Annotated in this window: 54 protein-coding genes (2 of these 54 running past the window's edge); 30 read left to right on the top strand and 24 right to left on the bottom strand. The window is 65.8% G+C overall.

Features of this window, described 5'->3' with window-relative positions:
• Positions 1-579 carry the 3' portion of a GlxA family transcriptional regulator gene (locus HALZIN_RS0114390; RefSeq protein WP_051907534.1) on the top strand. Its footprint begins 447 nt before the window's first position, so the window shows 579 of its 1,026 coding nt (coding positions 448-1,026); the start codon falls outside the window, past its left edge; its stop codon occupies positions 577-579.
• A gap of 42 nt (positions 580-621) precedes the next feature.
• Here the strand turns inward: HALZIN_RS0114390 and HALZIN_RS0114395 are convergent, their stop codons facing one another.
• From HALZIN_RS0114395 to HALZIN_RS0114405, 3 genes are all read right to left on the bottom strand, one after another.
• Entirely contained in the window at positions 622-1,869 is a 1,248-nt protein-coding gene (locus HALZIN_RS0114395) for a TauD/TfdA family dioxygenase (protein WP_031384889.1), read from the bottom strand.
• A gap of 93 nt (positions 1,870-1,962) precedes the next feature.
• Positions 1,963-2,922 (bottom strand): GlxA family transcriptional regulator, encoded by a 960-nt coding sequence (locus HALZIN_RS0114400; RefSeq protein ID WP_031384890.1) that lies wholly within the window; start codon positions 2,920-2,922, stop codon positions 1,963-1,965.
• 218 nt (positions 2,923-3,140) lie between these two features.
• Complete coding sequence (locus HALZIN_RS0114405; RefSeq protein WP_031384891.1) at positions 3,141-3,704, bottom strand: gamma-glutamylcyclotransferase; 564 nt, start codon at positions 3,702-3,704, stop codon at positions 3,141-3,143.
• Between the two features lie 216 nt (positions 3,705-3,920).
• On the opposite strand from HALZIN_RS0114405, the gene HALZIN_RS0114410 reads away from it, so the two are divergent.
• Both HALZIN_RS0114410 and HALZIN_RS0114415 read left to right on the top strand, forming a co-directional pair.
• Positions 3,921-4,718 (top strand): alpha/beta fold hydrolase, encoded by a 798-nt coding sequence (locus HALZIN_RS0114410; protein WP_031384892.1) that lies wholly within the window; start codon positions 3,921-3,923, stop codon positions 4,716-4,718.
• A 34-nt stretch (positions 4,719-4,752) separates the two neighbouring features.
• A complete protein-coding gene (locus HALZIN_RS0114415) occupies positions 4,753-5,757 on the top strand; it encodes a sensor domain-containing diguanylate cyclase (RefSeq protein ID WP_084173610.1) in 1,005 nt (334 codons plus the stop codon).
• 117 nt (positions 5,758-5,874) lie between these two features.
• On the opposite strand, the gene HALZIN_RS0114420 is transcribed toward HALZIN_RS0114415, so the two are convergent.
• On the bottom strand, positions 5,875-6,801 hold the full coding sequence (locus HALZIN_RS0114420) for a LysR family transcriptional regulator (protein WP_031384894.1): 927 nt from the start codon (positions 6,799-6,801) through the stop codon (positions 5,875-5,877).
• A 147-nt stretch (positions 6,802-6,948) separates the two neighbouring features.
• Here HALZIN_RS0114420 and HALZIN_RS0114425 point away from each other — a divergent pair, with 147 nt between their 5' ends.
• Entirely contained in the window at positions 6,949-7,725 is a 777-nt protein-coding gene (locus tag HALZIN_RS0114425; protein WP_031384895.1) for a ferredoxin--NADP reductase, read from the top strand.
• A gap of 112 nt (positions 7,726-7,837) precedes the next feature.
• Here the strand turns inward: HALZIN_RS0114425 and glnK are convergent, their stop codons facing one another.
• The 3 genes from glnK to HALZIN_RS0114440 all read right to left on the bottom strand — a co-directional run bounded on the left by glnK (position 7,838) and on the right by HALZIN_RS0114440 (position 9,992).
• Entirely contained in the window at positions 7,838-8,176 is a 339-nt protein-coding gene (glnK, locus tag HALZIN_RS0114430; RefSeq protein ID WP_031384896.1) for a P-II family nitrogen regulator, read from the bottom strand.
• A 191-nt stretch (positions 8,177-8,367) separates the two neighbouring features.
• A complete protein-coding gene (locus tag HALZIN_RS0114435) occupies positions 8,368-9,615 on the bottom strand; it encodes an ammonium transporter (RefSeq protein WP_031384897.1) in 1,248 nt (415 codons plus the stop codon).
• Between the two features lie 38 nt (positions 9,616-9,653).
• The gene (locus HALZIN_RS0114440; protein ID WP_031384898.1) at positions 9,654-9,992 is read right to left on the bottom strand and encodes a P-II family nitrogen regulator; all 339 of its coding nucleotides are present in this window, start codon (positions 9,990-9,992) and stop codon (positions 9,654-9,656) included.
• A gap of 246 nt (positions 9,993-10,238) precedes the next feature.
• On the opposite strand from HALZIN_RS0114440, the gene HALZIN_RS0114445 reads away from it, so the two are divergent.
• From HALZIN_RS0114445 to HALZIN_RS0114460, 4 genes are all read left to right on the top strand, one after another.
• A complete protein-coding gene (locus tag HALZIN_RS0114445) occupies positions 10,239-10,643 on the top strand; it encodes an accessory factor UbiK family protein (protein ID WP_035575386.1) in 405 nt (134 codons plus the stop codon).
• Between the two features lie 178 nt (positions 10,644-10,821).
• Positions 10,822-12,357 carry a YifB family Mg chelatase-like AAA ATPase gene (locus tag HALZIN_RS0114450; RefSeq protein WP_031384900.1) on the top strand — a complete coding sequence of 512 codons (1,536 nt, stop codon included), beginning with the start codon at positions 10,822-10,824 and terminating at the stop codon, positions 12,355-12,357.
• 108 nt (positions 12,358-12,465) lie between these two features.
• Positions 12,466-13,908 (top strand): amidase, encoded by a 1,443-nt coding sequence (locus HALZIN_RS0114455; protein WP_051907536.1) that lies wholly within the window; start codon positions 12,466-12,468, stop codon positions 13,906-13,908.
• A 15-nt stretch (positions 13,909-13,923) separates the two neighbouring features.
• Entirely contained in the window at positions 13,924-14,973 is a 1,050-nt protein-coding gene (locus HALZIN_RS0114460; protein WP_031384902.1) for a sodium:calcium antiporter, read from the top strand.
• A gap of 187 nt (positions 14,974-15,160) precedes the next feature.
• Here HALZIN_RS0114460 and HALZIN_RS0114465 read toward each other — a convergent pair whose 3' ends face one another.
• From HALZIN_RS0114465 to HALZIN_RS0114475, 3 genes are all read right to left on the bottom strand, one after another.
• Entirely contained in the window at positions 15,161-16,267 is a 1,107-nt protein-coding gene (locus HALZIN_RS0114465) for an aminotransferase class I/II-fold pyridoxal phosphate-dependent enzyme (RefSeq protein WP_031384903.1), read from the bottom strand.
• Positions 16,268-16,392: 125 nt separating this feature from the next.
• Positions 16,393-16,917 (bottom strand): hypothetical protein, encoded by a 525-nt coding sequence (locus tag HALZIN_RS0114470; protein WP_051907537.1) that lies wholly within the window; start codon positions 16,915-16,917, stop codon positions 16,393-16,395.
• 2 nt (positions 16,918-16,919) lie between these two features.
• On the bottom strand, positions 16,920-17,900 hold the full coding sequence (locus HALZIN_RS0114475; protein ID WP_035575388.1) for an alpha/beta hydrolase: 981 nt from the start codon (positions 17,898-17,900) through the stop codon (positions 16,920-16,922).
• Positions 17,901-18,107: 207 nt separating this feature from the next.
• Between HALZIN_RS0114475 and HALZIN_RS0114480 the strand changes: the two genes are divergently transcribed.
• Both HALZIN_RS0114480 and HALZIN_RS0114485 read left to right on the top strand, forming a co-directional pair.
• On the top strand, positions 18,108-20,321 hold the full coding sequence (locus tag HALZIN_RS0114480) for a malate synthase G (protein ID WP_031384906.1): 2,214 nt from the start codon (positions 18,108-18,110) through the stop codon (positions 20,319-20,321).
• Positions 20,322-20,576: 255 nt separating this feature from the next.
• A complete protein-coding gene (locus HALZIN_RS0114485) occupies positions 20,577-20,999 on the top strand; it encodes a PaaI family thioesterase (protein WP_031384907.1) in 423 nt (140 codons plus the stop codon).
• Position 21,000: 1 nt separating this feature from the next.
• On the opposite strand, the gene HALZIN_RS0114490 is transcribed toward HALZIN_RS0114485, so the two are convergent.
• Positions 21,001-21,384 carry a DUF423 domain-containing protein gene (locus tag HALZIN_RS0114490; protein ID WP_031384908.1) on the bottom strand — a complete coding sequence of 128 codons (384 nt, stop codon included), beginning with the start codon at positions 21,382-21,384 and terminating at the stop codon, positions 21,001-21,003.
• A gap of 296 nt (positions 21,385-21,680) precedes the next feature.
• On the opposite strand from HALZIN_RS0114490, the gene thiS reads away from it, so the two are divergent.
• From thiS to trmB, 3 genes are read left to right on the top strand one after another with little or no spacing between them, the layout of a single operon-like run.
• Positions 21,681-21,881: a sulfur carrier protein ThiS gene (thiS, locus tag HALZIN_RS0114500; RefSeq protein WP_031384909.1), complete on the top strand. Its 201-nt coding sequence runs from the start codon at positions 21,681-21,683 to the stop codon at positions 21,879-21,881.
• 58 nt (positions 21,882-21,939) lie between these two features.
• Entirely contained in the window at positions 21,940-22,737 is a 798-nt protein-coding gene (locus HALZIN_RS0114505) for a thiazole synthase (protein WP_031384910.1), read from the top strand.
• Positions 22,738-22,746: 9 nt separating this feature from the next.
• The gene (gene trmB / locus HALZIN_RS0114510) at positions 22,747-23,478 is read left to right on the top strand and encodes a tRNA (guanosine(46)-N7)-methyltransferase TrmB (protein WP_031384911.1); all 732 of its coding nucleotides are present in this window, start codon (positions 22,747-22,749) and stop codon (positions 23,476-23,478) included.
• 290 nt (positions 23,479-23,768) lie between these two features.
• On the opposite strand, the gene HALZIN_RS0114515 is transcribed toward trmB, so the two are convergent.
• A complete protein-coding gene (locus tag HALZIN_RS0114515) occupies positions 23,769-24,683 on the bottom strand; it encodes an AEC family transporter (protein WP_031384912.1) in 915 nt (304 codons plus the stop codon).
• 140 nt (positions 24,684-24,823) lie between these two features.
• Positions 24,824-25,612, bottom strand: coding sequence for a BamJ family beta-barrel-assembly machinery protein (locus tag HALZIN_RS0114520; protein WP_051907538.1), 789 nt, complete (start codon positions 25,610-25,612; stop codon positions 24,824-24,826).
• A 203-nt stretch (positions 25,613-25,815) separates the two neighbouring features.
• Between HALZIN_RS0114520 and dctP the strand changes: the two genes are divergently transcribed.
• Positions 25,816-26,847 carry a TRAP transporter substrate-binding protein DctP gene (gene dctP / locus HALZIN_RS0114525; protein ID WP_031384914.1) on the top strand — a complete coding sequence of 344 codons (1,032 nt, stop codon included), beginning with the start codon at positions 25,816-25,818 and terminating at the stop codon, positions 26,845-26,847.
• 222 nt (positions 26,848-27,069) lie between these two features.
• On the opposite strand, the gene HALZIN_RS0114530 is transcribed toward dctP, so the two are convergent.
• Genes HALZIN_RS0114530 through HALZIN_RS17170 form a run of 3 tightly spaced genes read right to left on the bottom strand, consistent with a single transcriptional unit; the run spans position 27,070 to position 29,701 of the window.
• The gene (locus HALZIN_RS0114530; protein WP_031384915.1) at positions 27,070-28,353 is read right to left on the bottom strand and encodes a TRAP transporter large permease; all 1,284 of its coding nucleotides are present in this window, start codon (positions 28,351-28,353) and stop codon (positions 27,070-27,072) included.
• Positions 28,354-28,396: 43 nt separating this feature from the next.
• On the bottom strand, positions 28,397-29,080 hold the full coding sequence (locus tag HALZIN_RS0114535; RefSeq protein ID WP_236254996.1) for a TRAP transporter small permease: 684 nt from the start codon (positions 29,078-29,080) through the stop codon (positions 28,397-28,399).
• A 48-nt stretch (positions 29,081-29,128) separates the two neighbouring features.
• Entirely contained in the window at positions 29,129-29,701 is a 573-nt protein-coding gene (locus HALZIN_RS17170; RefSeq protein WP_051907540.1) for a TIGR02444 family protein, read from the bottom strand.
• Between the two features lie 198 nt (positions 29,702-29,899).
• Between HALZIN_RS17170 and HALZIN_RS0114545 the strand changes: the two genes are divergently transcribed.
• Entirely contained in the window at positions 29,900-31,834 is a 1,935-nt protein-coding gene (locus tag HALZIN_RS0114545; RefSeq protein WP_031384918.1) for an ATP-binding cassette domain-containing protein, read from the top strand.
• Positions 31,835-31,863: 29 nt separating this feature from the next.
• Here the strand turns inward: HALZIN_RS0114545 and dtd are convergent, their stop codons facing one another.
• The 3 genes from dtd to thiD form a co-directional block, all read right to left on the bottom strand.
• The gene (dtd, locus tag HALZIN_RS0114550) at positions 31,864-32,301 is read right to left on the bottom strand and encodes a D-aminoacyl-tRNA deacylase (protein ID WP_031384919.1); all 438 of its coding nucleotides are present in this window, start codon (positions 32,299-32,301) and stop codon (positions 31,864-31,866) included.
• A 301-nt stretch (positions 32,302-32,602) separates the two neighbouring features.
• The gene (locus HALZIN_RS0114555) at positions 32,603-33,454 is read right to left on the bottom strand and encodes a universal stress protein (protein WP_031384920.1); all 852 of its coding nucleotides are present in this window, start codon (positions 33,452-33,454) and stop codon (positions 32,603-32,605) included.
• A gap of 112 nt (positions 33,455-33,566) precedes the next feature.
• Positions 33,567-34,379, bottom strand: coding sequence for a bifunctional hydroxymethylpyrimidine kinase/phosphomethylpyrimidine kinase (gene thiD / locus HALZIN_RS0114560; protein WP_031384921.1), 813 nt, complete (start codon positions 34,377-34,379; stop codon positions 33,567-33,569).
• A gap of 60 nt (positions 34,380-34,439) precedes the next feature.
• Here thiD and HALZIN_RS0114565 point away from each other — a divergent pair, with 60 nt between their 5' ends.
• The 14 genes from HALZIN_RS0114565 (at position 34,440) to nuoN (ending at position 50,176) form a co-directional block, all read left to right on the top strand.
• Positions 34,440-34,868, top strand: coding sequence for a YqaA family protein (locus HALZIN_RS0114565; protein WP_031384922.1), 429 nt, complete (start codon positions 34,440-34,442; stop codon positions 34,866-34,868).
• 244 nt (positions 34,869-35,112) lie between these two features.
• Complete coding sequence (gene ndhC / locus HALZIN_RS0114570; protein ID WP_031384923.1) at positions 35,113-35,520, top strand: NADH-quinone oxidoreductase subunit A; 408 nt, start codon at positions 35,113-35,115, stop codon at positions 35,518-35,520.
• Positions 35,521-35,609: 89 nt separating this feature from the next.
• A complete protein-coding gene (locus tag HALZIN_RS0114575) occupies positions 35,610-36,290 on the top strand; it encodes an NADH-quinone oxidoreductase subunit B (RefSeq protein ID WP_031384924.1) in 681 nt (226 codons plus the stop codon).
• Positions 36,291-36,330: 40 nt separating this feature from the next.
• Positions 36,331-38,106 carry an NADH-quinone oxidoreductase subunit C/D gene (nuoC, locus tag HALZIN_RS0114580; RefSeq protein ID WP_031384925.1) on the top strand — a complete coding sequence of 592 codons (1,776 nt, stop codon included), beginning with the start codon at positions 36,331-36,333 and terminating at the stop codon, positions 38,104-38,106.
• 1 nt (position 38,107) lies between these two features.
• Complete coding sequence (gene nuoE, locus HALZIN_RS0114585; RefSeq protein WP_031384926.1) at positions 38,108-38,617, top strand: NADH-quinone oxidoreductase subunit NuoE; 510 nt, start codon at positions 38,108-38,110, stop codon at positions 38,615-38,617.
• Positions 38,614-39,990 (top strand): NADH-quinone oxidoreductase subunit NuoF, encoded by a 1,377-nt coding sequence (gene nuoF, locus HALZIN_RS0114590; protein WP_031384927.1) that lies wholly within the window; start codon positions 38,614-38,616, stop codon positions 39,988-39,990. The genes nuoE and nuoF overlap by 4 nt, the downstream gene beginning before the upstream one ends.
• A 33-nt stretch (positions 39,991-40,023) precedes the next feature.
• Complete coding sequence (gene nuoG / locus HALZIN_RS0114595; RefSeq protein ID WP_084173612.1) at positions 40,024-42,804, top strand: NADH-quinone oxidoreductase subunit NuoG; 2,781 nt, start codon at positions 40,024-40,026, stop codon at positions 42,802-42,804.
• On the top strand, positions 42,801-43,781 hold the full coding sequence (gene nuoH / locus HALZIN_RS0114600; protein ID WP_031384929.1) for an NADH-quinone oxidoreductase subunit NuoH: 981 nt from the start codon (positions 42,801-42,803) through the stop codon (positions 43,779-43,781). The genes nuoG and nuoH overlap by 4 nt, the downstream gene beginning before the upstream one ends.
• A 30-nt stretch (positions 43,782-43,811) precedes the next feature.
• Positions 43,812-44,351 carry an NADH-quinone oxidoreductase subunit NuoI gene (gene nuoI / locus HALZIN_RS0114605; protein ID WP_031384930.1) on the top strand — a complete coding sequence of 180 codons (540 nt, stop codon included), beginning with the start codon at positions 43,812-43,814 and terminating at the stop codon, positions 44,349-44,351.
• A 26-nt stretch (positions 44,352-44,377) separates the two neighbouring features.
• Positions 44,378-44,923 (top strand): NADH-quinone oxidoreductase subunit J, encoded by a 546-nt coding sequence (gene nuoJ / locus HALZIN_RS0114610; RefSeq protein ID WP_031384931.1) that lies wholly within the window; start codon positions 44,378-44,380, stop codon positions 44,921-44,923.
• A complete protein-coding gene (nuoK, locus tag HALZIN_RS0114615; protein WP_031384932.1) occupies positions 44,920-45,228 on the top strand; it encodes an NADH-quinone oxidoreductase subunit NuoK in 309 nt (102 codons plus the stop codon). Before nuoJ ends, nuoK begins: the two co-directional genes overlap by 4 nt.
• 11 nt (positions 45,229-45,239) lie before the next feature.
• Complete coding sequence (nuoL, locus tag HALZIN_RS0114620) at positions 45,240-47,093, top strand: NADH-quinone oxidoreductase subunit L (RefSeq protein WP_031384933.1); 1,854 nt, start codon at positions 45,240-45,242, stop codon at positions 47,091-47,093.
• A gap of 87 nt (positions 47,094-47,180) precedes the next feature.
• Complete coding sequence (nuoM, locus tag HALZIN_RS0114625) at positions 47,181-48,725, top strand: NADH-quinone oxidoreductase subunit M (RefSeq protein ID WP_031384934.1); 1,545 nt, start codon at positions 47,181-47,183, stop codon at positions 48,723-48,725.
• Positions 48,722-50,176, top strand: a complete 1,455-nt coding sequence (gene nuoN / locus HALZIN_RS0114630; RefSeq protein WP_031384935.1) for an NADH-quinone oxidoreductase subunit NuoN — start codon at positions 48,722-48,724, stop codon at positions 50,174-50,176. The genes nuoM and nuoN overlap by 4 nt, the downstream gene beginning before the upstream one ends.
• 31 nt (positions 50,177-50,207) lie before the next feature.
• On the opposite strand, the gene HALZIN_RS0114635 is transcribed toward nuoN, so the two are convergent.
• From HALZIN_RS0114635 to HALZIN_RS0114650, 4 genes are all read right to left on the bottom strand, one after another.
• Positions 50,208-51,614 carry a TRAP transporter large permease gene (locus HALZIN_RS0114635; RefSeq protein ID WP_031384936.1) on the bottom strand — a complete coding sequence of 469 codons (1,407 nt, stop codon included), beginning with the start codon at positions 51,612-51,614 and terminating at the stop codon, positions 50,208-50,210.
• The gene (locus tag HALZIN_RS0114640; protein ID WP_031384937.1) at positions 51,614-52,171 is read right to left on the bottom strand and encodes a TRAP transporter small permease subunit; all 558 of its coding nucleotides are present in this window, start codon (positions 52,169-52,171) and stop codon (positions 51,614-51,616) included. Before HALZIN_RS0114640 ends, HALZIN_RS0114635 begins: the two co-directional genes overlap by 1 nt.
• Positions 52,172-52,297: 126 nt before the next feature.
• A complete protein-coding gene (locus HALZIN_RS0114645) occupies positions 52,298-53,110 on the bottom strand; it encodes an endonuclease/exonuclease/phosphatase family protein (RefSeq protein WP_051907541.1) in 813 nt (270 codons plus the stop codon).
• A 4-nt stretch (positions 53,111-53,114) separates the two neighbouring features.
• Positions 53,115-53,747, bottom strand: a complete 633-nt coding sequence (locus HALZIN_RS0114650; RefSeq protein WP_031384939.1) for a thiol:disulfide interchange protein DsbA/DsbL — start codon at positions 53,745-53,747, stop codon at positions 53,115-53,117.
• Between the two features lie 329 nt (positions 53,748-54,076).
• On the opposite strand from HALZIN_RS0114650, the gene yihA reads away from it, so the two are divergent.
• Positions 54,077-54,664: a ribosome biogenesis GTP-binding protein YihA/YsxC gene (gene yihA / locus HALZIN_RS0114655; protein WP_231663026.1), complete on the top strand. Its 588-nt coding sequence runs from the start codon at positions 54,077-54,079 to the stop codon at positions 54,662-54,664.
• Positions 54,665-54,702: 38 nt separating this feature from the next.
• Here yihA and HALZIN_RS0114660 read toward each other — a convergent pair whose 3' ends face one another.
• Positions 54,703-55,267: the 3' portion of an HAD family hydrolase gene (locus tag HALZIN_RS0114660; RefSeq protein WP_231662943.1), read on the bottom strand. The gene runs 212 nt beyond the window's last position; only the last 565 of its 777 coding nucleotides appear in the window; its start codon lies beyond the right edge, outside the window; it ends in the stop codon at positions 54,703-54,705.

Raw genomic sequence — 55,267 nt, forward strand, 5'->3', positions numbered from 1 at the left:
GTGGCGCTGCACTGGGAGAGCGTGCCGGCGTTTCGCGAAGAGTTTGCGCAGCTGGCGATCAGCCCGGCGCGCTTCGAATTCGCCGGCCGGCGGCTGACCGGCTCCGGCGGCGCGGCGGGCATCGACATGATGCTGCAGTGGATCGAGTCCGATTACGGGCCGGCGCTGGCCAACGCGGTGGGTCGCCAACTCGTCCACCAGCGAGTTTCCGAGGAGGACGCGCTGCAAGGCCAGAGCCAGCATCGCCTCGACCGGCTGCCGCGCACGGTGGTGCGGGCGCTGGCGATCATGGAGACGCATCTCGGCCAGGCGCTGGCGATCCCCGAGATCTGCCGGCTGGTCGGCCAGTCGCAGCGTCAGTTGACGCGGCTGTTCGTCGGCCATTTCGGCGAGACGCCCAAGCAGTGCTACCTGGGCATGCGCCTCGACCTGGCGCGGCGGATTCTCGCCGATAGCCGCTGCCGGGTGACCGAGGCGGCGCTGGCCACCGGGTTCAGCAGCATGGCGCATTTTTCGAGGGTCTATCAGGCGCGCTTCGCCGAGCGCCCGAGCCGGACCGGCGAGCGCGGGACGAGCTGACCGGGCTAGCTGCGCGGTCAGCCTGGCAGTAGCGGGATTCCTCTACGGGACATGCTGCCCCAGCGCCTCGACGCGGCGCTGGCGGGCGGCCCGCTTGAGCATGCGCAGCCGCGAGCGCACTTCGTCGCGCTCCAGGTAGCAACCCTGCAGCCAGCGGTGGCCGGAGGCGCCTTCGAAGGCGTCGCGGGCATGCAGCAGGCGGCGGTTGTCGAAGATCACCAGATCGCCCGGGCGGTAATTGAAGCGCAGCGCGAAGCGCGGCTCGCGAAGCAGCCGCTGCAGTTGCATCAGCGCCTCATAAGCCGGCTCGATCTCGTCGAACGGCGCCATCAGCGGCCCGCGCAGGAAGTCGGCGATGCGCACCTCGCTGAGTCGGCCCTCGGCGTCGCACTGGATCATCGGGTTGAGCCACACGTAGTCGCTGGTGCGCGCGGTGTTGGCGTAGCACCACTTGACCCGGGTCAGCGTGGCGAACGCCGCGGGGTTCTGCCGGCGCAACGCCTCGGCCACCGCGAAGCCGTCCATCATCACCGCCTGGCCGCCGTCGACGCTGTTCTCCAGGCAGTGCAGCAGTTGCAGGCCCGGCTGGTACTCGCGGGTCGGCAGGTCGACGTGCGGCGGCAGGGCGATCGAGGTGTAGGCGTTGGAGTCGGGGTCGGGCTTGGCGCGCACGTCGAACAGCGTGCCGAAGTTGGTCGGCCGCGGCGGGCCGATGCGCCGGGCGATGGCGTCCAGGCTGCCCGGCGCGGTGGGCAGGTTGCCAAGCCGCACCAGGCCGTGGCTCAGCACCTTGTCGAGCGCTTGCTCGAGCAGCGCCTCGCCGGCTTCGGCGTGTTCGTCACGATCCATCCAGCCGGCGGCATCGAGGCTCGGCGGGGCGTCGAGTTCGGCGGCGGTCCAGATGCTGACCGCGACCAGCGGCGCGTCGAACGCCTCGGTATTGTCGTAGTCGTGGGCGCGCAACCAGCCGGGGTGGAAGCGCAGCGTGCGCGCTTCCGGGGCGAAGATGACGCCGAGCGCGCCGGCGGCGTCGAGCCAGGCGGCGTCGATGGTCGGCCAGGCGGCGAGCCGCGACAGATCGAGGATGCGCTCGCGGGTCGCCGGGTTGACGGTAGTCTCGTCGGCGGCGTTCTCGCGCAGCCACACGGCGTGATAGCGGCTGACCCGGCCATCGGCCCAGGTCAGCGTGACAAGCCGGGCGTCGTGGTCGACCCGCGCGAGGCCGACCTCGACCGGCCAGGCGTCGTAGTCCGGAGTCGCTGGCAGTGGCGGTGCGGCGGTGGTGGTCATGGCGGGCGTCTCTGAATGAAATGGCAATCTTCAGGATGCCGAGTCGTCGCGCCGTCGATTAGCCACCAGGCGACGGCTAGTTGTCATGAGTCGTCATCGGCGCGCGTCGCGTGGGCTCTCGGCATAGCGTTGGCGGTAGGCGCGCGAGAAGCTCGACGCCGAGGCGAAGCCGCAGGCCAGACCGATGCCAAGGATGTCGTGGTCGGTTTCCAGCAGCAGTTGGCGGGCCCGCGCCAGGCGCAGGTTCAGGTAGTGATCGCGCGGACGCACCCCCAGCTCGCGTTCGAACAGGCGCTGCAACTGGCGCAGCGAAATGCCCACCCGGTGCGCCAGTGCCTCGATCGACAGCGGCGCCTCGATATGCGCCTCCATCAGCGCCACGGCCTCGATCAGCACGTGCTTGTGGGTGCCCAGGCGCTGGCTCAGCGCCATGCGCTGCTGGTCGTGGGGCGTGCGCATGCGGGCGTGGATCAACTGTTCGGAGACCGCGGTGGCCAGCGCCTCGCCGTGGCGCCGGGCGATCAGGTCGAGGGACATGTCCATCGCCGCCGCGCCGCCGGCGCAGGAGAAGCCGCGCGGGCCGAGCTCGAACAGCGCCTCGCGGGTCTCGATGGCGGGGAAGCGTTCGCGAAAGGCCGGCAGGCTTTCCCAGTGCAGGGTCACCCGCTGGCCGCGCAGCAGCCCGGCACTGGCCAGCACCACGCTGCCGGTATCGATGCCGCCGAGCACGCAGTCGGCGTTGGCCAGCCGGTTGAGCCAGCGGATCAGCGGCCGGCTCAGCGTCGCCTCGGGCTCGAAGCTGGCGCATACCGCGACGCTGGGCAGCGCCGGGGCGCTGGCGATGGCGTCGTCGGCGAGCAGGGTCATGGCGTTGCTGGCGGTGACCGGTGCGCCGTCCTGGCTGATCACCCGCCAGGCGAACAGCGCCCGCCCGGCGATGCGATTGGCGATGCGCAGCGGTTCGACCGCCGAGAAGAACGCCATCATCGAGAAGCGCGGCATCAGCAGAAAGCCGATCGGCTCGGGCAACGGGCCGGTGTAGTCCAGACGCATGAGTCGCTCGCAACGGGGTGGCCCGACGATGATAAGCGATCGTGCGCTGCGCTGCAGGCGATGGCTCAGTGCGTCGATTGGTTCAGTTAATCCGCGCTGCCGGTCAAAGGCTCCGCGGTGCGGCGCCTATTGGCGAGAATCGGGCTGCCGGTCGCGGGTCGCTGAGCAGCGTGTAGTCGACGTCCTGAAGCGCCTCGCCAAACAGAAGGTCTACAGGCTCACTCCCCGGTAAGCAGGCGTTCTTCAAGGGCGAATATGTGCGGGTCGTCGTGGCCGAGTTCGCGCAGCGCGCTGGCCAGGTTGAGCAGGTAGTCGCGGTTGGGACCGCTGGGTCCGTGAGCGCTGGCGATGCGCCGGGCCAGCGCGGCTTCCGGCTCGGGGCCGGCGAAGGCGGCGTTGTCCTCGCGGGCGATGTAGACCAGTCCTTCGTGACGCGCGCCATCGTCGAAGTAAAGCGGGGTGACGACCCGCAGATAGCCGTTCTTTTCGCGCACGTCGAGCGGCTTGAGGGTCTGCGGGGTGATGCGATAGGCCATGCCGTGGCACGCCGCTCCCGGCGCGCGGATCAACGTCGCCACCCGGCCGGGCGATTCGGGCGTGCCGCGGTGGTCGTGAGAGGCCTGCCAGAAGCGCCGCGCCCAGCCGAGGATATGCGCCGGACGACGCTCCAGGTAAGCGAAGTCGGCCTTCCAGATCAGCGAGCCATAGCCGAACAGCCACAGCGAGTCGTGGCCGTCGAAATGGGTCATCTGCTGGTTGAGCGTGGTGGTATCGAAGGACATGTGCGGCGCGGAACCTGAAAATCAACGGTGCCGTTACTCTGCGACAGGCCAGGGCGGCGGGCAAGCCGACCAAGCGTTAAACCGGGCGGTGCTCGGCGCCGTGTAATTGCTCCGCGGGTCCATTAGGATATTACCCTTTCGACGAGGCTGATTCCGTATCGGGCCGCCCTTCATCCGGCCATGACGGTAGCCGTCACTCATCCACGGGCAGCTTGCATGGCCGCATCGATACTCGACCGACACAGCGTGACCATCACCGGGCAGGGCGAGCGCACGCTGCTGTTGCTGCATGGTTTCGGTTGCGATCAGCGGGTCTGGGTACCGCTGGTTCGCGCCTTCGAGCCCGATTGGCGGGTAGCTCGCTACGATCAGGCCGGCTGTGGTCGCGCCCTCAAGACCGTCTATAGCCGGCACCGGCACGCCGCCCTGCAGGGGTATGCCGAGGATCTGCTGGCGGTCTGCGCGGCGCTCGGGGACCAAGCCGTCACCGTGGTCGGCCACTCGATCGGCGGCATCATCGCCATGCTGGCGGCCATCGAGGCGCCGCAGCGTTTCCGGCAACTGGTGATGCTCTGCGCCTCCAGCCGTTATCTGGACGACCCTCCCGATTACCGGGGCGGTTTCGACGCGGCGCAACTCGGCGAACTGCTGACGATGATGGAGCAGAACTACTTCGCCTGGGCGGGCTCGATGGCGGCCAACGTCATCGGTTCGCAGCGCAAGGATGTCGCCGAGCGTCACCTGCGCAACCAGTTCCTGGCCAATGACGCGCGCATCGCCCGCCAGTTCGCCGAGGTCACCTTCTACAGCGACACCCGCGATGCGCTGGGGCAACTGACGATCCCCACGCTGGTGATGCACACCGACGAGGATGCGGTGGTGCCACCCCAGGCGGCCGAATACCTGCACGCCAACATTCCCGATGCCCGCCTCGAGTGGCTGCCGTGTCGTGGGCATTATCCGCACATGAGCGATCCTGCATTGCTGGCCGAGCGGTTGCGGGCGCATCTGTAGCGCGAGGCGCGACCGGCGCTCCGAGGAAACCACGATGCAAGCGAAACAGGTTGCGGCATACTGGGACGAGTCCCCCTGTGGCATGCTGGTGACCGACCGTGAGGGATGGGTGCTGGCCGTCAACGCCCGGATCGAGGACTGGCTGGGCCGCGCGGATCTGGCCGGGACGTGCTTTGCCGACCTGCTGACGCCCGCGGCGCGTGCCTTCTACCACTGGCATGTGGCGCTCAGCGTCGAACGCCATCAGCAAGGCGATGAAATTCAGCTGGCACTCGCCACGCCTGACGAGCAAACGCTGCCGGTGCTGGGCGGTTTCCGGACCGCCGAGTACCTGGACCAGGCGTGTGTCCATTGGTCGCTGACGCCGGTCCCGCGCAGGAGCGGTCTCGAAGGAGAACTGATCGCGGCGCGCGAGGCGGCCGAAGCGGCACTTGATGAAAAGCAGCTGGCGATAGACGAGTTGCAGCGTCTCCAGGCGGAGCTCGAGGCGCACCATCAGGAGCTGTCTCGCCAGAACCGGCACCTGGAGGCGCACGCCTACAGCGACGGGCTGACGCGACTCAAGAATCGCCGCGCCTTCAGCGAAGCATTGACCGAGCGCACCCGGGCAGGGCCGGCCGCTGGACCTTTCGCATTGGCGTTGCTGGACATCGACCTTTTCAAGACGATCAACGACAGTCTCGGACATGCGGCGGGGGACCAGGTGCTGATGGAGCTCGCCCTGCTCATGCAGCGTGTCTTTCGCGACCAGGACCTGCTGTTTCGCATCGGCGGCGAGGAGTTCGCGATCTTCTTGCCCGGGGCCTCACCGGAACAGGCGTTGGGGGCGCTCGAGCGCTTGCGTCGGGCGGTGCGCGAGCATGCCTGGTCGGTCGCCGCGGTGACCGTCAGCGCCGGCATCGCCAATCACCAGCCTGGCGATGGCAGCGATTCGCTCTACCGGCGCGCCGACGATGCCCTCTACGCCGCCAAGCATGACGGTCGCGATCGCGTGTTGCATGCTGCCCTGCTGGGCCTGGAGCCTGCTCCGACGCGTTGATCGGCGTCCGCCAGGGTTATAGACGCTCGCCCGCTCGCCGCCACGGGGCGCTGCGTCAAGCGTTGCCGCGGAATCGATCCCGGATGCTTGCACATGCGCGGATTCCGTGTCGGCGACTCAGGGAATGCTCGGCAGCTCGATCTCGTCGCTGCGCCGGGCGCCTTCGGTCATCTGCTGGCACAGCCGCAGGAATTCGCGCATGCCGGTGCTCAGGTACTTGTGGCGATGCCAGATGAACGCGAACTGGCGTTTGAGATCGAGCTGCGGAGTGGCGATGGGCACCAGGCTGCCGCGGCGAAAGGCGTCGCGCAGCGCAAGGTGCGAGACGCAGCCGATGCCCAGACCGGACTCGACCGCACGCTTGATGCCTTCGGTGTGCTCGAGCTCGAGCAGGATGTTGAACCGCCCACGGCGATGACGGGTGGCCTGTTCAAGAGTCAGCCGGGTCCCCGAGCCCTGCTCGCGCATGATCCAGGCCTCACGCAGCAACCGCTCGAGCGAGACATCGGCGGCACCGGCCAGCGGGTGGCGCGGCGAGCAGAAGACCGTCAACTCGTCTTCGACCCAGGGCTGCATGACGACGTCGGCATGCTGGCAATCGCCCTCGATCAGCCCCAGGTCGAGCTCGTGCTGAACGATGCGCTCGATGATCGACACCGTATTGCGCACCTGCAGGCGCACCCGGCTGCCGGGATGGCGCTGCATGAAGTCGCTGATCAACAGGGTCGCCAGGTAATTGCCGATGGTCAGCGTGGCGCCGACATCCAGCGAGCCGACGCCGCGCTGGCCACGCAGCAACTCCTCGATCTCTTCGCCGCGGTCGAGCAAGGCCACCGCTTTGGGCAGCAGTTGAAAGCCCAGCGCGTTGAGCTTGAGGCGCTTGCCGATGCGGTCGAGCAACTGGCAATCGAACTGCCGTTCGAGCTCGGCGAGCGCGGTGCTGGCGGCGGATTGCGAGAGTGCCAGTTCGCGGGCGGCGCGCGATACGCTCTGTTGCTGAGCGACGGCGACGAAGACTTCGAGCTGGCGCAGGGTGTAACGCATGGGAGTCTCGATGGCAAGTGCCATATCAATATTGCCGATAAGCGTTATCCAGACAACCCATTTAACAGATAATCACTACCGACTTAGAATGACGGTAACGAAATTAACGCTTTTTTATGCTTTTATGGAATATATTTGGAGGCTTCGATGAGCAAGTTTGCCCTGGAAGAAGTGCTGAGCGTCCATCACTGGAACGACACCCTGTTCAGCTTCCGCACCACGCGTGAACGCAGCCTGCGCTTCAAGAACGGGCAATTCGTGATGATCGGCCTGGAAGTCGCCGGCAAGCCATTGATGCGCGCCTACTCGATCGCCAGCCCCAACTACGAGGATCACCTCGAGTTCTTCAGCATCAAGGTGCCCGACGGTCCGCTGACCTCGCGCCTGCAGCACCTCAAGGTCGGCGATCAGATCATGGTCAGCCGCAAGCCCACCGGCACGCTGGTCACCGACGACCTGCTGCCGGGCCGCAATCTTTACATGCTCTCTACCGGCACCGGCCTGGCGCCGTTCATGAGCCTGATCCAGGACCCCGAGGCCTACGAGCGCTTCGACAAGATCGTGCTGATTCACGGCGTGCGCAGCGTCAGCGAACTCGCCTACGCCGATTTCATCGGCAAGGAACTGCCGGCGCACGAATACCTCGGCGAGGAGATCAGCGAGAAGCTGGTCTACTACCCCACGGTGACCCGCGAGGAGTTCCACACCATGGGCCGGCTCACCGACCATATCCGCAGCGGCAAGCTCGCCGAGGACACCGGTCTGCCGCCGCTCGATCCCAAGCAGGACCGGGCGATGATCTGCGGCAGCCCGGCGATGCTCGACGAGACCAGCGCGCTGCTCGACGACCTGGGCTTCAAGATCTCGCCGCGCATGGGCGAGCCCGGCGACTACGTGATCGAGCGGGCGTTCGTCGAGAAGTAACCGGCTTCGCCGGAGCTGTAAGCCATAAGCCGTAAGAAAAAGCCAAGTCAAAAGCTTTTTGCTTTTGACTTGGCTAGTGGTTGTGGTGCTATTTTGGCTTATAGCTTCGCGCTTAGACCGCATCCTTGCCGGTCTCGCCGGTACGAATCCGGATGACCTGCTCGAGCGGCGAGACGAAGATCTTGCCGTCGCCGATCTTGCCGGTGTTGGAAACCTGGGTGATGGCTTCGATGACCTGCTCGGCCATGGCATCGTCGACGGCGACTTCCAGCTTGACCTTGGGCAGGAAGTCGACCACGTATTCGGCGCCGCGATACAGCTCGGTGTGGCCCTTCTGGCGACCGAAGCCCTTGACCTCGGTCACGGTGATGCCCTGAACGCCGATTTCGGACAGCGCTTCACGGACATCGTCCAGCTTGAACGGCTTGATGATGGCGGTCACCAGTTTCATGCTCGTACTCCTCGCTAGGATGCGGGTATCGTCGCGCGCCTGACGGCCGCGCGGCCCCGGTTTGCGTCGGTCAATTTGCTATCAAGCATACACCGCTCGCTATCGGAATAAAAAAGACCCCCCGAAGGGGGCCAGGGGAGCACGCCAGCTCACTCGTTGCGCCGGGGCTCGCTTGTCGAGCCCGGACACGCTCACTTGTTGCCGCCGCCGGCGGTAAACTCGGGGTAGGCTTCGAGACCGCATTCGGCCAGGTCGACGCCTTCGTATTCTTCCTCTTCGCTGACCCGCACGCCCATGATCGCCTTGATGATCAGCCATACGACCAGGCTGGCGATAAAGACCCAGGCGAAGATGCCGATCGTGCCGATCAACTGCGCGCCGAAGGAAGCATCGGCGTTGCTGACGGGCACCACCATCACGCCCCAGATGCCGGCCACGCCGTGGGCCGAGATAGCACCGACCGGGTCGTCGAGCTTGAGCTTGTCGAGGCCGACGATGGCAAACACCACCAGCAGGCCGCCGACGGCACCGATCAGCGTCGCACCCAGGGCGCTGGGTGACAGCGGATCGGCGGTGATCGATACCAGACCGGCGATCGCGCCGTTGAGCGCCATGGTCAGGTCGGCCTTGCGGAACCAGACCTTGGCCAGGATCAGCGCGGCGATGACGCCGCCGGCGGCGGCCGCATTGGTGTTGAGCAGTACCTGAGCCACGTTGTTGGCGGAAGCGACGTCGGAGACCTTCAATTCGGAGCCGCCATTGAAGCCGAACCAGCCCATCCACAGGATGAAGGTGCCCAGCGCGGCCAGAGGCATGTTGGCGCCGGGGATTGCGTAGATGGCGCCGTTCTTGCCGTACTTGCCCTTGCGCGGCCCGAGCACCAGCACGCCGGCCAATGCGGCGGAGGCGCCGGCCAGATGAACGATGCCGGAGCCGGCATAGTCGGAATAGCCCAGTTCGGAGAGCCAGCCACCGCCCCAGGTCCAGTAGCCCTCGATGGGGTAGATGACCGCGGTCATCACCACCGCGAAGGCCAGGAACGCCCACAGCTTCATGCGCTCGGCGACGGCGCCCGAGACGATCGACATGGCGGTCGCCACGAACACCACCTGAAAGAAAAAGTCGGCACGCGCCGAGTAGTAGGGCGCGTCATCGCCGCCACTCAAGACTGCATCGACGCCGTTCTCGCTGCCGATCAGAAAGCCGAGGCTGGGCAGGAAACCGCCGGCGCTGCTCGAATACATGATGTAGTAGCCGACCACCAGATACATCGTGCAGGCGATAGCGAACAGCACGACGTTCTTGGTCAGGATTTCTGCGGTGTTCTTCGAGCGTACCAGGCCCGCTTCCAGCATCGCGAAGCCGGCGGCCATCCACATCACCAGCACGCCACTGATGAGGAAGTAGAATGTATCGAGCGCGTAATTGAGCTCTGTCATCGTTATAGTCTCGCTGAATTCAGGAATGGCCCCGCGCCTCAAACGGCGTCGGCCCCGCGTTCGCCGGTGCGAATACGAATGACGTCTTCAAGCGGCGTGACGAACAGCTTGCCGTCGCCGATCTTGCCGCTGTTGGCGGCCTGGCTGACGGCCTCGAGCACGCCTTCCACACGGCTGTCGTCGACTGCGATCTCGATCTTCACCTTGGGCAGGAAATCGACCACGTACTCGGCACCCCGGTAGAGTTCGGTATGCCCTTTCTGACGACCGAAGCCCTTGACCTCGGTGACGGTGATGCCCTGCACGCCGTTATCGGCGAGCGCCTCCCGAACGTCGTCGAGCTTGAATGGCTTTATGATGGCGGTGATGAGTTTCATCCCTTGTCTCCCGTTGTCGGCTTGCGCCTGAAGCTATCAAGCGCAAGCCGTGCCAGTTCGTTTTTTCTGTAGTAATTTCATAGATCTGAACTGCCATCCGGTCAGTCTTATGGTGCAGTGAATCGCTTTGCTGCACTGCCAATCACCGTTTTGGTGCGCCGCTGCCGCAGCGATGCGCCATAACAGGGCATGCGTTGTCGAATTGCCTTGCGTATGCTGAGGAGAACCGCAACAAGGAGTGGGCCGATGATCAGTAGCGAACGGATCAGCCGCCTCGCCCAGCAGCTGGGCGAGCGCCTTCAGGATGCCTCTCACGCGCCCGAAGAGATCCAGCGCAACGTGCATAACGTGATGCGTGGAGCCTTCGATCGCATGGAGCTGGTGACCCGCGAGGACTTCGACATCCTGATGGATGTGCTTCAGCGCACCCGGGCACGGGTCGAGTCGCTGGAAAAGCAGGTCGCCGCGCTCGAAGCCAGTCTCGACGACAGTGCCGGCGCGCCGGGATCGCCGGCGATGGTCGCCGCCGACACGGCAGCGCCACCCGAGGACACGGCAGCGTCCAGCAAGACCGCTTCCGGAAATACATCATCCGCCAAGGGTACGGCGCCCCCCGAGGATACCGACGCCTCATCGCCCAAGCCGCCATAGCGCGGTCTCTTGCGTTGGCCTCGAGACTTGCAGTCCCCGCGCCGATCTGTATCACTAGGCCTGTATCAATGAACAGGCTGGAACAGGCACTGGGTGCGGGGTCGCTATCGTTTCTGGAAGGTGAACGAGAAACTTGGCATGCGACGTCGCTTGAGCATCCGCCGGGCAAGGAGCGGCCATGGCATTAGCCATCATCACCACGCGTGCGGGGCTGGGGCTGGACGCGCCCGAGGTCCTGGTCGAAGTCCATCTGTCCAACGGCCTGCCAGGCATGACCCTGGTCGGCCTGCCGGAAACCGCGGTTCGCGAGAGCCGTGAGCGGGTGCGCAGCGCACTGCTCAACGCCGGCTTCGAGTTTCCCACCACACGACGCATCACCATCAACCTGGCACCGGCCGACCTGCCCAAGGAAGGCGGACGCTTCGACCTGCCCATTGCGCTGGGCATCCTGGTGGCCTCCGAGCAGGTGCCGGCCACCGCCCTCGAGGGAGTGGAGTGTCTTGGCGAGCTGGCCCTCGACGGCCGGCTGCGTCCGGTTACCGGGGTGCTGCCGGCGGCGCTGGCGGTCAAGGCACGGGGGCGCGGATTGCTGGTCGCCGCAGGTAACGCCGACGAGGCCGCGCTGGCCGGCGACCTGCAGGTGCTGCCCGCCGAGCACCTTTCCCAGGTGGTCGCCCATCTGCTGGGCCAGGCCCGGCTCGAACCGCATTGGGTGACGACGCCGACGCTGCCCGAGCAGCCGCTGGCCGATCTGGCCGACGTGCGCGGTCAGTACCAGGCGCGCCGGGCGCTGGAGGTCGCGGCGGCGGGCGGCCACAACCTGCTGTTCTCGGGCCCGCCGGGCACCGGCAAGACCATGCTCGCCAGCCGCCTGCCGGGCATTCTGCCGCCGCTGTCGCCCGACGAGGCGCTCGAGGTCGCGGCGATCCGCTCGGTGTGCGGGCTCGACCTGCTCGAACGCTGGGGTGAGCGGCCGTTTCGCTCGCCGCACCACACCGCCAGCGGCGTGGCGCTGGTCGGCGGCGGTTCGCGGCCGCGCCCCGGCGAGATCTCGCTGGCGCATCAAGGAGTGCTGTTTCTCGACGAGCTGCCGCAATTCGACCGCAGCGTGCTCGAGGTGATGCGCGAGCCGCTGGAATCGGGGCAGATCCATATCGCGAGGGCCAGCCAGCAACGCAGCTTTCCGGCCAGTTTCCAGCTGGTGGCGGCGATGAACCCGTGTCCCTGCGGGCACCTGGGCGACCCGCGCCAGACTTGCGTGTGCACCCCGGCCCAGGTGCAGCGCTACCAGGGGCGGCTTTCCGGTCCGCTGCTCGATCGCATCGATCTGCAGGTCGAAGTGCCGGCAATCCCGCCCGACCAGCTCACCGCCGATACCCGTGGCGAAAGCTCCGTGCAGGTTCGCGAGCGAGTGCTGGCGGCCCGCGAGCGGCAACGCGCCCGGGGCTTTCTCAACGCACGCCTGCCGGGCCCCGAGCTCGAGGCAGCCTGTGCGCTGAGCGACACCGAGCGCGCCTGGCTGGCCGACGTGCTGACTCGGCTCAAGCTCTCGGCGCGCGCCTATCATCGCGTGCTGCGGGTGGCGCTGACGCTGGCCGACCTGGCCGGCGAGCCGCACCCGGGGCGCAGCCAGCTGCTCGAAGCGATCGGCTACCGTCAGCTCGATCGCCTGCGCAGCGGTCGCGATCGGCCTGCCACGGCGAGTAGTCCATGACATCGGTGTCACGCTAAGCTGATAGCCAGGGGCCAGGGTTGGCCCTTGTGGATCGCTGACGGCTTCTGCGCCATTAAGCGTCAGCCACGCCAACGCCAAGGAGGTTCGATGAACAGCACGGATAGCGATCTTGCAGCGATGGATGCCGCCGCTCTGATTGACGCCTACGAGCGGGGCCGGCTCTCGCCGGTGGAGGCGGTCGAGAACGCGCTGGCGCGTATCGATCGCCACAACCCCGCGATCAACGCCTTCTGTCATGTCGATCACCAGGGCGCGATGGCCGCCGCCCGCGACGCCGAAGCCCGCTGGCGGCGCGGCGAGCCGCTGAGCCCGGTGGACGGGCTGCCGGTGACGATGAAGGACCTGACCCGGGTGCGCGGCATGCCCGCCCGTGAAGGCACGCTGATCTCCGATCCCGCGCCGTGCGCGGAGGATTCGCCGCCGGCACGGCGGATGCGCGAAGGCGGCGCCGTCATCCTGGGCAAGACCACCACTCCCGAATTCGGCTGGAAAGGCGTTACCGACAGCCCGCTGACCGGCATCACCTGCAACCCCTGGAATACGCAGCTTACCCCCGGCGGCTCGTCGGGGGGCGCCGCCGCGGCCTGCGCGCTGAACCTGGGCGTGCTGCATCAGGGCGGCGATTCCGGCGGCTCGATCCGCATCCCCGCCGCCTTCACCGGCACGTTCGGCTTCAAGTCGACCTTCGGGCTGGTGCCGCAGTGGCCGCCCTGTTCATTGCCGTCGATGTCGCATATCGGGCCGATCACGCGCACGGTCGACGACGCGATCCGCATGCTCAACGTCATCGGCCGCTACGACTCTCGCGACAGTTATGCCGTCGCCGCGGCGCCGGCGGACTGGAGGGAGACCACCCGACAGACGCTTTCGGGGCTGCGCATCGGTCTGATCACCAAGGCGCGCCGGGTCGGGGTCGATCCGCAGATCACCGCGGCGATCGAGCGAGCGGCGCATACGCTCAGCGAGCTGGGCGCCGAGGTCGTGCCCAGCGATCTTGATCTGCATGAGGCGGGCGAGGCATTCAAGGTACTGTGGTTTTCCACCACCTGGCGGCTGTGCTATCAGCTGACCGAGGCCCAGCGTCACTTGATCAGCGAGGGGCTGCTGAAGAACGCCTGGCGCGGCGAGGGCTTCGATGCCAATGACGTGCACGCGGCGGAAGAGGCCCGGTGGGTCCTGACCTCGCGCTTCGAAGCCCGCTTTCGTGACGAATTCGACCTGTTCCTGATGCCCAGCGTCGCCGTTCTGCCATTCACCGCCGGCCTCGAAGTCCCGGATGGCAGCAGCATGCAGGACTGGATGGATTGGACGCCATTCAGCTATCCGTTCAACCTGACGCGCCAGCCGGCGGCATCGATCCCCTGCGGATTCAGCCGGGAGGGGTTGCCGATCGGCTGCCAACTGGTGGGGGCACGCTTTCGCGATCGCACCGTGCTGCGTGCCTGCCGCGCGTATATGGATGCGGTGCCGACGCATTTCCCCGACGTGCCGGGCGTCGCCACGCCGGGCGTCGCCACGCCTCGCGGCTGACGGAGAAGCCACGCCATGCCGCTGTCCCTCACGAATCTGCCGCTGGCCTGGAGCATCGGCCTGTTCTGCCTCTGTGCGCTGGTGATCGGCGTGATCGGTACGCGCCTGACCCATGTGGTCGACGACCTCGCCGATCGCACCGGCCTGGGCGAGGCCATCGCCGGCGCCCTGCTGCTGGGCGCGACGACCTCGTTGTCGGGCAGCGTCCTCTCGGTGACAGCGGGCTGGGCCGGCCAGGCCGAACTCGCGGTGAGCAACGCCGTGGGCGGCATCGCCGTACAGACGCTGTTTCTCACCGTCGCCGACATGTTCCTGCGGCGCGTCAATCTCGAGCATGCGGCCGCCTCCATCGGCAACCTGATGCAGGGCGCCTTGCTGGTCTGCATGCTGTCGCTGATCCTGGTGGGCAGCTTCTCGCCGGAGTGGACGCTGTGGGGCATCCATCCGATCACGCCGCTGATGGTGGTGGGCTATGCCTACGGGCTGCGCATCGTCAACGAGGCGCGTACCGCGCCGATGTGGATGCCCGCCCGCACCCGCGAGACGCGCGAGGATGTGCCCGACGAGGCGCTCCAGCAGCGCTCGCTGGCCTCCCTGTGGACGTCGTTTCTGATCATGGCGTTGATCCTGGGGGTCGCCGGGTGGCTGCTGCAACGCTCGGCGACGGTGATCGCCGAGGAGACCGGGCTCGGCCAGGTCGCCGTCGGGGTACTGCTGACGTCGATCACCACCTCGCTGCCGGAGCTGGTGACCTCGGTGACAGCGGTGCGGCGCGGGGCCCTGACGCTGGCCGTGGGAGGCATCATCGGCGGCAATGCCTACGACACGCTGTTTACCGCGATGTCGGACATCGCCTATCGCGAGGGCTCGATCTATCACGCCATCTCCAACCAGACGCTGCTGTGGGTGGCGCTGTCGATGGTCATGACCGGGGTGTTGATCATGGGCCTGGTGCGCCGCGAGAAGCATGGCCCGGGACGCATCGGCTTCGAGAGCGTGACCATTATCGGCCTTTATCTGGCCGGTGTGGCCATGGTGGTGTTCGGCGGCGCCAACGGCGGTTGAGAGGATGCTTACAAAAGGGCTGCACTCGGCAATACGGCGTTGAAATTATCCTCGAGCGCGAGTCCGATCAAAATACTCATTTACTATCTGTAAACTCGCGTGCGAGCCCAGTGCGCTTTTTCGTTCAATTTCGCCTTGTCTTGCCATTGTTCGCCTGTTTCGTAGACATCCTCTGAGCCGGGTGGCGTCACGCCGTCAGCGCGCCCTCCAGCGCGCCCAGGCGCCCCGGTTCGAGGGCGGCGGCGAGGGTACTGATGCGCAGCACATGGCCGAGCGCCGGGTGAGCGGGGCGATGGACGAGGGTGCCGGCATCGAGCAACTGGCGATGGATGCTGGCAGCCCGCTCGGCGTCGGCGAGACGCACGGCGATGAAGTTGGTGTCGCTGGGCGGCACGTCGCCGCCCAGACCGCGCAAGCGCTCGGTGAGGCGCTCGCGGCAGGCGATGACCGTGTCGACGTGGGCGCGAGTCTCGTCGGGGTTGTCGAGCACGGTCTCGGCGGCGCTCAGCGCCAGCGACGAGACGGCATAGTGGATGCGTACCTTGGCCAGCATGGCCAGGGCCTCGGGCTCGGCGATCGCGTAGCCGATGCGCAGCCCCGCCAGTCCGTGGGCCTTGGAGAACGTGCGCAGGCGGATCGCCCCGGGCCACACCGCACCCGCCGAGGGCGCCGCGGCATCCCGGCGGAAGTCGTGATAGGCCTCGTCGAGCAGCAGCGTGCAGCTATCGGGCAGGGCGTCGCGCAGGGCGAGCACCGCAGCGTCGTCGTGCAGGTGGCCGCCGGGATTGTCGGGGTTGGCCAGATACACGAGATGCGCGTCTTCGCGATGCGCCCGCTCGGCAAGCGCCTCGAGATCGGGGGCGAGCAGCCCGGGAGCGTTCTGGTAGGCGACTTCGCTCAACCGACAACCCTGGCCTGCGGCGAAGTAGCCGAAGGTCGGGTAGGTGCCAGCGCTGGCGATCACCGGGCTGCCGGGCTCGCAGCAGGCGCGCAGCGTCAGCGCGATCAGGCTGTCGGCGCCGGCGTCGACCAGCAGCGACTCAAGCGGGCTGCCCAGCGCATCGCCCAGGCGCTGACGGACGCCGAGCGCTTCGGCGTCGCCGTAGCCGCGGGCGAGTTCGGCGAATTCGTCGCCGAAGCGCGCCGTCAATGCCCGGTGCGGCATGTCGAGCCCCTCGTTGGAGCCCAGACGATGAGGGATGCGGCGCCCCAGGCGCCGCTCCAGGGCCTTGAGGCCCGGGAAGGGGTTGGTCGGTCCCTGGCGGCCCAGTAGGTGGCGAGCGTAACGCGACATGGCGGCTCCTTGTTTTGGCGAACGTGACGCGGCGCGGGCGAGGGGTTCCGCTGAAGCCATTGTGACTCGGCTACCGGCCTGAAAAAAGCGCTGAAGGCGCGTTTGGCGCGGTTGCGGGCGCGCTCCTATAGCGCCGAGGCATCGAGCGCGCCGGTGAGCGTCTGCTGCCAGCGGGGTTCGTCGTTGCCGGGCCGGCGCAGCGCGAGTTCCAGCCGGTAGGGCAGCAGCCGGCGGTCGGAGAGCGTCAGCGCCGGGCCTTCGGCGATCAGGCGGCTTTCCAGCAACCATTGATTGTCCGGTACATCGCGAGTGGCCCTGTCCGGCATCCAGTCGAGCACCTGGGGGCCCGCATCGACGGCCAGCAGGGCGCGGGTCAGGGTTTCGCCGAATTGCTCGGGTTCAATCGACAGCGCGGCATCGACCTCGGTCGGGGCGAGCAACAGTACGCGTTCGCCCTCCGGCACCCGCCACACCGGCGCGGCAAGGGTCGCCTCGGCGGCACGTTCGCCCAGCCCGTAGAGCGCCTGACGGGCGGTCCTGGGCGGGCCCGGGTCGCTCGCGCAGCCGCTTAGAGCCAGCGCGATCAACAGCGCGATGAGCCATCCTGGCGCGCGCGGCGTCGGTAAATGTCGAGCATGGTATCGAGACATGTTCAGGGCGTCGTGGTGGGGTGATCGGCCGCGGCCGGGGCGCCGTGAAAGCCGGCGAGAAATGCGTCGAGCTCGTCGAACAGCGGCTCGCGGATGAACGCCGACTCGTTGACCAGATGGTGACGCGCCTCGGGATGGCGGACCACCCGCGCCTGGGGAAACTTGCCGGTCAGCACCTCGAGATTCCATGCCCAGTCGACGGTCAGGTCCTGCTCGCCCTGCAGGATCAGCACCGGCAGGTCGCTGGCCGGCAGCGCCAGCATATGGCTCATCCAGCGGCGCATCGCGGTGACCCAGGTCAACGTCAGACGGTCGGGCTGCAGGGGGTCGCTTTCGCGCAGAAAGGCGGCGAAGTCGGCGTCGTTGGAGTTGGCCTGGTAGCTCCGCGGGATCGAGCGGATGAACGGGCTGGCCAGACGATGCAGCCAGCTCGACTGCGGCCAGCCCCATGGCCGCACCAGCGGCGCGAGCAGGGCGAGCCCCTGCCAGGGCGAGGCCGTGCCGCGACCCAGCGCGTCGGTGGCGAGGATCGCTGCGCCGGTACTCTGGCCGATGCCCACCCAGGGGTGAGGCGCCAGGTCCTCGCCGGTGAGTTGACGCTGCAGCGCCTGCAGGCAGGCGCCGTAGTCCTCGAAGTCGTCGATGGTCGCGCGCGCCCCGCTGGACAGGCCATGCCCCGGCAGGTCCCACAGCACCACGCGCCAGCCCTGGTCGAGCAGCCGTTCGAGCAGGTGGCGGTAGAGCCCCAGATGATCGAAATACCCGTGCACGACGAAGGCCGTGCCGCACGGTTGCTCGGGTGTCCATACCTGCGCCCACAGCCGGTAACGCTCGGTGTCGACGAACCCGGCGTAGAGGCCGACCCGGCGATCGAGCAGCGGCGCCAGACGATAGTGCGCCAGGTAGTCGCTCAACGCGCGCGGCGGCAAAGCGCTTATCCGCGCCAGCGGTCCGAGGGCCTGTAGGGATTCGAATTGGCTCATTGGGCTCCTTGTTGTACGCCTCCATGCTAGCGTCGATTGTGAACCAGCGCAGGCCTTGTGTCGCTAACCGATGACGCTCATTGGCCCTGCTCGCTTGCCCCTTGCGGGATTTTCTGAGCTAATGTGTGGAATGTATTTCCACAATTACCGCATGAAGGGCCATCGCATCGCGACGGCGTCATGCAGTGCAGCAGGAGGTAGCTTGCCATGACTCAACGTGTCACACGTCACCGCCTTCAGGTGGCCGCCGAACTCGATCGCTTCCTCAACGAGGCCGCGTTGCCCGACAGCGGGGTCGATCCCGACGACTTCTGGTCCGGGCTCGATGCGCTGGTACACGATCTGACTCCCAGGAACCGCGAACTGCTCGCCGAACGCGAGCGCCTGCAGGGCGAGCTGGATGCGTGGCACAAGGCACACCCCGGGCCGGTCCGCGATCTACGCAGTTACCGGGACTTCCTCAAGCGGATCGGCTACCTGGTCGATCCGCCAAGCAGCGTCGCGGCCACCACCCGCAATGTCGACGCCGCGGTCGCCGTACAGGCCGGCCCGCAGCTGGTGGTGCCGATGAGCAACGCCCGCTACGCCCTCAATGCCGCCAACGCGCGCTGGGGCAGCCTCTACGATGCACTCTACGGCAGCGACGTGATCGGCGAGGAGGGTGGCGCCGAGAAAAGCGGCGGCTATAACCCCAAGCGCGGCGAGAAGGTCATCGGCTACGCACGCAACGTGCTCGACCAGGCGGCGCCGCTGGCCGAAGGCTCGCATCGCGACGCCCAGCGCTACAGCGTCAGCGGCCGCCATCTCACGGTGACCTTGAAAGACGGGCGCGACGTGGGCCTCAAGCGCCCCGACCAGTTCCTCGGCTATCAGGGCGAGGCCAGCGCACCGACGGCGGTGCTGCTCGCCAATCATGGCCTGCACCTGGAAATTCAGTTCGACGCCGAGCACGCCATCGGCAAGACCGACCCGGCGCACGTCAAGGACGTGGCGCTCGAGGCGGCGGTGACCACCATCATGGACTGCGAGGACTCGGTGGCGGCGGTCGATGCCGAGGACAAGGTCGGCGTCTACGCCAACTGGCTGGGGCTGATGCGCGGCGATCTTACCGAGACCATCGACAAGGGCGGCAAGACCTTCACCCGCCGCTTGAGCCCCGACCGCGAGTACCGTGCGGCCGATGGCAGCGCGCTGAGCCTGCCCGGGCGCTCGCTGCTGTTCGTGCGCAACGTCGGCCATCTGATGACCACCCCGGCGGTGCTCGACGGCGACGGCAACGAGATCCCCGAGGGCATCCTCGACGGTTTGGTGACCAGCCTGATCGCGCTGCACGATCTTAACAAGGCCGACAAAAACGCGAGCGCGGCTTCGGGCGCCACTGACGGCGCCGCGATGAGAAACAGCCGTACCGGCTCGGTCTACATCGTCAAGCCCAAGATGCACGGCCCCCAGGAAGTGGCGTTCGCCAACGAGCTGTTCTCGCGCATCGAGGATGTGCTGGGCATGGCCCGCGACACGCTGAAGATCGGCATCATGGACGAGGAACGGCGCACCACCGTCAATCTCAAGGCCTGCATCGATGCGGCGCGCTCGCGGGTGGCATTCATCAATACCGGCTTCCTCGATCGCACCGGCGACGAGATGCATACCGCCATGGAAGCCGGGGCGATGCTGCGCAAGGGCGACATGAAGGGTGCGGCGTGGATCGCCGCCTACGAAAAGAACAACGTCCAGGTCGGGCTGACCTGCGGCCTGCGCGGACGCGCCCAGATCGGCAAGGGCATGTGGGCGATGCCCGACAAGATGGCGGCGATGCTCGAGCAGAAGATCGGCCATCCCAAGGCTGGCGCCAATACCGCCTGGGTACCGTCGCCGACCGCCGCGGTACTGCACGCGCTGCATTATCACCAGATCGACGTCGACGCCGTCCAGCAGGAACTCGAGCGCCAGGGCGAAGGCGACCTGCTCGACGACCTGTTGACGGTGCCGGTGGTCGAACGCGCCGACTGGGGCCGCGATGAGATCCAGCAGGAGCTCGACAACAACTGCCAGGGCATTCTCGGCTACGTGGTGCGCTGGGTCGAGCACGGCGTGGGCTGCTCCAAGGTACCCGACATCCACGACGTCGGCCTGATGGAGGACCGCGCCACACTGCGCATTTCCAGCCAGCACATCGCCAACTGGCTTTACCATGGCGTGGTCAGCGAGGCTCAGGTACGCGAGACGCTGGAACGCATGGCCAAGGTGGTCGACGACCAGAACGCCGGCGACCCGGAATACACCCCGATGACTGCCCATCTGGCCGACTCCAGCGCCTTCCAGGCCGCCTCCGACCTGATCTTCAAGGGTCGCAGCCAGCCGGCCGGTTATACCGAGCCGCTCTTGCATCACTGGCGCGCCGTGCACAAGGCGAAATCCTGAGCTGCGGGCTACGGGCTACGGGCTACGGGCTACGGGCTACGGGCTATGCAGGCCTGAGCGGGTGGGAGCGAATTTATTCGCGATGAATTGGCTCCATCGGGAACAAGTTCCCTCCCACGGGGCTATGGGTTATGAGCTGCTAGCAATGGGTAGGGGGTATCCTGATGCTCGCGGCTCGCGGTCTGTGCGGCGCTCGGCGCTTGCGCTATCGTGGGCGCAACCGCCGAGCGTCATCGAGCCCGCCAGGAGAAAGCCATGACCGTAATGACCGCCGCCGCCATCGAGGAATTTCTCGACGAGGTATTCCCCCATCGTCAGGGCACCATCGAAGGGGTCGACGAGATGCGCGCCACCATGAGCCTGGCGATCGAGGACGAGCATCTGCGTCCCGGCGCCTGTGTCTCCGGGCCGAGCATGATGGCGTTGGCGGATGTCTGTCTATACGTGGCGATCCTCGCTCAGATCGGTCCCGAGGCGATGGCGGTGACCAGCGACCTGAACTGCCACTTTCTGCGCCGTGCTCGCGGCGATCGCGACCTGATCGCCAATGCCCGGCTGGTCAAGCTCGGCCGGCGCCTGGCGGTGGGCGAGGTCGAGCTGTTCTCGGCCGGCGACGATCAGCCGGTGGCGCTGGTCACGGCGACCTACGTACTGCCCGATCAGGACGAGGACGACTGAATCATCTCGCCGGGCGAGCCCGCCCGGCGCAGACCGCCAGCGCCAGCCAGCCAGCCATCAGCAGCAGCCCACCCAGCGGCGTGACCGGCCCCAGCCAGCGAGCACCGGTCAGCACCAGCAGGTACAGCGAGCCCGAGAACAGCGCGGCTCCCGAAGCCCACAGCGCCAGCACCAGGCGCTGACCGCGCAGCGGCTGGATCTGACGCCAGACCAATACCCCGAGCATCGCCAGGGTATGCCAGACCTGGTAGCGCACGGCCGTGTCGAAGGTCTCGAGCAGACCCGGCGCGACGTCCCCCTGCAGGCCGTGGGCACCGAACGCGCCGGCGGCCACGCCGAGCAAACCGCTCAGCGCGACGCCAATCCAGGTAAACCGATGGGGCATGGCGAAGCACTCCTGACTTGGTGAATCATATAGGCCGTGAAAGCGCATCCGGTCGGCCGCGCAAAGCACCGAGGCTTTCGTCGTCGATGTGGCTCGCTATGATGCCGCCCGTCGACCCGCCTGGCGAGCCGGTATTCGATCCCAAGGTGCGCAACGAGCCCGAACAGGTCGATAGCGATGTCTGGCCGCCGCGAGATATCTGATTGCGGGATGTCTGCGGCAACGTTTGGCGTTAAAATGATGGCCCGTCTTCGGAACGGGCCGTTAACGCTTTGATCATTGGATGCACAGACGTCATGCAGATTCAGCTCAATGGCCAGCGCCATACGCTCGACGGCGAACCGACCCTCGACGACCTGGTCGCGACGCTGGGCCTGACGGGGCGGCGCATCGCGATCGAGGTCAACGAAGCGATCGTGCCGCGCAGCCAGCACACCGCGACCCGGCTGGCCGACGGCGACCGGGTCGAAGTGGTCCACGCCATCGGCGGTGGTTGATCGCCGCGGCAGGACGACCGCAGGTGCGCAGGCCACCGCGACTACTCTCGGAGCCATTATGACCGACCTTCAACTCGACCGGCCTTGGCGGGTCGCCGAACGTACGTTCCATTCGCGGCTGCTGGTCGGCACCGGCAAGTACCGCGATCTCGACGAGACCGCGGCGGCGGTCGCCGCCAGCGGCGCCGAGATCGTCACCTTCGCCGTGCGCCGCACCAATCTCGGCCAGAGTCCCGACGAGCCCAACCTGCTCGACGCCGTGTCCCCCGAGCGTTACACGCTGCTGCCCAATACCGCCGGCTGCTATACCGCCAAGGACGCCGTACGGACCTGCAAGCTGGCGCGGGAACTGCTCGACGGCCACAACCTGGTCAAGCTCGAGGTGCTGGGCGACGACCAGACGCTGTATCCCAACGTGGTCGAGACGCTCAAGGCCGCCGACGAGCTGGTCCGCGACGGCTTCGAGGTGATGGTCTACACCAGCGACGATCCGATCGTCGCCCGCGAACTCGAGGCGCTCGGCTGTAGCGCGGTAATGCCGCTGGGCTCACTGATCGGCTCGGGCCATGGCCTGCTCAACCCGGCGAATCTGGCGCTGATCGTCGACAACGCCAGCGTGCCGGTGCTGGTCGACGCCGGCATCGGCACCGCCTCCGACGCGGCGCTGGCGATGGAGATGGGCTGCGCCGGGGTGCTGATGAACTCGGCGATCGCTCACGCCCGCCACCCGATCGTCATGGCCGGGGCCATGAAGAAGGCCATCGAGGCCGGCCGCGAGGCCTTCCTTGCCGAGCGCATGCCGCGGCGCTCGCGCGCCGAGGCGTCATCGCCGGTCAGCGGGCGGATCAACTCCTGAGTGCATGAGATGAGTGACAACCCTTTGAGCGTCGAGAGCGAGACCTCGTCAGCCGGCGATTCGCGTCCGCGGCGCGGCATCAAGAGCTATGTGCTGCGCGCCGGGCGCATGACCGTCGCCCAGACCCGCGGCCTCGAGGAGGTCTGGCCGCGTCTGGGACTGAGCGTCGTCGATGGCCCGCTGAATCTCGATGCCCTGTTCGGGCGCGCCGCGCCGCGGGTGGTGGAGATCGGCTTCGGCATGGGCGCCTCGCTGATCGAACAGGTGCAGGCCCACCCGGAAACCGACTTCATCGGTATCGAGGTGCACGCCCCGGGGGTGGGCAAGCTGCTCGACGAGGCCGACAAGCGCCAATTGAGCAACCTGCGGGTGTATCGCGAGGATGCCCTGGAGGTGCTGTCCCGGTGCATCCCCGAGGCCAGCCTCGACGGTCTGCAGCTATTCTTCCCCGATCCCTGGCCGAAGAAGAAGCATCACAAGCGGCGCATCGTCCAGCCGACCTTCGTCGAGCTGGTGCGCACCCGGCTCAAGCCCGGCGGCACGCTGCACATGGCCACCGACTGGCAAGCCTATGCCGAACACATGTCCGAGGTCATGGCCGCGGCCCCCGGCTATCGCAACACCGCGGCCGAGGGCGATTACGTGGCGCGCCCCGCGTTTCGCCCGCTGACCAAGTTCGAAAGCCGCGGCGCGAAGCTCGGTCATGGCGTTTGGGACCTGCTTTTCGCGCGGACCGATTGAGAAAAACCGCCGCCGCTGCATGCCGTCCCGAGGCCGCTCATCGAGCGGCCTTTTCATGCGTCTGACAGGGGCGGCGCTCGATAAAAAAACCGCCCGGGAGGGCGGCTGTAAGACCGTGACTAGCTTGATGAGGAGATAACCATGGCAGGAACCTGACATTCGCTGCGATGGTCCGTGGCGCTTTGGCAAACGCCACAATCAAAAGGTAATAGTTCTCATTTGTTCTGTCAATCTAAAAGAGACATATTTTCAACAAGTCCTCGCGCCAATCGCCGGCCGCCGGATTCGCGCTAGCCGGTCAGCGCCAGCCAGGCCGGCAGGCTGAGCATGGCGAGTAGCGTCTGGCCAGTGATCAGCGCCGCCATCAATTCGGCATCACCGCCCAGTTGGCGCGCCAGGATATAGGCCGAGGTGGCGGTGGGCAGGGCGGCGAAGAGCAATGCGACGTCACGGCTGACCGGGTCGAGCCCGGTCAGCCAGGCCAGCGCCAGCACCAGGGCCGGCATCAACACCAGCTTGACCAGGTTGGCGCTCCACACGCCGCGATCGAGGCGCGCCAGCGCACGTGGCCGCAGTGCCACGCCCACCGCCACCAGGCCGAGTGGCAGTGCGGCGCGACCCAGCAGGCCGACGGCCTGCTCGCTCCACCCCGGCAGCCCAAGGCCCGATAAATTGAGGGCAATGCCAATGAGACAGGCCAGGATCAGCGGGTTGCGGGTCAGCGCCGCGAAGCTCTTGGCAAGGCTCGACGGGCCCAGGGTGCCGGCGGCGATGAAGCACGCCACGCACAGTACGTTGACCACCGGCACCATCAGCGCCACCGCCACCGCGGCGACCGTCGCCCCGGCGTTGCCATGCAGGGCAGCCGCACCGGCAACGCCGACGTAGGTATTGAAGCGCAATGCGCCCTGGAACACCGACGTGAACGCCGCCGCGTCGAGTCCCAGCGCGGGACGGGCCCACCACAGCGCGACCGCGAAGCCGGCGATGGCACCCAGCAGCACGATGGCCACGCGACCCACCGGAACCTGGGAGACATCGGCGGTGGCCAGCGTGGAAACCAGCATGGCGGGAAACAGCAGAAAATAGATCAGGCGCTCCATCTGCACCCAGAAATCGCCGCCGGGCAGGCGTCGCCAGCCGAGCAGGGCGCCCAGCAGGATCAATAGAAACAGCGGACCCAGGGCGCCTTGAACGCTGCTCATCGAACTCTCCTTCTTGCTGCGAGGCCGGGCGCCGTGGCTTGATGCCTTGACCCTCATCACGCGGAGATCCACAAAAAACCCCCGCACGGCTGGCATGCGGGGGTGAGCGAGCCTTTCGCGGCTGACTCTCTTGGGCGTGCTTAGCCGTTCTGGTCACTATTGCCGGCGTTGGCGCTATCACCCTGACCCTGATTGCTTTCGTTCTGGCTCTGGCTGTTTCCTGACTGGCCTGAAGCCTTCGCCTCGGCCTTGGTCACGTCAAGCAGCTCGACCTTGAAGGTCAGTGCCTGGTTAGGGCCGATCGGGCCGCCGGTTCCGGCCGGGCCGTAGGCCAGGTCGGACGGCAGATAGACCATCCAGGTATCGCCAACGCTCATCATCTTCAGCGCTTCCTGCCAACCGGGGATGACCTGATCGACGCGGAACTCGACCGGCTCGCCACGCTCGTAGGAACTGTCGAAGACAGTGCCATCGGTCAGCTTGCCTTCGTAATCGACCTTGACGGTATCGTTGGCATCCGGCGAGGCGCCATCACCTGATTCGAGCACCTTGTACTGCAGACCCGAGTCGGTGACCTTGACGCCGTCCTTCTTGGCGTTTTCGGCGAGGAACTCTTCGCTCTCGGCCTTGTTCTGCTCGGCGGCCTGCTTGGCCTGCTTCTGACGTTCGGCGTTCTGCTGCTGCTGGAACTGGGTCAGCGCCTGAGTCATCTCCTCCTTGCTCATCTGCAGATCGTCGCCGGCATAGACGTCCTCGACGGCCTGCGTGAAGCTGGCGATATCCAGGTCCTGGATATCCTGGGAGAGACTCTGGCCGAGCGTTACGCCGATGCTGTAGCTGAGCTTCTGCTGGTCGCTCTGGGGAGCGGCGAGGGCCCACGGCGCGCTGGCCAGTAGCGTCAAGGCAACGGCGGTCACCTGAATTTTCATGAAATCTCCTCGTTATCGTGGTTCGGCATGCGATGTACAGTCTTTCGGTGGGCGATGGCTCGCAGCCGCCCAACCGCTAGTGGGACTCTAACAGGGCGTGTCAGGTTCCGCATCCATGCACATCCCCGCTTACGGACCCCGACTTGACATTGCCATGGCTTTGCTCTTCTCTGGATTAACATCGACAACGAAAGGGGAACGTGATGCAAATGCGCAATTTCATGATCGGTGTTACCGCCTTGGGTATGGTGGGTACCGCTTCTTCGGCATTCGCCGAAACTTGGCGCTTCGGCCTCGAGGAGACCGAAGGCAGCGTTCAGTACAGCTACGCCGAAGAATTCAAGAAGATGATCGAGGAGAAGAGCGAAGGTGACATCACCGTGCAGCTTCTCCCCTATGGATCCTGGGGGTCGAACTACACGGCGCTTTACGATGCCATCCAGAACGGTTCGATACAGATCGGTTTCGGCTCGGGCTTTCTCGGTGGCACGGTGCCCGAAAGCCAGCTGATGAGCCTCAACTTCGTCATGCCGAACGACCAGCTTCAAACGGCGCAGATACTCAACTCCGATGAGTTCCTGAAAAGCGATCCGTGGCAGCAGTCATTCCGTGAGCGTGATCTGGTTCCGCTGGCTGCCCTGCCCGAGGGTTACCAGGTCTGGACTGCCAACAAGGAGATCCGCACCCCGGAAGACATGCAGGGGTTGCAGATTCGCGTCATGGACAACAGCCTGCTGCGCAAGACTTACCAGGCCTACGGCGCATCGCCGATCACCATCGCTTACGGTGAGTTGTACAGCGCTCTGCAGCAGGGCCAGGCGGAAGGCAATATCCAGCCGGTTTTCGCCCACGAGAACATGGGCTTCTACGAAGTTCAGGACTACATGATCTTCGCCGACCAGTCGCAGTTCATCGCCAATCTGATCGGTAACCTCGATTGGTATGAAGGGCTGTCCGACGAGCAGCGTCAGACCCTCGACACCACGCTGGATGAAATGGTCCAGAAAGGCCACGACATCCAGACCCAGTTCAATACCGAGCGTCTTGATACCATCAAGGAAAAGAGCGATATCAACATCATCAAGCTGACTGATGAAGAACGCGCCAAGTTCCGCGAACTCGCCAAGCCGGTTCGCCAGGTCTATGTCGATTTGGTCGGTGAGCGTGGCAAGCAGTCGCTGGATATCCTGCTCGAGCAGATCAAGCAGAGCCAATCCGGCAACCAGGACTCCTGATAGCGAGACCCGCGCGTCGGCCAGGGTAGCTGGCTAGTCGACCCCCTGCCCGGAAGCGAGAGCTTCCGGGCAGTTTCGTTTGTCTGTACGAAGATTTCGCTCCAGGCACAGGGTTGGCCGTGGCATTAACTTTTCACCAGATAACCAGGCGGCGCGGCCGTATGGTGGCATGAGCGTGGGTCAGCGCGGAGAGCGGCCCGGCGCCGGGCCGGGCCGACGGGATCAATCGCCGCCCAGCGAGGGCAGTAGCAGGGAGATCTGCGGGAACAGAATTAGCACCAGGGTTGCCAATGCCAGGATAGCGATGAACGGCGGCGTGCCACGAATCACGTCCATGTAGGGCCGGCGGAACACGGCGATGGCCGTGAAGATGTCGACGCCGAAGGGCGGTGTCGCCGAGCCGATGGCTGCCTGCAGCGTGACGATCACGCCGACCTGCAACGGATCGAGCCCGGTGGATTGTACCAGCGGCTTGAAGATCGGCACCAGAATCAGGATGACCACGATCGGGTCGACGAACATGCAGCCGATAAAGAAAGCGACGGCAATCAGCAAAAGGGCCAGGAACTGATTGTCGCCGATGCCTTCGATGAGCGGGCCCAGGATCTTCTCCGGCACGCCGGCCGTACCCAGTGTCTGGGAGAAGGCGGCGCCAACGGCGACAAGGATGAAGACCACGGCGGTAATCATGCCGGTGGACAGGGCGAGGCTGCCGAGATCGCGGATCGAGACCTTGCGATAGATGATGACTTCGAGAATAAAGGCATAGGCCACGGCCACCGCGGAGGCCTCGACGGCACTGAAGAAGCCGCCGTAGATGCCTCCCACCACCAACACCGGAAAGCCCATCGGCAAAATCACCCGACGCATGGAGCGCAGGCGCTCGTTCCAGCTTGCCTGGGGCTCCGGAGTGATGCCTTTGAGGCGTGAGTCGATGTAACAATAGATCGCAAACATCGCCAGGATCAGCAACCCTGGCAGGATACCGGCCAGGAACAGATCGCCGATCGATATCTTCATCACCACGCCATAGATAATGAAGCCGATGCTGGGGGGAATCAGCAGGGCGATATCGCTAGAGTTGATGATCAGTGCCAGGGAGAAGTGGTCAGAGTAGCCCTTGGCCAGCAATCGCGGGCGCATGGGGGTACCTATGGCCACCACCGTAGCCTGCGTGGAACCGGAGACGGCGCCGAACAGGGCGCAGGCGGCAGCGGTGGTGATGGGCAGGCCGCCGCGAATGTGCCGGGTGAAGGTGTCGACCACATCCAGGAGCCGGTTGGCCGTATGGCCCTTGGTGAGGATGTCGGCGGCAAAGATGAACATGGGCACCGCCGCCAGCACCCAACTGCCCACACCGTTGATCATCCAGCTGACCGCTTGCTCGGGGCCGAAGAAGGTCATCCCGGTAAACATCATGAATAGCGTGCCTACGGCCAGGGGGACCATCATCGGGAACCCCAGCAGCAGTAACACGAGCATGGTCACACCTAGCCAAGTCAGCATGAAAAAGTCCTCGCATTTTTAGGGTCTTGGTGTAGTCGAGGAATCAAACGCCGCGCGAATCATCGCGATCGGGAGTTTGTTCGCCATCGTCCGTGGGAACCTCGGAATAGGTCTCCTTCTCGGTGAACGAACGGTAGATGTCGTCGCTCATGAGATTGCGCGCGATGGTCAGGACGTATTGGATGCCGGCCAGGGTGAAGCCGATGGGCAGCGCGAGGTAGATGGTCCACATGGGGATGCGAAGCGATGCACTGACCCGCCCGCGATCCTTCAATACCATTACGTAATCGATGGATTTATAGGCGAAATAAAACATCAATGCGGCCGTGCCCAGGCAAATCAAAATCAGCAGTGCCTTGCGTAGCCGGCCGCTGAGCAGATCGTAGATTGCCGACATGCTGATATGCCGGGCGTTGCGTGCGGCGTAGCCGATGCCGACGAAGGTAATGAGGATGATCAGCATCTCGGTGATTTCGTAGGTACCGGCAATGCCTTGCCCGAACACGAGGGTGCCAACCACATTGCCACTCATCAATGCGGCCATGACGAGTATGCTGCCACCGACGATAATGCGCTCGATCACGCCAAGCCCCCGATCGAGACCACCCAGGATGCGTAGCAGACCACCGGGGCGTTTCTGGCTATCGCCGGAAAACGGAGATGATGGAGTCATGTCGCAAGCTTTCCTTGTATTTGTCAGGATTGGCGCGCCGAGGGTGGCGGACATCCCGCTGAAAGTCACCGACAGCGTGGTCCATGGCCGAAGACACACCGCTTACCTTGAAGTTACAGGCTTTGTGGCGACAGTGCTACACGTCGTCCGGGCATGAAGTGCACGCAGACCGACCGCCAGTATCGCCAGCGAGCCGGCGAGCGCATCGTCGAGGGGGCCTCCCAAATGTCGGGCCAGGCGGCTATGCAGGTCACCGTCCCTGGCGCGCCAGGGCCGAACCCCGGCTGCGCACCGCGTCAAGGCCTGCAATTGCTCCAGAGCCTGGCGCTCGGCCATCAGCTCAGCGTGTTTGAGCCGTTCCCGCCAGTCATCCAATGGCGAGCCCGGCCGGGCCAGTGACTTGAGGGCGCGACGCCGGGCGCGCAGGGGACGGGTGTAGTGGGCCTGATGAGCGCGGACCGGCGCCAGAACCTGGCGGACGTTCGGAGTCGTCACTAGGCCAAGCTGATCCAGCCAGCCCAGCCACAATAGCTCGCAGACGTCGGCATCGGCCCGATCCTGCAGATCGAGGCAGGCGCTGGCGGTCGCCGGATCGGCATAGATCGCCAGGGCATAGCGCCAGAGCGCATCCGGGGCAGTCACGGCGAAGGGGGATTGGGTACCATGGTCGGTCATTAGCGACGACGGACAGCGTGTCCTGAAGCCTTACAGAGGATGTTTACAAAATAGGCGAACGAAGGCAAGACAAGGCGAAATTAAGTGAAAAAGCGCAGTTTACGAAGGGTAAATGAGCATTTTGAGGGCAATTTCAACGCCGTATTGCCGAGTGCAGGCATTTTGTAAGCACCCTCTTAGAGTCGACGGGAGAACATCATGATCGCATTACGCCAGCTGGCCCTGCAACGCGGCACCCAGCCGCTGTTCGAGGATGCCGAGCTGACCCTGCACCACGGTCACAAGGCCGGCATCGTCGGTGCCAACGGCAGCGGCAAGTCGAGCCTGTTCAAGCTGCTGCTCGGCGAACTGGCTCCCGATCGCGGCGAGGTCAGCCTGTCCGGCGGCCAGCGCATCGCCCACATGGCCCAGGAGGTCGAGTCGCTTTCGCGCCCGATCCTCGCCTACGTGCTCGACGGCGACCGCGAGCTGCGGCGTACCCAGGCCGCGCTCGAGATCGCCAGCGCCAACGGCGAGGCCCATCGCGAGGCCGAGCTGCACGGCCGGCTCGAGGCCCTCGACGGTTACAGTGCGCCGGCCCGGGCGGCGCGGCTGCTGGTCGGGCTGGGTTTTACACAGGCCGATCTCGCGCGCCCGCTGGCGGCATTCTCGGGCGGCTGGCGAATGCGCGTCAACCTTGCCCAGACGCTGTTCATGCCCTCCGACCTGCTGCTGCTCGACGAGCCCACCAACCACCTCGATCTGGACGCGCTGCTGTGGCTCGAGCAATGGCTGACGCGCTACCCCGGCACGCTGCTGCTGATCTCCCACGACCGCGACTTCCTCGACGCGGTATGCGACCACATCGTTCACGTCGACCAGCGCCGGCTGACGCTCTACAGCGGCAATTACACCACCTTCGAGCGCACCCGCGCCGACAAGCTCGCCCAGCAGCAGGCCGAGGCCGCCAAGCAGCAGGCGCGGCGCGAGGAGATCGAGCGCTTCGTGGCACGCTTTCGCGCCCAGGCGACCAAGGCGCGCCAGGCGCAGAGCCGGCTGAAGATGCTCGAACGCATGCAGACCATCGCCGTGGCGCACGTCGATTCGCCGTTCCACTTCACGCTGCCGTCCGCCGACAAGAGCTCGCATCCGCTGCTGGTGCTCGACGAGGCGCGGCTGGGCTATGCGGACGACTCGGCGCTGCTCGACGACGTCAAGCTGACCCTGCTGCCCGGCCAGCGCATCGGCCTGCTGGGCCCCAACGGCGCCGGCAAGTCGACGCTGATCAAGTCGCTGACCGGCGATTTGCCGCTGCTGGCCGGCAAGCGGGTGCCCGGCGAGCACTTGAAGATCGGCTACTTCGCCCAGCACCAGCTTGACGGGCTCGACCTCGCCGCCACGCCGTTCATGCACGTGCAGCGGTTGTCGCCGAGGGCCAGCGACCAGGCGATCCGCGATTTCCTGGGCGGCTTCGGCTTTCGCGGCGACGATGCCTTCGGCGAGGTGGCGCGCTGTTCCGGCGGCGAAAAAGCGCGCCTGGCGCTGGCGCTGGTGGCCTGGCAAAAACCCAACCTGCTGCTGCTCGACGAGCCCACCAACCACCTCGACCTGGAGATGCGCGAAGCGCTCACCGAGGCGCTCGCGGCCTTCGAGGGCACGGTGATCATCGTCTCCCACGATCGTCACCTGCTGCGCGCCACGGTCGACGCGTTCTGGCGGGTTGCCGACGGCAAGGTAACGCCCTTCGATGGCGATCTCGACGACTACCGGGCCTGGCTCAAGGCGCGACTCGAGGGCGCGCGGCGCGAAGCGCGAGCCGAGAAGGCCGGTGCGGTGACGGCCGAGGTGCCGCCAGCCGACCGCAAGGCCTCGCGGCGTGCCGCCGCCGAGCTGCGCGACAAGCTGCGCCCGCTCAAGCGCGAGCGCGACAAGGTCGAGCGGCGCATGAGCGAGGCTCAAGGGCGGCTCGCCACACTCGAGGCGGCGCTGGGCGAACCCGCGCTTTATACCGAGGCGACGCGCAAGACCGAGCTGACCGATCTGCTGGCCCGCCAGGGCGAGCTCAAGGCCGAGGTAGACGCACTCGAGCAGGCCTGGCTCGAGGCCGAGGAGAAACTGGAACGGCTGGAGGCCGAGCTGGTCGGCGCAAACTGAGTCTGGCTCGCTTGCTCGATGGAGGTGATTCAGGTTTCCAGCAGAAAGGTCACCGGTCCTTCGTTGACCAACGCAACCTGCATGTCGGCGCCGAACTCGCCGCTGGCGACGCGCGGCCAGGCCTGGCGCGCCTCGCCGAGCAGATAGTCGAACAGCCGTCGGCCCTCGTCGGGCGGGGCCGCGCTGGAAAAGCTCGGCCGCAGGCCCTTGCCGGTATCGGCGGCCAGGGTAAACTGCGAGACCAGCAGCAGTCCGCCGTCGGCCTGTTTCAGGTCGCGGTTCATCTTGCCGGCCTCGTCGCCGAACACCCGGTAGTGCAGCAACTTGTGCAACAGCGTGTCGGCGCGTGTCGTATCGTCGCCCTTTTGCACGCCGATCAGTGCCAGCAGGCCGTGATCGATGGCGCCGACGGTCTGTCCATCGACCGCCACGCTGGCGCGACTGACGCGTTGGATCAATGCTCGCATGAGAATTCCGATGGCAAGAAACACATCGGAGACGAGCGTAGCATGGTCCGGGCGCAACGAGCGCAGCGCGAGGATGTCCGTGAAATGAGTCTGCGATGTCCGTGAAATGAGTCTGCGGTCCGCGACATCTACGTCGAACGGGCCGACGAGCGCGGCAGGCGAACCCTGAATACGCTCGCCAAGGCCATTCAGGCGGCCGAGCGAGAAAAGCCGCAGCCGATTGCCGTGACGCGGCCGCGGCTTGTGAACCCAAGGCCCGGCGGATGGCGAGCGGGCCGGGCAGCCACCGCCAAGAGGCCCGCTACCAGGCCCGACAGATCATCAGATCGCAGTGAGGGTCGGCGAGCAGCTGCTCGTTAAGGACATTGTAATGATCTCGGCCCCGGCGGTATTGGTTGCTCAGCGCCAGCAGATCCGGGGGCAGGCGACGCAGACGGCTCGCCAGCACCTCGTCCGGATCGCCTTGTTCGAGCACCAGTTCGAGTTCGGGCACGTCGCCCAGCTCGTCAAGCAGCGCGTCGACCTCGCGCTCGAGTTGACGACGCAGCCCCGCGAGCTCGCTATCGCGCCAGCGGGCATAGTCGCTATTCGAGGCGAGTTCATGTTCGCCGGGGATGTCCCAGGCGTAGAGCAGCGTCAGGCAGGCCTCGGGGAAGCGGGTCAGGGCCTGTCGCAGGACCTGACGACCGGCCATGGAAAAGTCGACGGGAACCAAGATGTCGCGCCACGGCTGATCGGGCGAATGGCTGACCGAGAATACCGGACAGGGCGCGCTGCGCATTACCCGGGCCAGGGTGGTACCGCCAACCAGGTCGGGCTGGCCACGCTTGCGATGGGTACCGAGCATGATCAGCGAGGCCTTGCGTTCGTGGGCCTCGCGCACAATCTCGGCATACGGTTCGCCGGTCATGGTCTGAATCAACACTTCCGGCTCGGGCAGCGCATAATCCTCGCGCAGATCCTGCAGGGTGCGTTCCATGTCGGCGACCACGGCGTCTTCAAGATCGCGCAGCGCCTGGTGCGGCAAATGCGGATCGAGCACATGCAGCACGTCGAGGCGCGCGCCGTTGTCCACGGCCAGGCGCACCGCCCGGGCGAAAGCGGCACGATTCTCGGCGGAAAGGTCACAGGCAAACAGCAGGGTCTGAGGCATGGCGGCATCCTCCCACGATTGTCACTCGGCGAGTCGCTCGGCGGCGACGAACCCGCAAGCGTGATTGGAAGCATGGTGCGCCCTGTCGCGGTCTGCAAGTTTCGCCGGCCGGCTACCACCAGGCATGGAAATGATGCACCGGCCCGCGGCCACGGCCGACGCTGAGCCGCTCGCTCGCGTGCAGCGCCTGGCTGAGCCACACCTTGGCATGCTGGACCGCGCTGACCAGCGGTTCGCCCCGGGCCAAGTGGGCGGTGATCGCCGAGGACAGCGTGCAGCCGGCGCCATGCAGATTGCGGGTGGCGATGCGCTCGGCCTCGAGCCAGCTGCTGCCCTCGGCGGAACCCAGCAGATCCGGACAGCGCTCGCCGTCGAGATGGCCGCCCTTGAGAAGCACGTGCGGGGCGCCCAGCTCGAGCAGTCGGGGGAGCAGCGCCTGCATGGCGTCGCTGTCGCGCGGCGTGTCGGCATCGAGCAGTACCGCCGCTTCGGGCAGGTTGGGCGTGATCAGGTCGACGCAGGGTACCAGCAGCTCGCGGACCGCCTGGATGCCTTCGTCGTCGACCAGGATGTCGCCGCTCTTGGCGACCATCACCGGGTCGAGCACCACCCAGCGCGGCCGCCGGCGCTGCAGGCACTCGCGCACGGTTTCGGCGACCTCGCGGCCGGCGATCATGCCGATTTTCACGGCGTCGATGGCGACGTCGTCGAGCAGGGTGTCGAATTGCTCGGCGATGAACGCGGCGGGCACCGGCTGCACGCCGCTGACGCCGCGAGTATTCTGCGCGGTCAGTGCGGTGATCACGCTGGTGGCGTAGGTGCCCAGCGCCGAGAAGGTCTTGAGGTCGGCCTGGATGCCGGCCCCCCCCGAGGGATCCGAGCCGGCGATGGTCAATACATTGGCGATACGAGGAGTCGCGGACATTATCGGATGCAGCTTGCGTTGGAAAAGCTATAGCCTAGTGCATCGGGCGGGGTGTCGGCCATGCTGAGCCTGTTTCTGGTGGCGCTGGCCAGTGCCACGGTGCTGCCCGGCGGCTCGGAGGCGTGGCTGGCGCGCCAGTGGTGTCTCGGCGAGCCACCCTTGGCGCTATGGGGCGTGGCCACACTGGGCAATACGTTAGGCAGTCTGATCAACGTTGCCCTGGGACGCTATGCCCGCAATTTCCAGGGGCGTCGCTGGTTCCCCGTCTCGGTGAGCGCCCTGGTACGCGGCGAGCGCTGGTACGCCCGGCTGGGTGCATGGAGCCTGCTGCTAAGCTGGGCCCCGCTGGTGGGCGATGCGTTGACCATGCTGGCCGGCGTGATGCGCCTGCCCTGGTGGCGCGCGAGCCTGTTGATCTTGATCGCCAAGGGTGTACGCTACGCCGTGCTGCTCTGGCTGGCCGGCCGCTGGCTGGCGCCGCTGTGCTGAATCGCGATCGGCACTCAAGGATGGCCTCCAGCCGCCGATAGCGTATTCTTGAGATGGGCGGGAGATGAGTATGAATGTTTATCAGTCAGCGTGGGTGAGCCGAAAGTACCGCTTGCCTCTGACAATTCTCTAATGATCTCCTATGCTTGACCCGTACGGGCAAAGGCCAGGCCTCAAAAACTACAATCAATGATCGCTGAGCGATTGGGTCTGCCTGCCGTTCATGGTTTTAACGAGGGAATGCATGAACCAGAACGCTACCGCGATCATCGCGCAATACTGGGCCGCCGGCCTGTTTGTCGTTGCCGTCGTCGCCCTGTGCGCCTTCATGATCGGTGCCGCCAGTCTGCTCGGTGGGCGCAGCAAGGGACGCAGCAAGTCCCTGCCGTTCGAGTCCGGGGTGGTGGGCACGGGTAGTGCTCGCCAGCGTTTTTCCGCCAAGTTTTACCTGGTCGCGATGCTCTTCGTGATCTTCGATATCGAGGCCGTGTTCCTGTTCGCCTGGGCCGTATCGGTGCGCGAGGTGGGCTGGGCCGGTTTCGCCGGGGCGGCGGTGTTCATTTTCATTCTGCTCGCCGGCCTGGTTTACGACAGCCGTGTCGGCGCCCTCGACTGGGCTCCCAAACGCAAGATGCGCGATCCCGGTTCCTGAGCCGGACGCTCCGGCCTTGCTATGCAGCAAGACCCGATACCGGATGCTCAATAACGACGTGGCAGCTAGCCGCTAGCTGGAGGAGATGCATGGCTTATACCCTCACGCGTGTCGAAGACGCCGTGTCAGCGGACGCACGTTATCCACTGGGCGAGCGTCAGCGGGTCGAGGACGACCCGCTGAAGCAGCAGATCCATCGCAGCGTCTTTACCGGCAAGTTGGAGGAGGTGCTCAATTCGGCCGTCAACTGGGGACGCAAGAATTCCCTGTGGCCCTACAATTTCGGCCTGTCGTGCTGTTACGTGGAGATGACCACGGCCTTTACCGCGCCGCACGACATCGCCCGTTTCGGCGCCGAAGTGATTCGCGCCTCCCCGCGCCAGGCGGATTTCATGGTCATCGCCGGAACCTGCTTCATCAAGATGGCGCCGGTCATCCAGCAGCTCTACGACCAGATGCTCGAGCCCAAGTGGGTGATCTCGATGGGCTCCTGCGCCAACTCGGGAGGCATGTACGACATCTACTCGGTGGTCCAGGGCGTCGACAAGTTTCTGCCGGTGGACGTTTACGTGCCCGGTTGTCCGCCTCGCCCAGAGGCCTTCCTGCAGGGCTTGCAGCTGCTTCAGGACTCGATCCAGGAGGAGCGGCGGCCGTTGTCGTGGGTGGTCGGCGACCAGGGCGTCTACCGCGCCGACATGCCCTCGCAGCGCGAGAAAGCGCGGGCCCAGCGCATCCAGGCCACCGAATTGCGTACGCCCGACAGCATCTGAGCGCGCTTTCATTTTTTGTCGCAGGAGCCAATTCACGTCCATGAGCGTTGCCATACCGACCCCCGATTCGACGGCCGCCGACGATCCCGTCGTCGGTGCGCTCAAGCAGCGCTTCGGCGATCAAGCCATCCTCGAGCAGGCGACGCTGACCGGCATGCCGGTGCTGTGGGTGGCCCGGGAGATAGTGATCGAGGCACTGAGCTTCTTGCGCGACATGCCCGAGCCGTTCGATATGCTCTACGACCTGTCGGCGATCGACGAACGTCTGCGCGGCAACCGACGCGGCCTGCCCGCCGCGGATTTCACGGTCTTCTATCAGCTGCTGTCGATCTCGCGCAACCGCGACGTGATGCTCAAAGTGGCATTGCACGAGGATGACCTGGCATTGCCCACCAGTGTGTCGCTCTACCCCAACGCCAACTGGTACGAGCGCGAAGTGTGGGACATGTTCGGCGTCGACTTTCGCGGCCATCCGCATCTCACCCGGATCCTCATGCCGCTGACCTGGCAAGGCAATCCGCTGCGCAAGGATCACGGCGCGCGGGCCACCGAGTTCGACCCCTACACCCTGACCGTCGAAGGCCAGCGTGTCGAGCAGGAGGCGTTGCAGTTCAAGCCCGAAGACTGGGGCATGCAGCGCGAGAACGCCGACACCGAATTCATGTTCCTCAACCTGGGGCCCAACCACCCTTCCGCCCACGGTGCCTTCCGCATCGTCCTGCAGCTCGACGGCGAGGAGATCGTCGACTGCGTGCCGGATATCGGCTATCACCATCGTGGCGCCGAAAAGATGGGCGAGCGCCAGTCCTGGCACAGTTACATCCCCTATACCGACCGCGTCGACTACACCGGCGGGGTGATGAACAACTTCCCCTACATCCTGGCGGTGGAGAAGCTCGCCGGCATCCAGGTGCCCGAACGGGCCCAGACCATCCGCATCATGATGGCCGAAATGTTCCGCATCACCAGCCATTTGCTGTTCCTGGGCACCTATCTGCAGGACCTGGGGGCGATGACCCCGGTGTTCTTCACCTTCACCGATCGCCAGAAGGGCTACGAGGTGATCGAGGCGATCACCGGCTTTCGCATGCATCCGGCCTCGTTTCGCATCGGCGGAGTGACGATGGATCTGCCGCACGGCTGGGAAAAACTGGTGCAGGGCTTTCTCGACTGGATGCCCAAGCGGCTGCGCGAGTACGAACGGGCGATGATGGAGAACGCCATCGTCCGCGAACGGACCCGCCACGTCGCCGCCTTCACCACCCGCGAGGCGCTCGCCTGGGGGGTCACCGGGCCCAATCTGCGCGCCACCGGCTGCGATTTCGACCTGCGCAAGAAGCGCCCCTACGGCGGCTACGAGAACTTCGATTTCGAGGTGCCGCTGGGCGCCAACGGCGACGTCTTCGATCGCGGTCAGCTGCGCATCGAGGAGATGCGCCAGAGCCTGCGCATCATTCAGCAGTGCGTCGACCACATGCCGGCCGGCGACTACAAGGCCGACCATCCGCTGACCACGCCGCCGCCGCGCGAGAAGATGCTGCAGCACATCGAGACGCTGATCACCCACTTCCTGCAGGTGTCGTGGGGGCCGGTGCTCAAGCCCAACGAGTCGCAGCAGATGATCGAGGCGACCAAGGGCATCAACAGCTACTACCTGACCAGTGACGGCAACACCATGAGCTATCGCACGCGCATCCGCACGCCGAGTTTCCCGCACCTTCAGCAGATTCCCGCGTTGATGCGCGGTGGCTTCGTGCCCGACCTGATTGCCCACCTGGGCAGTATCGATTTCGTGATGGCCGACGTGGATCGCTGACATGACCGAGAGCGCACGACACATCGCCAGCGATGGCGAAGGCTTCACCCTTGCCGACGAGGATCGCCGGGCGATCGAGCACGAGCGCGATCACTACGAGCAGCCCCAGGCGGCCTGCATCGAGGCGCTCAAGATCGTCCAGCGCCGCCACGGCTGGGTGCCCGACGCGGCGATCCCCGCCATCGCCGAGGTGCTGGACATCGGTCCCGCTTCCGTCGAGGGCGTGGCGACGTTTTACAGCCTGATCTTTCGTCAGCCGGTGGGGCGCCACGTGATCCTGATCTGCGACAGCAGTTCCTGCTTCCTGACGGGCTACGAGGAACTCGGCGACGCCCTGGACAAACGCCTTGGTATCGGCCTGGGTCAGACCACCGCGGACGGCCGCTTCACCCTGCTGCCGGTGTGCTGCCTGGGCGCCTGCGATCGCGGCCCGGCGATGATGATCGATGACGATACCTTCGGCCCCATCGCGCCTGACGATCTGGATGAACTCCTGGAGGCCTATCCATGAATGCGATACCCAAGGATTCCCGGCTGCGCTACCACTGCCAACTGCGCCAGAGCGCCGCCGAGCGCCGCGCCGACACCCACCCGCTGACCTGGCGGCTGCGCGAGGACGGCGCGCGGGTCGGGCTCGAGGAGTATCGCGACAAGGAAGGCTATCGCGCCGCCGCCCACGCCCTGGAGCATTGTTCCAGCGCCGACGTGATCGACACCATGAAGAAGGCCAACGTGCGTGGCCGCGGCGGCGGCGGTTTCTCCGCCGGCGTCAAGTGGGGGCTGACCCAGGTGGGCGACCATCTGCCGCGCGGCTATCTGGTCTGCAACGCCGACGAGATGGAGCCGGGCACCTTCAAGGACCGCCTGCTGCTCGAGCAATTGCCACACCTGCTGATCGAGGGCATGATCATCGCCGGCTACGCCAACCGCTCGCGCTTCGGTTACATCTTCCTGCGCGGCGAATATGTCGAGGCGGCGCATTCCCTGGCCGTGGCCATCGAGGAGGCGCGGGAAGCGGGCTGGCTGGGCAGCAACGTCGCCGGCAGCGGTTACGATTTCGACATCGCCCTGCACACCGGCGCCGGACGCTATATCTGCGGCGAGGAGACCGCGCTGATCAGCTCGCTGGAGGGCAAGCGCGCCAACCCGCGCGCCAAGCCGCCGTTTCCGGGCCAGTCCGGCGCCTGGGGCAAGCCGACGGTGGTCAACAACGTGGAGACCCTGTGTAACGCCCCGGCGGTGATGCGCCACGGCGCGGACTGGTATCAGGGCCTGTCCGGCGGCCTCAGCGACGATGGCGGCACCAAGCTCTATGGCGTCTCGGGGCTGGTCGAGCGTCCCGGCCTGTGGGAACTGCCCATCGGCACCAGCGGCCGGGAAATTCTCGAGCGCGCCGGGGGCATGCGCGAGGGCCATACCCTCAAGGCCTGGTTGCCCGGCGGCGGCAGTACCGGCTTCCTGCTGCCCGAGCACCTCGATCTGGCCCTGGACTTCGACACCATCGGCCAGCACGGCAGCCGTCTGGGCACCGGGCTGCTGACGGTGGTCAGCGAACGTCAGAGCATCGTATCGCTGCTGCGCAATCTCGAGCAGTTCTTCGCCCGTGAGTCGTGCGGCTGGTGCACGCCGTGTCGCGACGGCCTGCCGTGGACGGTAAAGCTCCTCCAGGCCCTGGAGCGTGGCGAAGGCGAACAGGGTGACATCGAGATCCTCGAGCAGCACACCACGGACCTGGGGCCGGGATTGACCTTCTGTGCTCACGCGCCGGGGGCGGCGATGCCGCTTGAGTCGGCGCTCAAGTACTTCCGCGACGAATTCGAACGTGGCGTCACGCATCCGCCGCGTACCGCCCATGCGGACCCGATCCCGGTGGGCGAGGTATGAGCGGATCCATTCACCCCAAGGCGAGGTAACGGCATGGCGACGATTCACGTGGACGGGCAGAGCTACGACGTCGACGGGGCGGATAACCTCCTCGGTGCCTGCCTGTCGCTGGGCCTGGACGTGCCCTATTTCTGCTGGCACCCGGCGATGGGCAGCGTCGGCGCCTGTCGCCAGTGCGCGGTCAAGCAGTACAAGGACGCCGACGACACCCAGGGCAAACTGGTGATGGCGTGCATGACCCCGGCGACCGATGACAGCTGGATCTCCATCGACGACGACGAGGCCAAGGCGTTTCGTGCCCACGTGATCGAGTGGCTGATGACCTACCATCCTCACGACTGTCCGGTGTGCGAGGAGGGCGGTCATTGCCACCTCCAGGACATGACGGTGATGACCGGTCACGACCGTCGGCGCTATCGCTTTCGCAAGCGCACCCACCGCAACCAGTACCTGGGGCCGTTCATCGCCCACGAGATGAACCGCTGCATCAACTGCTATCGCTGCGTGCGTTTCTACAGCGACTATGCCGGCGGCACCGACCTGGGCGCCTTCGGCGCCAACAGTAATCTCTATTTCGGCCGTCACCAGGACGGTGTGCTCGAGAGTCCCTTCTCCGGCAACCTGACCGAAGTCTGCCCCACCGGGGTGTTCACCGACCAGACCCACTCCGAGCGCTACACCCGCAAGTGGGATCTGCAGTTCGCGCCGAGCATCTGCCATCAGTGCGCGGCGGGTTGCAACATCAGCCCCGGCGAACGCTACGGCGACATCCGACGCATCGAGAATCGCTACAACGGCGAAGTCAATCGCTACTTCCTGTGCGATCGGGGCCGCTTCGGTTATGGCTACGTCAATCGCAGCGATCGCCCGCTACGGCCCGAGTGGCGCAGCGATCGCAGCGACGTCTCGGTGACCCTAGAGGTCGATGCGGCGCTGGACCGCGGCGCCGATTTGCTGCGCACCGCGCGCCGGGTGATCGGCATCGGCTCGCCGCGGGCGAGTCTCGAAAGCAATCATCAGCTGCGCGAGCTGGTCGGCGAAGGCAACTTCTCGACCGGCATCGCCGCGCAGGAGCTGGCCTGCCTGACGGCGATGCACGCGCTCAATCAGAATTGCGGACTGCCCACCCCGACGCTGCGCGACGTCGAGGATCATGACGCCGTACTGGTGCTCGGCGAGGACCTGATCGCCAGCGCCGCGCGGGTCGGCCTGGCGGTGCGCCAGGCGGCCACCGCGCGACGTAACGAACTGGCCGCCGAACGCGGCATCCCGGCCTGGAACGACGATGCGGTCAGGACGCTCGGCCAGGACAGCTATCACCCGCTGTATATCGCCTACCCCACCGCCACCGGGCTCGACGAGGTCAGCGCCGCGAGTTGGGCGCTGGCGCCGGACGATATCGCGCGGCTCGGTTTCGCCGTGGCGCACGCCATCGACTCGGCGGCCCCGGCCGTCGAAGGTCTCGACGAAGCCACCCGGCGCGAGGCCGAAACCATCGCCGAGCGGTTGCTCGCGGCACGCCGTCCACTAATCGTCAGCGGCGGTTCGCTGGGCTCGCTGGCGGTAATCGAAGCGGCCGGCAGCGTGGCCCGGGCGTTGTCGCGCTCGGCCCGCGAAGGCAGCCTGCTGCTGGTGCGCCGCGAAGCCAACAGCACCGGCCTGGCGATGCTCGGTGGCGAGCCGCTCGAATGGGCGCTCGACGAACTCGACAGCGCGCGGGCCGACGCGCTGGTAATCCTCGAGAATGATCTCTACCAGCGCGCGCCGCGCACCCGGATCGATGCCGCGCTGGAGCGCGCCGAGACGGTGATCGCCCTCGACCATCAGCGTACCGCCACCTGGCAGCATGCCCACCTGGGCCTGCCGGCGGCGGCCTTTAGCGAGGCCGATGGCACCCTGGTCAGCCTGGAGGGGCGCGCCCAGCGCTTCTTTCAGGTCTTCGATCCGCGCTATATCCGTCCCGAGACGCGTATTCACGAGAGCTGGCGCTGGCTGCATGCGCTGCGCGCCGACATGCTGCGCCACGATGTCGGCGAGATCACCCTCGATGCAGTGACCCGAGCCTGCGCCGAGCGCCATCCCGAGTTGCACGGTATCCTCGGCGCCGCGCCGGGCGCCGATTACCGGGTGCGCGGTCTCAAGCTGGCCCGCGAGCCGCACCGCTACAGCGGACGCACCGCGATGCGCGCGCATCTCGACGTCAACGAGCCGCGCGCCCCCCAGGATGCCGATTCGCCGTTCACCTTCTCGATGGAAGGCTACAACGGCTTCGATCGGCCGCGCGAAGAGGTCGCCTTCGCCTGGGCGCCGGGCTGGAACTCGCCGCAGGCCTGGAACAAGTTCACCGACGAGATCGGCGGCCATCTGAGCGCCGGCGATCCCGGGGTGCGCCTGCTGCACCCGCAGCCGGGCGATTATGCATACCACACCTCGCTACCGGCGAATTTCACCCCGCGCGACTCAGCCTGGCAGGTGGTAGTGCTGCCACGGCTGTTCGGCGGCGAGGAGACCTCGGCGCGCGCCGCGCCGATCGTCGAGCGTAGCGCCCCGGCGACGCTGAGGCTGTCGGCCGACGATGCCCAGCGGCTGGGCTGTAACGACGGCGAGCTGCTCGACGTGGCCACCGAGGGCGGCCGGTGCAGCCTGCCGGTGCAGCTCGATGCCGCGCTACCCGCCGGGCTGATCGGCGTGCCGGCGGGCGTCGAGCCGGGGCTGGCCAACGGCGACTTGGCCGGGTTGAGCACGCGGGCAACGAACTATCACGACGTCGGCGCCGCGACACGGCGCGGCGATGAGACAGGAGATCGTCCATGAACTGGTTGTCGCCGACGGTCATCGCCAGTCTGATCGCCATGCTTCAGGCCGTGGTGATTCTGCTCGGCGCAGTGTTGTTGGGGGCGATGATGACGGTGGTCGAACGGCGCCTGCTGGGACTGTGGCAGGATCGTTACGGGCCCAACCGGGTCGGGCCGTTCGGCTCGATGCAGCTCATGGCCGACATGATCAAGATCTTCTTCAAGGAGGACTGGATCCCGCCGTTCGCCGATCGCACACTGTTCGTGCTGGCCCCGGCGATCGCCATGGCCTCGCTACTGCTGTCGTTCCTGATCATTCCCATAACCCCGGGCTGGGGCGTGCTGGACTGGAACATCGGCTTGCTGTTCTTCTTAGCCATGGCCGGCATCAACGTCTACGCGGTGCTGTTCGGCGGCTGGTCGAGCGGCAACAAGTACGCCCTGATCGGCGCCATGCGCGCCTCGGCGCAGACGCTGTCCTACGAAGTGTTCATGGGCCTGGCGCTGATGGGGGTGGTGGCGATGACCGGCTCGTTCAACATGCGCGAGATCGTCAACGCCCAGGAGGGTCTGTGGTTCGTGATCCCGCAGTTCTTCGGCTTTGTCACCTTCCTGATCGCCGGGATCGCAGTGACCCACCGTGCCCCCTTCGATCAGCCCGAGGCCGAGCAGGAGCTGGCCGATGGCTATCACGTCGAGTATTCGAGCATGAAGTTCGGGATGTTCTTCATCGGCGAATACGTCGGCATGGTGCTGGTCTCGGCGCTGATCGCGACGCTGTTCTTCGGCGGCTGGCACGGCCCACTGCTGCCGCCGATCGTCTGGTTCGCGCTCAAGACCGGCGCCTTTCTGGTGTTCTTCGTGCTGCTGCGCGCTTCGCTGCCGCGCCCGCGCTACGACCGGGTGATGAGTTTCGGCTGGAAGTTCTGCCTGCCGCTGACTCTGATCAATCTGCTGGTGACCGGGGCGGTGGTACTGATCGCCGACCCGCTGTGATCACGCCACTGTAATCGAGGAGATATGGCCATGTTCATGAACGTGATCAAGGGCACCGTCTCCCAGCTGCGCACGCTGGGCATGGTCTTCATGCACAGCTTCCGCAAGCGCGAGACGCTCAACTACCCGGAGGAGTCGGTCTATCTGCCGCCGCGCTACCGGGGACGCATCGTGCTGACCCGCGATCCCGACGGCGAGGAGCGTTGCGTGGCCTGCAACCTGTGTGCGGTCGCCTGTCCGGTGGCCTGTATCTCGCTGCAGAAGGGCGAGCAGGAGGATGGGCGCTGGTATCCCGAGTTCTTTCGCATCAACTTCTCGCGCTGCATCTTCTGCGGCATGTGCGAAGAGGCCTGCCCGACCTCGGCGATCCAGCTCACCCCGGACTTCGAGATGAGCGAGTTCAAGCGCCAGGAACTGGTCTACGAGAAGCAGGACCTGCTGATCAATGGGCCCGGCAAGGATCATGACTATCACTTCTACAAGGTGGCGGGACTCTCGATTGCCGGCAAGGACAAGGGCCAGGCGCAGAACGAGGAACAGCCGATCGACATCAAGTCGCTGTTGCCGTAGTCAGCATTCACTAGCGGGACGCAACCATGGAAATTGCCTTCTATCTGAGTGGTCTGGTCGCCGTACTGGCGACACTGGGGGTCATCACCAATACCAACCCGGTGCACGCACTGCTCTACCTGATCGTTTCGTTGATCTCGGTGGCGCTGGTGTTCTTAGCGCTGGGCGCGCCGTTCGCCGCAGCGCTGGAGGTAATCCTCTACGCCGGGGCGATCATGGTGCTGTTCGTGTTCGTGGTGATGATGCTCAACCTGGGTGAGCAGACCACTGCCCAGGAGAAGGCCTGGCTCAAGCCGCGCATCTGGCTGGGTCCGGCGCTGCTGGCCGCGGTGCTGCTGGTGACCTTGGTGGCCACGCTATGGTCGGGCAATACCGGACGCATGATCAGCGGTGAGGTCGTCACCGCCAAGGCGGTGGGCTCGCTGCTGTTCGGGCCCTGGCTGATGGTCGTCGAGCTGGGCGCCATGCTGCTGCTGGCGGCGCTGGTCACGGCATCGCACGTCGGTCGCGCGGCGTCCCCCGACAAGCCCGAGAGCCAGGCCGAATCCGCTGCCCGCAAGGAGGCGCCATGAACGGAATACCCATGGAACACGGCCTGGTGCTGGCGGCGATCCTCTTCGCGCTGGGCTTCGCCGGGTTGATTACCCGGCGCAACATGGTGTTCGTGCTGATGAGCCTGGAAGTCATGCTCAACGCCGCGGCGTTGGCGTTCATCGTCGGCGGTGCGGCCTGGGGCCAGCCGGAAGGCCAGACGATGTACCTGCTGGTGATCACCCTGGCGGCGGCCGAGGCGAGCGTGGGCCTGGCGCTGCTGATCCAGCTTCACCATCGCTTCAAGTCGCTTGACGTGGACGCCGCCAACCGAATGCGCGGCTAAGGGAGCTGTCGATGTCGTTGTTGCCACTGACGTTTTTACTGCCGCTGGTCGGCACCCTGATCCTGGCCCTGTCGCGAGGCACGCTCAATGCACGCGCCAGCGCCGTGGTCGGCGTGGCCAGCGTCGGGCTGGCGGCCTTGGTCACCGCCTGGCTGGCCTGGAATTTCCAGGTCGGCGAGGTGTTCGACATGACGCTCTGGACCTGGCTGTCGGTGGGCGATTTCCAGCCGACCATCGGCCTGCGTCTCGACGGCCTGTCGCTGACCATGCTGTCGATCATCACCGGCATCGGCTTTCTGATCCATCTGTTCGCCGCCTGGTACATGCGCGGCGAGCATGGATTGCGGCGCTTCTATGCCTACATGAACCTGTTCGTGTTCAGCATGACCCTGCTGGTACTTGGCGACAACGTACTGCTGCTGTTCCTGGGCTGGGAAGGCGTCGGCCTGTGCAGCTACCTGCTGATCGGCTACTACTACCAGACCTCGGCCAATGGCTGGGCGGCCTTCAAGGCATTCATCGTCACTCGGTTGGGCGATGTGTTCCTGGCCATCGGACTGTTCCTGCTGTTCAACGCGCTGGGCACGCTGAACATCGCCGAGATCCTCACCCGCGCCCCCGAGGTATGGAGTGAGGGCGGCCTCGAGGTTCAGCTGGCGGCCCTGCTGCTGCTCGGTGGCGCGCTGGGCAAGTCGGCCCAGTTGCCGCTGCACACCTGGCTGGCCGACGCCATGGCCGGCCCCACGCCGGTGTCGGCACTGATTCACGCGGCGACCATGGTTACCGCCGGCGTCTACCTGGTCGCCCGGCTGTACGGGATCTTCGAGCTGGCCCCGGTGGTACTCTATCTGATCGGCGTGATCGGCGCGCTGACGCTGCTGATGGCCGGCTTTGCGGCACTCGCCCAGACCGACATCAAGCGAATCCTGGCCTACTCGACGATGAGCCAGATCGGTTATATGTTCCTGGCGCTGGGGGTGGGGGCCTATGATGCGGCAATCTTCCATCTGATGACCCACGCCTTCTTCAAGGCGCTGCTGTTTCTCTCCGCCGGCTCGGTGATCATCAGCTGCCATCACGAGCAGGACATGCGCCGCCTGGGCGGCTTGTGGCGCCGGCTGCCGCTGGCCTATGCCGGTTTCGTGATCGGCGGTGCCGCATTGTCGGCGCTGCCGCTGATCACCGCCGGCTTCTACAGCAAGGACGAGATTCTCTGGGAGACCTGGGCGGCCGGCAATGGCGGTCTGATGCTGGCGGGCCTGGTCGGCGCCGTCCTGACCTCGCTGTACACCCTGCGGCTGATCATCGGCACCTTCCACGGCGAAATGAAAAGTGACAACGCGCGCCATGCCAAGGCCGGTCGCGGGCTGGCCCACGGCCTGCCATTGCTCGTGCTAGCGATCCTGTCGACCTTTCTCGGCGCCTGGATCCAACCGCCGCTGGCGGGCGTGTTGCCAGCGAGCCCGGGTGCCGAGGCCGAGGGGATCGTGCGTAGCGTGGTGGAGATACTCGCCGCGACCGCCTCGCTGGGCGGCCTGGGACTGGCCGCCTGGCTGTTTCTCAGCCGCCGGCGCTGGCTCGCCGAGCGCGTCGCTGGCGGCTGGGAGGCCCGGCTATGGCGATTCTGGTATCACGCCTGGGGCTTCGATATCGTCTACGACCGGTTGCTGGTTCGCCCCTATCTCGGCCTGGTCCATGTGCTGCGCAACGACATCATCGATCGCCTGATGCTGGTGGCAGGCTGGACGGCCTGGTTGTCGCACCGCGGGCTGAGCCACACCCAGTCCGGCAAGCTGCGGCTGTATGCCGTCAGCATGGCGATGGGGATCACGGTGATCTTGATCGTGCTGGTACTGGGCGGCTGAACGGCTTGATTCACGGCTCATGGTTTACATAACGAGGGGCAGGGGGAGGCCACCAATGTATCGACAAACATGGGGAATGCACCGCTTATGACGCTGTTCTGGCTGATCCTGATTCCCTTCGTCGGCGGCCTGCTGTGCTGGCAGGGCGAGCGCTTCGGCGATCAGGCGCCGCGCTGGATTGCGTTGGCGACGATGTTGATCGAACTGTTGATCACGCTGGGGCTGTGGTTCCAGGGTGACTACTATCTGCCGCAGATGGGCACCGCCAGCGAGGGCGTTCGCTGGTCCATGGAGTGGCAGGTGGCATGGATTCCACGCTTTGGCATCAGCGTGCACCTGGCGCTTGATGGCCTGTCGCTGGTGCTGATCGCGTTGACCAGCTTTCTGGGCATACTGGCGGTACTCTGTTCCTGGAACGAGATCGTGCGCCGGGTCGGCTTCTTTCACCTCAACCTGCTGTGGATACTCGGCGGCGTGGTCGGCGTCTTCCTGGCGATCGACCTGTTCCTGTTCTTCTTCTTCTGGGAACTGATGCTGGTGCCGATGTACTTCCTGATCGCGCTGTGGGGGCACAGTGGCTCGGAAGGGCGGACCCGCATCCGCGCAGCGACCAAGTTCTTCATCTATACCCAGGCCAGCGGCCTGTTGATGCTGGTGTCGATCCTCGGTCTGGTATTCGTGAACTACGCCAATACCGGCGAGTACTCGTTCAGTTACGCGACGCTGATGGAAACCCAGCTTTCCGAAGGCACGGCAATGCTGCTGATGCTCGGCTTCTTCATCGCTTTCGCGGTCAAGCTGCCGGTGGTGCCGCTGCATGGCTGGCTGCCCGACGCCCATGCCCAGGCACCCACCGCGGGTAGCGTCGATCTCGCCGGCATTCTGCTCAAGACCGCCGCCTACGGCATGCTGCGCTTCGCCCTGCCGCTGTTTCCCGAGGCGTCGCAGACCTTCGCTCCGGTAGCCATGGCGCTGGGCCTGGTGGGCATCTTCTACGGGGCGCTGCTGGCCTGCGGCCAGCAGGACGTCAAGCGGCTGATCGCCTATACCAGTATCTCGCACATGGGCTTCGTGCTGATCGGCATCTATGTCGGCACCGAGCTCGCCCTGCAGGGGGTGGTGATGTTGATGGTCGCGCATGCCTTCTCGGCGGCCGGGCTGTTCATCTTGAGCGGCCAGCTCTACGAACGGCTGCATACCCGCGACATGCGCGAAATGGGCGGTCTATGGGGGCGCATGGGGAGCCTGCCGGGATTCTCGCTGTTCTTCGTCGTCGCCTCGCTGGGCATGCCCGGCACCGCCAATTTTCTCGGCGAGTTCATGATCCTGTTCGGTAGCTTCCCGGTCGCCCCCTGGACGGTGGTCATCGCCAGTGGCGGGCTGGTGCTGGCGGCGGTCTATTCACTACTGCTGATGCAGCGAGTTCACTTCGGACCGGCACAGGGCGAGGGGCGCTTCACCGACCTCGATGGTCGTGAATATCTGATGATGCTCTCGCTCCTCGGCCTGGTGCTGCTGTTCGGCCTCTACCCACAGCCCCTGCTGGATACCACCGGCGCGGCGATGCTCGAGGTGCAGCAGCTGTTCGGTGCCGCTGCACAGTCGTCCACTCTGCCGACGGGGGCTCCATGACCTTGACCGCGACGCACCTGCTGGCGTTGACGCCGCTGATCCTGGTCGGTGCCACGGCCATCGTGGTGATGCTGACAATCGCCTGGCGCCGCCAGCATACCGTCATCGCCATGACCACGGCCGCAGGACTCAACCTGGCGCTGGTCTCGCTGATCGGCGTCTGGTTCATGGCACCGCTGGCCACGCCGATGCTGGCCGTCGATGGCCTGGCGATCTTCGCCGCGGTATTGATCCTGGTCGCCGCGCTGGCCTGTGTCACGCTGGGTCATGCCTATCTCGAGCACTATCGGGGACCGCGCGAAGAGTTCTACCTGCTGCTGCTGTGTGCCACGGCGGGGGGTCTGGTGCTGGCCGCCAGCACCCACCTGGCAACGCTGCTCTTCGGCCTCGAACTGTTGTCGATGCCGCTGTACGGCATGCTCGCCTATACCTATCATGAGCGGCGCTCGCTCGAGGCCGGCGTCAAGTATCTGGTGCTGTCCGGGGCGGCGAGCGCCATCCTGCTGTTCGGCATGGCGCTGCTCTACGCCGAGACCGGGCAGCTCGATTTTGTCGGCCTGACGGTCGGTCTGGCGGAAAGTCCCGGTGCCTGGGGGCTTGCCGGGGCCGCGTTGGTGCTCGTGGGGCTGGGCTTCAAGCTGTCGATCGTACCGTTTCACCTATGGACGCCGGATGTTTACGAAGGCGGTCCGGGGCCGGCAGCGACTTTTCTCGCCTCGGCCAGCAAGGTCGCGGTGTTCGTGGTGCTGCTGCGTCTGGTCATGGCGGCGCCGGCCTTTCAGGGGGCCTGGCTGCACGGCGTGCTGGCGGTACTGGCGATCCTCACCATGCTGGTCGGCAACCTGCTGGCGCTGACCCAGTCCAATCTCAAGCGCCTGCTGGGTTACTCGTCGATCGCTCACTTCGGCTACCTGCTCACGGCAGTGGTCATCGGCGAGGGGCTTGCGGTCGAAGCGACCGGGGTCTATCTGGTGGTCTACATGCTGACCACGCTGGGCGCATTCGGCGTGGTGACGCTGATTTCGTCGCCCTATCGGGGCGAGGATGCGGCGGCGCTGCACCATTATCGCGGACTGTTCTGGCGGCGTCCCTACCTGACCGCGGTGCTCACCGTGGCCATGCTCTCGATGGCCGGCATCCCCTTCACCGCAGGCTTTATCGGCAAGTTCTACATCATCGCGCTGGGTGTCGAGGCCGAGCACTGGTGGCTGGTGGGGGCCGTGATCGTGGGCAGCGCCATCGGGCTCTATTATTACCTGCGGGTGATGGTCACGCTGTATCTGGCCGAGGCGGGCATGCAAAAGCGTGACGCGCCGGAGAACTGGGGCGTGCGCGCTGGCGGTGTGGTCGTGCTGGGGGTGGCCTTGCTGATTATCCTGCTGGGCATCTACCCGACACCGATGATCGAATGGGTGCGGCTCATGGGCGGCGTCATGCTGAATACGGGCTAGCGGCGCCAGGCATCAGCCCGCGCTGGTCGCGTCACTTGAACTGGGCCGGCAGCCAGGTCGCCAGTTCGGGCACGAAGGCCAGCGCCATCAGCATGCAAAGCTGCAGCACGATGAACGGGATCACCCCGCGGTAGATCGCCGTGGTGGGCACCGATTCGGGGGCCACGCCACGCAGATAGAACAGCGCGAAGCCGAACGGCGGAGTGAGAAACGAGGTCTGCAGGTTGATGGCGATCATGATCCCCAGCCAGATCGGGTCGAGGCCCATGGCCAGCAGCACCGGGCCGACAATCGGCACCACCACGAAGGTAATCTCGATGAAGTCGAGGATGAAACCGAGCAGGAAGATCACCAGCATGACGATGATCGTCGCGCCGACCACGCCGCCGGGCATGTTCACGAACAGCTCCTTGACCAGCTGCTCGCCACCGTAGGCACGGAACACCAGCGAGAACAGCGCGGCGCCGATCAGGATCAGAAACACCATGGTGGTGACGTGGGTCGTCGAGCGCACCACGTCGCGCAGGGTGGCGAAGTCCAGCTTGCGATAGGCGAGTGCCAGCACCAGCGCGCCGAAGGCCCCCACCGCCGAGGCCTCGGTAGGCGTGGCGAAGCCGCCGAGAATCGAGCCCAGCACGGTGACGATCAAGACCAGCGGCGGCACCAGGCCCTTGAGCAGCAAGCTGAACAGGCTGCCCTGATGATTGAGCTCGGCCATCAGTTCCTGGCGATCGGCGGGCGGTGCCGATTCCGGCTTGAGCCAGGCGATGAACGCCACATAGGCAATGTACAACACCACCAGGATCAGCCCGGGAACCAGTGCGCCGATGAACAGATCGCCCACCGATACGGTCTTGGGGCTCCAGATGCCCATCGTCAACTGCGCCTGCTGATAGGCCGACGAGAGCACGTCGCCAAGCAGTACCAGGGCGATCGACGGCGGAATGATCTGGCCCAGCGTGCCGGTGGCGCAGATCGTGCCGGTTGCCAGCGACGGGCTGTAGCCGCGCTTGAGCATGGTCGGCAGCGACAGCAGGCCCATGGTCACCACGGTGGCGCCGACGATCCCGGTGGAGGCGGCCAGCAGCATGCCGACCAGCGTCACCGAGATTCCCAACCCACCGCGCAGCGAGCCGAACAGCAGCGCCATGGCGTCGAGCAGGGTCTCGGCGACCTTGGACTTCTCCAGCAACACGCCCATCAGCACGAACAATGGCACGGCGAGCAGCGTCTGGTTGGTCATGATGCCGTAGAGGCGGTTGGGCAGCGCGGACAGGAAGCTGGCATCGAAATTGGCAGCGATGCCCAGCGACTCGAGTCCCATGCCCAGCCCGGCGAAAGCCAGCGAAGTGCCCGCCAGCGTCAGCGCTACCGGGAAACCGAGCATCAGTACGGCACAGATCAGAGCGAACAGCACCAGCGGCATGAATTCCAGCATCAGATCGGCTCCTCGCTGTGATCATGCTTGTGCTGTGGCGGCAAGCGACCGGAAATGATCAGCGACTTGCGAACGATCTCGGCGCTGCCCTGGAGGATCATCAATACCGCAAAGGCCGGCATCAAGGTCTTGAGCAGGAATACGGCGGGGATGCCGCCGTTGTCCGGCGAGCCCTCGAGAATCGCCCATGAAGCGCCGACATAGCCCAGGCTGGAGACGATCACGAAGCCCATGAACGGCAGCAGCAGGAACAGCGTGCCCAGCAGGTCGACCCAGGCCTGGGCGCGTGGCGAGAAGCCTCGATAGAAGATGTCCACGCGCACGTGGCCATCGTGCTTGAGGGTATAGGCGGCCGCCAGCAGGAACAGCGCGGCGTGCATGTACATCACCGATTCCTGCATGGGGATGCTGTTGAAGTTGAAGAGATAGCGCAGCACTACGATCAGGAACTGGACCAGCATCATTATCAGGACCAGCCAGGCGAGTGCCTTGCCCAGCCGCTCGGTAAGGGTGTCGATCCAGGCCAGGAGCGCCGGTTCGGATGCAGCTCGGTTCATGAATCCCTCGCTATCATGGCAGCGGTTGCGTTTTTTCTGGTGTTATCGGGCCCTGTGCGGGCAACCGCCAAGCCACGCCTGAAATCAGCGTCACAGTGCCCGTGTACCGGAAAGTCCGGCAACCGGTCATTGGTCTGACGGTCTGGCCAGAGCGCGCCGGCAGGCAGCGGGAAGATGGATATCCACGGCGATCGGCAGGTGATCCGAGTAAAGCTGATCGAGCACTTGCAGGTTGTCCGCTTCCAGCGACGAAGACAGCAGGATGTGGTCCAGCGCCCGGCTTGGCTGCCAGGAAGGATAACTCAACAGAGGGCGCGCTGGCTTTAACGGTAGCGCGGTGCAGAAGCTCGAATGACGGCTGTGGAGTTGATCCGGGGTGCAGTTGAGATCGCCCATCACCACCACATGGCTGAGCGGTGTGATGATCTCGCCGAGATAGTCGAACTGGCGAGCCCGCGAACGGTGGCTCAGGGCCAGATGAACGACAAACACGTGCAGTGCGTCGGGACCCGAGCCGAAGCGGGCATGGATGGCGCCGCGGCCAGGCAGGGTGCCGGGCAACCGGTGCTCCTCGATGCGCTCGGGTATTAGCCGCGACAACAGACCATTGCTGTGCTGGGCGAGCCGGCCCAGGTTGCGGTTGAGCTGCTTGTAGTGATGCGGAAACCCGGCCCGGTGCGCCAGGTATTCCACCTGATTGACGTTACCCGAACGGAAGCTTCCGCCATCAACCTCCTGCAGGCCGATGATGTCGAACGACCTGAGCACATCGCCCATGGCGTCCAGGCGGCGCTGGCGCGTTGGATGGGGCAGCAGGTGCTGCCAACTGCGCGTCAGGTAATGATGGTAGGCCGAGGTCTGGATGCCGACCTGCAGATTGAAGGTCATCAGTCGCAGGGTGGCGAGGGCCGCGGCCGGCGTGGCGCGTATGCTGCTCATGGCGTCACTCGCTGCGTTCTTGACGTACCTTGTCGATCAGCGCACCGGCGATCTGGGGCATCTCCTCCAGGCTGCCGGCAGTACGCGGGGTCACTACATATTGGCCATCGACCACCAGTGCCGGCACGCCCATCAGCTCATAGGCGCGCATCTTGGCGTACGCCTGGTTGATCTGGCTCTTGACGCCGAACGAGCTCAACGCCTCCTTGGCATCCGCCTCGCTGACAGCGTAGTCGCTGAAGAAGGCGGCGATATCGTCGGTGTCGGTCAGCCGCTGGCCCTGTTGCTGGATCGCGTCGAAGAAGTCGCTGTGGACCTGGTCGAGGATGCCCAACTGCTGGGCGGCATAAAAGGCGCGCGCGTGGGCCGTCCAGGTGTCGCTCATGGTTGCGGGGAGGCGCTGGAAGGTGACGTCATCGGGTAGTTCGTCGACCCAGGCATTGAGCGGCTCTTCCAGCTTGTAACAGTACGGGCAACCGTACCAGAACACTTCGATGACCTCGATCTGGCCCTCGTCCACGCTGGTTTCGACCGAGGTGTCGAGAACCTTGTACTCCTTGCCGGCGACCGGCGAGGCGGCCATGACCAGCGAAGACAGACCCAGGCCGGCGACCGCAGCGATCCACGGTTTCAACATGCGCCCTTTACTCCTCAGAAATGCCAAGTATGTGGCAAAGGTAACAGATATTCGGCCATTTGAGACGGCGACCGGCCCAACTTGGAGCCTCAAGCGGCGAGGGGCTCCCGGTTACGCCGCCGCGCCACGCTAGCGCCGGTTCGATGCCTTTCTGTGCATTCGCCGCCCCCGAGAAGGTAATGGTACACTTCCCGCCCCGGCGCTGCCCGGGGCCATCAACCGAGGCCTGGCGAATGTGCCGGGTCGCGTCCCGCCATGTCCTTCGTCAGTACCGTAACCCCAGGAAACCCGCCGTCGTGAGCCGCCTCAATTTCCATACCGCCCAGTTCATGACCAGCGCCCCGACACTGGCAGCCTGTCCGCCGGATGACGGCCGCGAGGTCGCGTTCGCCGGCCGCTCCAATGCCGGCAAGTCGAGCGCCATCAACGCCCTGGTCCAGCAGAAAGCGCTGGCGCGGACCTCGAAGACCCCGGGGCGCACCCAACTGATCAACTTCTTCGGCCTCGCCAACGACACCCGTGAGCGGCTGGTCGACCTGCCCGGCTACGGTTTCGCCAAGGTCCCCGAATCGGTCAAGCGCGAATGGCAGCGGCATCTTTCCGAGTACCTGCAAAAGCGTCGCTCATTGCAAGGCCTGGTGCTGATGATGGACGTGCGCCACCCGCTGACCGACTTCGACGAGATGCTGCTGGGCTGGGCCGACGATCAGGACATGCCCGTGCACATCCTGCTGACCAAGGCCGACAAGCTCAAGCCCGGCGCCGCCAAGAACACGCTGCTCAAGGTGCGCCGGCAACTCGCCGACTGGGAGGATCTGGTCAGCATTCAGCTGTTCTCGGCGCTCAAGCGCCAGGGCGTCGACGAACTCGCGGCACGCCTCGATACGTGGCTGCTCGACGAGATCGATGGCGGCTGAGACCGCACCGAACAGCTTCATCGACCGATGACGGGACTTCAGCATTCGTCATTCAGGCGCTCGAGCAGTGCCGCCAGCTCGCGGATATGACCCAGGCGGTGCACCCCGGGCGGCAGCTCCGCACGGCACTCGTCGTGCTTGTCGATCCAGGCTATCTGCATGCCCAGCCGCCATGCCGGCAGCACATCCTCCTGCCAGGAGTCGCCGACATGCATGGCACGCGCGGGCGTGCTGCGAAGACGTGCCAGGGCGGCGAGGAAGGGCCGGGCGTCGGGCTTGGGCGCGAGCAGCTCGCCGGCGGCGATCACCACCGGGAAATGCTGCGCCAGCTCCAGGCGCTTGAGGTCGGCATTGCCGTTGGTGATCGCGGCCAGCGCGTAGCGTGGCCGCAGCGCATCGAGCAGCGCGATCGCCTCGGGGTAGGGCGTAAGCGTATGGCGCAGCGTCAGGAAGTGGCCGATGGCCGCCGCGGCCCACAGATGGGCGGCGCTGCGTGGCAGGCCATACTCCTCGAGCAGCTCGATCAGTGCGCGTTCGCGCAACCAGGTGAAGTCGCCGCGGCGCAACGGATGGCGCCGCGCCAGCGCCAGGCGGCGCTCGATG

This window comes from Halomonas zincidurans B6 (genome assembly GCF_000731955.1).
GTDB classification, from domain to species: Bacteria; Pseudomonadota; Gammaproteobacteria; order Pseudomonadales; family Halomonadaceae; genus Modicisalibacter; species Modicisalibacter zincidurans.

Excerpts from the sequence above, each read along its gene's own strand:
- HALZIN_RS0114395 (WP_031384889.1), bottom strand. The coding sequence starts at position 1,869 with ATGACCACCACCGCCGCACCGCCACTGCCAGCGACTCCGGACTACGAC.
- HALZIN_RS0114400 (WP_031384890.1), bottom strand. The coding sequence starts at position 2,922 with ATGCGTCTGGACTACACCGGCCCGTTGCCCGAGCCGATCGGCTTTCTG.
- HALZIN_RS0114405 (WP_031384891.1), bottom strand. The coding sequence starts at position 3,704 with ATGTCCTTCGATACCACCACGCTCAACCAGCAGATGACCCATTTCGAC.
- HALZIN_RS0114410 (WP_031384892.1), top strand. The coding sequence starts at position 3,921 with ATGGCCGCATCGATACTCGACCGACACAGCGTGACCATCACCGGGCAG.
- HALZIN_RS0114415 (WP_084173610.1), top strand. The coding sequence starts at position 4,753 with ATGCAAGCGAAACAGGTTGCGGCATACTGGGACGAGTCCCCCTGTGGC.
- HALZIN_RS0114420 (WP_031384894.1), bottom strand. The coding sequence starts at position 6,801 with ATGCGTTACACCCTGCGCCAGCTCGAAGTCTTCGTCGCCGTCGCTCAG.
- HALZIN_RS0114425 (WP_031384895.1), top strand. The coding sequence starts at position 6,949 with ATGAGCAAGTTTGCCCTGGAAGAAGTGCTGAGCGTCCATCACTGGAAC.
- glnK (WP_031384896.1), bottom strand. The coding sequence starts at position 8,176 with ATGAAACTGGTGACCGCCATCATCAAGCCGTTCAAGCTGGACGATGTC.
- HALZIN_RS0114435 (WP_031384897.1), bottom strand. The coding sequence starts at position 9,615 with ATGACAGAGCTCAATTACGCGCTCGATACATTCTACTTCCTCATCAGT.
- HALZIN_RS0114440 (WP_031384898.1), bottom strand. The coding sequence starts at position 9,992 with ATGAAACTCATCACCGCCATCATAAAGCCATTCAAGCTCGACGACGTT.
- HALZIN_RS0114445 (WP_035575386.1), top strand. The coding sequence starts at position 10,239 with ATGATCAGTAGCGAACGGATCAGCCGCCTCGCCCAGCAGCTGGGCGAG.
- HALZIN_RS0114450 (WP_031384900.1), top strand. The coding sequence starts at position 10,822 with ATGGCATTAGCCATCATCACCACGCGTGCGGGGCTGGGGCTGGACGCG.
- HALZIN_RS0114455 (WP_051907536.1), top strand. The coding sequence starts at position 12,466 with ATGAACAGCACGGATAGCGATCTTGCAGCGATGGATGCCGCCGCTCTG.
- HALZIN_RS0114460 (WP_031384902.1), top strand. The coding sequence starts at position 13,924 with ATGCCGCTGTCCCTCACGAATCTGCCGCTGGCCTGGAGCATCGGCCTG.
- HALZIN_RS0114465 (WP_031384903.1), bottom strand. The coding sequence starts at position 16,267 with ATGTCGCGTTACGCTCGCCACCTACTGGGCCGCCAGGGACCGACCAAC.
- HALZIN_RS0114470 (WP_051907537.1), bottom strand. The coding sequence starts at position 16,917 with ATGTCTCGATACCATGCTCGACATTTACCGACGCCGCGCGCGCCAGGA.
- HALZIN_RS0114475 (WP_035575388.1), bottom strand. The coding sequence starts at position 17,900 with ATGAGCCAATTCGAATCCCTACAGGCCCTCGGACCGCTGGCGCGGATA.
- HALZIN_RS0114480 (WP_031384906.1), top strand. The coding sequence starts at position 18,108 with ATGACTCAACGTGTCACACGTCACCGCCTTCAGGTGGCCGCCGAACTC.
- HALZIN_RS0114485 (WP_031384907.1), top strand. The coding sequence starts at position 20,577 with ATGACCGTAATGACCGCCGCCGCCATCGAGGAATTTCTCGACGAGGTA.
- HALZIN_RS0114490 (WP_031384908.1), bottom strand. The coding sequence starts at position 21,384 with ATGCCCCATCGGTTTACCTGGATTGGCGTCGCGCTGAGCGGTTTGCTC.
- thiS (WP_031384909.1), top strand. The coding sequence starts at position 21,681 with ATGCAGATTCAGCTCAATGGCCAGCGCCATACGCTCGACGGCGAACCG.
- HALZIN_RS0114505 (WP_031384910.1), top strand. The coding sequence starts at position 21,940 with ATGACCGACCTTCAACTCGACCGGCCTTGGCGGGTCGCCGAACGTACG.
- trmB (WP_031384911.1), top strand. The coding sequence starts at position 22,747 with ATGAGTGACAACCCTTTGAGCGTCGAGAGCGAGACCTCGTCAGCCGGC.
- HALZIN_RS0114515 (WP_031384912.1), bottom strand. The coding sequence starts at position 24,683 with ATGAGCAGCGTTCAAGGCGCCCTGGGTCCGCTGTTTCTATTGATCCTG.
- HALZIN_RS0114520 (WP_051907538.1), bottom strand. The coding sequence starts at position 25,612 with ATGAAAATTCAGGTGACCGCCGTTGCCTTGACGCTACTGGCCAGCGCG.
- dctP (WP_031384914.1), top strand. The coding sequence starts at position 25,816 with ATGCAAATGCGCAATTTCATGATCGGTGTTACCGCCTTGGGTATGGTG.
- HALZIN_RS0114530 (WP_031384915.1), bottom strand. The coding sequence starts at position 28,353 with ATGCTGACTTGGCTAGGTGTGACCATGCTCGTGTTACTGCTGCTGGGG.
- HALZIN_RS0114535 (WP_236254996.1), bottom strand. The coding sequence starts at position 29,080 with ATGTCCGCCACCCTCGGCGCGCCAATCCTGACAAATACAAGGAAAGCT.
- HALZIN_RS17170 (WP_051907540.1), bottom strand. The coding sequence starts at position 29,701 with ATGACCGACCATGGTACCCAATCCCCCTTCGCCGTGACTGCCCCGGAT.
- HALZIN_RS0114545 (WP_031384918.1), top strand. The coding sequence starts at position 29,900 with ATGATCGCATTACGCCAGCTGGCCCTGCAACGCGGCACCCAGCCGCTG.
- dtd (WP_031384919.1), bottom strand. The coding sequence starts at position 32,301 with ATGCGAGCATTGATCCAACGCGTCAGTCGCGCCAGCGTGGCGGTCGAT.
- HALZIN_RS0114555 (WP_031384920.1), bottom strand. The coding sequence starts at position 33,454 with ATGCCTCAGACCCTGCTGTTTGCCTGTGACCTTTCCGCCGAGAATCGT.
- thiD (WP_031384921.1), bottom strand. The coding sequence starts at position 34,379 with ATGTCCGCGACTCCTCGTATCGCCAATGTATTGACCATCGCCGGCTCG.
- HALZIN_RS0114565 (WP_031384922.1), top strand. The coding sequence starts at position 34,440 with ATGCTGAGCCTGTTTCTGGTGGCGCTGGCCAGTGCCACGGTGCTGCCC.
- ndhC (WP_031384923.1), top strand. The coding sequence starts at position 35,113 with ATGAACCAGAACGCTACCGCGATCATCGCGCAATACTGGGCCGCCGGC.
- HALZIN_RS0114575 (WP_031384924.1), top strand. The coding sequence starts at position 35,610 with ATGGCTTATACCCTCACGCGTGTCGAAGACGCCGTGTCAGCGGACGCA.
- nuoC (WP_031384925.1), top strand. The coding sequence starts at position 36,331 with ATGAGCGTTGCCATACCGACCCCCGATTCGACGGCCGCCGACGATCCC.
- nuoE (WP_031384926.1), top strand. The coding sequence starts at position 38,108 with ATGACCGAGAGCGCACGACACATCGCCAGCGATGGCGAAGGCTTCACC.
- nuoF (WP_031384927.1), top strand. The coding sequence starts at position 38,614 with ATGAATGCGATACCCAAGGATTCCCGGCTGCGCTACCACTGCCAACTG.
- nuoG (WP_084173612.1), top strand. The coding sequence starts at position 40,024 with ATGGCGACGATTCACGTGGACGGGCAGAGCTACGACGTCGACGGGGCG.
- nuoH (WP_031384929.1), top strand. The coding sequence starts at position 42,801 with ATGAACTGGTTGTCGCCGACGGTCATCGCCAGTCTGATCGCCATGCTT.
- nuoI (WP_031384930.1), top strand. The coding sequence starts at position 43,812 with ATGTTCATGAACGTGATCAAGGGCACCGTCTCCCAGCTGCGCACGCTG.
- nuoJ (WP_031384931.1), top strand. The coding sequence starts at position 44,378 with ATGGAAATTGCCTTCTATCTGAGTGGTCTGGTCGCCGTACTGGCGACA.
- nuoK (WP_031384932.1), top strand. The coding sequence starts at position 44,920 with ATGAACGGAATACCCATGGAACACGGCCTGGTGCTGGCGGCGATCCTC.
- nuoL (WP_031384933.1), top strand. The coding sequence starts at position 45,240 with ATGTCGTTGTTGCCACTGACGTTTTTACTGCCGCTGGTCGGCACCCTG.
- nuoM (WP_031384934.1), top strand. The coding sequence starts at position 47,181 with ATGACGCTGTTCTGGCTGATCCTGATTCCCTTCGTCGGCGGCCTGCTG.
- nuoN (WP_031384935.1), top strand. The coding sequence starts at position 48,722 with ATGACCTTGACCGCGACGCACCTGCTGGCGTTGACGCCGCTGATCCTG.
- HALZIN_RS0114635 (WP_031384936.1), bottom strand. The coding sequence starts at position 51,614 with ATGCTGGAATTCATGCCGCTGGTGCTGTTCGCTCTGATCTGTGCCGTA.
- HALZIN_RS0114640 (WP_031384937.1), bottom strand. The coding sequence starts at position 52,171 with ATGAACCGAGCTGCATCCGAACCGGCGCTCCTGGCCTGGATCGACACC.
- HALZIN_RS0114645 (WP_051907541.1), bottom strand. The coding sequence starts at position 53,110 with ATGAGCAGCATACGCGCCACGCCGGCCGCGGCCCTCGCCACCCTGCGA.
- HALZIN_RS0114650 (WP_031384939.1), bottom strand. The coding sequence starts at position 53,747 with ATGTTGAAACCGTGGATCGCTGCGGTCGCCGGCCTGGGTCTGTCTTCG.
- yihA (WP_231663026.1), top strand. The coding sequence starts at position 54,077 with ATGACCAGCGCCCCGACACTGGCAGCCTGTCCGCCGGATGACGGCCGC.